Origin of the sequence: Alcaligenes sp. YSL9 (assembly GCF_030515105.1) — a bacterium.
Lineage (GTDB): Bacteria > Pseudomonadota > Gammaproteobacteria > Burkholderiales > Burkholderiaceae_B > Alcaligenes > Alcaligenes phenolicus.
The window spans coordinates 344,142-401,812 of record NZ_JALXJU010000004.1; the positions used below are offsets into that span (position 1 = coordinate 344,142).

Here is a 57,671-nt window from a genome sequence, read left to right on the forward strand (position 1 = left end):
ACCTTGGGGCAGATGTCCTGCAACCCTTCTATTGGGGGGATTGGGAAGGGGCATTTGGTCAAGGAAGTGGATGCGCTGGGCGGGGCAATGGCGTTGGCTACCGACCACGCCGGTATTCAATTCCGTACTCTGAATAGCTCCAAAGGTCCGGCCGTGCGCGCCACTCGTGCTCAGGCGGACCGGTCTTTGTACCGCAAGGCTATTCGCGAGGTTCTACAAAACCAACCCAACCTGATGGTGTTCCAGCAATCAGTCGAAGACTTGATTGTGGAAGGTGATCGGGTTGTGGGTGCAGTGACCAAGATTGGCTTGGAATTCAAAGCCAAATCTGTGGTTCTGACAGCAGGAACTTTTTTGAATGGTCTGGTCCATGTAGGCCTGAATAATTATTCTGCGGGCCGGGCAGGGGATCCGCCGTCCATCAGCTTGGCGCATCGTTTGCGGGAACTGCAGTTACCGCAAGGGCGGTTGAAGACAGGGACCCCTCCGCGCATTGATGCCAACACCATCGATTTCTCCCGCCTGGAAGTCCAACCTGGCGACAGCGATCCGATTCCGGTGTTCTCTTATATGGGCGATGTTTCCATGCATCCTCAGCAGATGCCGTGCTGGATTACGCACACCAACGAGCGTACCCACGACATCATCCGTTCCGGGCTGGATCGCTCGCCTATGTATAGCGACCAAGGCACTATCGAGGGCATTGGTCCGCGTTACTGCCCGTCTATCGAAGACAAGATTCATCGCTTTGCGGACAAGAGCAGCCATCAAGTGTTTTTGGAACCTGAAGGCTTGAGCACGACCGAGATCTACCCCAATGGTGTCTCGACCAGCTTGCCTTTCGATATCCAGTTGGCTATGGTGCGCAGCCTGCCTGGTTTGGAAAATGCCCGCATCATGCGTCCAGGTTACGCGATTGAATACGATTATTTTGACCCTCGATCCCTGTACCCCACGCTGGAGACCAAACAGATTCGTGGCTTGTTCTTTGCCGGTCAGATCAATGGCACGACAGGTTACGAAGAAGCCGCCGCTCAGGGCTTGTTGGCCGGGGTGAACGCAGCGCGTTTGGCACAAGAGAGAGAACAGTGGTATCCACGTCGCAACGAAGCCTATCTGGGTGTGTTGGTAGACGATTTGATTACCCGTGGGGTGACTGAGCCTTACCGTATGTTCACGTCTCGTGCCGAATACCGTTTGAGTCTGCGGGAAGATAATGCCGACCAACGATTGACTGAAATTGGCCGAGAGTTGGGCCTGGTGGATGATGCCCGTTGGGATCATTTCAATCGCAAACGCGATGCGGTTGCACGTGAAATTGAACGCTTGAAGGGTACTTGGGTGAACCCCCGCAATTTGCCTGCCGAACAAGCAAATGCACTGTTAGGTAAAAGTATCGAACGGGAGTACTCCTTCTTCGATTTGCTCAAGCGTCCCGAAGTGGACTACGCCAAGTTGATGGCTGTGCTGAATGACCAAGGCATGCCTGTAGCAGGCCCAGGTCTGGCAGATCCGGTGCATGTGGAGCAGGTGGAAATTCAGGTGAAGTATGCGGGCTATGTGGCGCGTCAGCAGGATGAGGTGACTCGTCAGGCAGCACTGGAAGAGCAAGCCATTCCAGAGGACCTGGATTACGACGACATCAAGGGATTGTCGATTGAGGTGCGCCAACGCTTGAAGGCTGCCAAGCCTTTAACCATTGGCCAGGCCGGGCGTGTTCAAGGTGTGACACCTGCGGCGGTTTCTTTATTGTTGGTACACCTGAAGCGCAAGCAAAAGAACAAACAAACGGCATGAGCGATATTTTTTCAAAACGCCTGAATCAGGCCCTGCTGGATTTGGGTCTGGATCAGGACCCTGTACTGGTACGCAAGCTACTGGATTACATAAATCAGTTGCAGCGTTGGAACCGTACCTATAATCTGACCGCCCTGCGTGACCCAGATCAAATGCTGGTGCAACACATTTTTGATAGCCTGTCGATTGTCCGTCCGTTTCAGAACTATCTGGCCGGCAACAATACACAGACACAAGAATCGGTAAAGATTGTAGATGTAGGTTCAGGGGCAGGTTTGCCGGGAGTTGTTTTGGCAGCATCATGTTCCACGTGGAACATTACCTGTATCGATGCTGTCGAGAAAAAAATGGCATTTGTCCGACAAATGGTTGGTGCTTTGGCTTTGCCCAATTTGTCGGCGATGCATGTGCGTGTAGAGCAGCTGAAACCCATGCAGGCTGATATTGTGGTTTCCCGAGCTTTTTCTTCGCTGCTTGATTTCGTAAATTTGGCAGGCAGGCATGTTCGTCCAGGTGGACGCATTGCGGCTATGAAGGGTAAAGAACCTGATCAAGAAATAGCGGCATTGCAATCTGAAAGTAACTGGCGGGTCGAACGAATAGAATCATTAACCGTACCGGAGCTAGAGGCACAGCGTTGTCTAGTGTGGTTGGTGCAGCAAGGATAATCATGAGTAAAAAAGACGATAAATCTCCCCGTGCCTATGTGTTTTGTATTGCGAACCAAAAGGGCGGGGTAGGCAAGACGACCACAGCAATTAATTTGGCAGCTGCTCTTGCTGTGCTGAAGAAAAAGGTTTTATTGATTGACCTGGATCCTCAGGGCAATGCCACCATGGGTAGTGGTATTGATAAAAACAGCCTGTCTGGTAATTTGTACCAAGTGCTGATTGGCGACGAAAGCATTGCTAACGTAAAGATACATTCAGAAACAGGTGGTTATGACGTCTTGCCTTCCAATAGGGAGCTGTCGGGCGCAGAAATCGACCTGATCCAGATGCAAGAGCGTGAGCAACAACTTAAACAGGCTCTGGCTCAGGTGTTGGACGATTACGATTTTGTGCTGATCGACTGCCCACCCACCTTGTCCTTACTGACGTTAAATGGTTTGGCCAGTGCTCACGGGGTCATCATCCCCATGCAGTGCGAGTACTTTGCGCTGGAAGGGCTGTCGGATCTGGTCAATACGGTTAAACGGGTCTATCGCAATATCAACCCGGATTTGGAGTTGATTGGTTTGCTGCGGGTGATGTTTGATGGCCGCGTAACTTTGCAGCAGCAAGTCTCCAATCAGATCGAGACACACTTTGGCGATAAGGTGTTCAAGACGGTGGTGCCACGTAACGTACGTTTGGCTGAAGCGCCAAGCCACGGTATGCCAGGTATTGTGTATGACAAGAACTCCCGGGGTGCCAAGGCCTATATGGACTTTGGTAAAGAGCTGATCAAGCGCTTGAAGAAAGAATCCCGCAGCGACAAGGCATAAGGCACACAAGAATCAATAGGAATGTAAGCATGGCTACACGAAAACCAAAAGGTCTAGGTCGAGGCTTGGATGCCTTGCTCGGCGCAGACGCAGGCGCTATCGCAACCATCGGGAAAAAGGGCGAAGCGACGGTGAGCGATGGCCCACCTTCCAACCTGCCCGTCAAACTGCTCAAGGCTGGGGTGTATCAGCCGCGTACTCGCATGGACGAGGGCGCCTTGAACGAGCTGGCCGAATCCATTCGCGCACAAGGCGTGATGCAGCCTATTCTGGTGCGTCCTCTGTCGGGTAAGGACAAGGGCAAATACGAAATCATCGCCGGTGAACGTCGTTTCCGTGCGTCGCAAATTGCTGGTCTGGAAGAAGTGCCCGTTCTGGTGCGCGAGGTAGGCGACGAGAACGCCGCCATCATGGCACTGATCGAGAACATCCAGCGTGAAGATCTGAATCCGCTGGAAGAGGCGCAAGGTGTGAAGCGTTTACTGGACGAGTTCGGTCTGACTCATGAGCAGGCCGCTCAGGCGATTGGCCGTTCGCGTTCGACCACCAGCAACCTGCTGCGTCTGATCAACCTGGCAGAGCCTGTGCAGATCATGCTGCTGGCCGGCGACATCGATATGGGTCACGCTCGTGCCTTGCTGGCTGTGGACGCTGCCCGTCAGATCATGTTGGCCAACGAGGTGATTGCCCGCCGTCTGTCGGTGCGTGAAACCGAGAAGCTGGTCGCCCGTGCTTTGCACGAGGATGACGAGCCTGCCAGCAAGCAGGCCCAGAGCAAGGCGAACCGCAATGGCGACGTACAGCGCTTTGAAAAGGTGCTGTCTGACCACCTGGGTACCAAGGTGACCTTGAAGGTCGGTGCCAAGGACAAGGGCCAGTTGCAGATCGCTTTCCATGGCTGGGAGCATTTGAATGCCTTGCTGGAAAAGCAGGGGCTGTCGTCCTTGCTGGAGCAAACGGACGATTAAGTCAGGCCCGCGCCACGCTGAAAGCGATGCAGTTGATGTAGAAAAGCCGACCTCAGGTCGGCTTTTTCCTTGCCATGCCCTGTGTTTTGCTACTGAGCAGTATTTGGCTGCATGGTTTTCAGATTGCTTGCTTGTGTCCCGGCCAGTGGAAAACAGCAAGAGGAACTCCAAGCAAGTCAGGGAACAGAGCAGGGAAGACGTCCGAGAGCCGGATTAAAAGCGAAAAAACCAGATTCGTATCTTTTGCTTACAAAAACAAGCGCTGAAAACAGAAAAAAATCTATGTGTTTACCCGTATTTCACCGTGATTCCCCGGTTTTGAAAGCATTCAAAAGCGGCATGTCTGACGCCTGAAAACAGTGACAAAACCAGTAAGAAAAGCGCCCAAAATCAGGTTTTTTTTAAAAATTCATCGAATTATTCAGTTTTCTTCCCAAAAGGCTTGACGACCTCTTAAAACATGTCCATAATTCGATTTTCGCTTCGGGTGGGATGTCCGAGTGGTTAAAGGAGGCAGACTGTAAATCTGTTGGCCCTGCGCCTACGTTGGTTCGAATCCAACTCCCACCACCAGCACTTTTCTAGAGTCAGCCAGCAAGGCGACTTTAGGAGAGGGTGAAGAAAAGTCTGCGGGTGTAGCTCAATGGTAGAGCAGAAGCCTTCCAAGCTTAAGACGAGGGTTCGATCCCCTTCACCCGCTCCAGGTAAAAATCTTTGGCCACTCTGGGCTGAAGTTGAATGCCCATGTGGCTCAGTGGTAGAGCACTCCCTTGGTAAGGGAGAGGTCACGCGTTCGATCCGCGTCATGGGCACCACATCTCTCTTCTCTATATCGTTCTATCCCTTCAGGAGTCTGCCATGGCTAAAGGCAAGTTTGAACGGACTAAACCGCACGTCAACGTCGGTACTATCGGTCACGTTGACCACGGTAAAACCACTCTGACCGCTGCAATCTGCACGGTTCTGTCCAAGGCATACGGCGGCGAAGCGCGCGATTACTCGCAGATCGACAACGCCCCTGAAGAAAAAGCACGTGGTATCACCATCAGCACGTCGCACGTTGAGTACGAAACGCCTAACCGTCACTACGCTCACGTTGACTGCCCCGGCCACGCTGACTACGTCAAGAACATGATTACCGGTGCTGCCCAGATGGACGGCGCTATTTTGGTTTGCTCGGCCGCTGACGGCCCAATGCCCCAGACTCGCGAGCACATCCTGCTGAGCCGTCAGGTTGGCGTTCCTTACATCATCGTGTTCCTGAACAAGGCTGACATGGTTGATGACGAAGAGCTGATCGAACTGGTTGAAATGGAAGTTCGCGAACTGTTGTCCAAGTACGACTTCCCTGGCGATGACACCCCGATCATCAAGGGTTCGGCCAAACTGGCTCTGGAAGGCGACGAAGGCCCACTGGGCAGCCAAGCCGTTCTGGCTCTGGCGGAAGCGCTGGACAGCTACATTCCTACGCCTGAGCGTGCCGTTGACGGTACCTTCCTGATGCCTGTTGAAGACGTGTTCTCGATCTCCGGCCGTGGTACGGTTGTGACCGGTCGTATTGAGCGCGGTATCATCAAAGTCGGCGAAGAAATCGAAATCGTGGGTATCAAAGACACGGTCAAGACCATTTGTACCGGCGTTGAAATGTTCCGCAAACTGCTGGACCAAGGCGAAGCTGGCGATAACGTCGGTCTGCTGCTGCGTGGTACCAAGCGTGAAGACGTGGAACGTGGTCAAGTTCTGGCCAAGCCCGGTTCGATCAAGCCACACACGGACTTCGACGCCGAGGTGTACATTCTGTCCAAAGAAGAAGGTGGTCGTCACACTCCTTTCTTCAAGGGCTACCGTCCTCAGTTCTACTTCCGTACAACTGACGTGACCGGCACCATCGAGCTGCCAGAAGACAAGGAAATGGTTCTGCCAGGCGACAACATTTCGATGAAAGTGTCCCTGATCGCTCCTATCGCCATGGAAGAAGGTCTGCGCTTCGCTATTCGCGAAGGCGGCCGTACCGTTGGCGCTGGCGTGGTTGCAAAAATCATCAAGTAAAAAAAGAGTAGTAATTTTGGGCGAAAGAGGTTAATATCCTCTTTTGCCTAAAAGCCAAACGTAGCAAAGTAGCGCGCTACGGTTTGTCAAGGTATAGGGGTATAGCTCAATTGGCAGAGCGTCGGTCTCCAAAACCGAAGGTTGAGGGTTCGATTCCTTCTGCCCCTGCCACCACAGTCACTCGCCACCACCTCGCGTGGCGTCACTCGTCGGAATATGTCGAATACCAACGTAGAAACCGTTAACCGAGGTTCCGAGCGCATCAAGCTGGGCCTAGCGGTCCTAGTCGTCGCCGCCGGTATTGTTGGCTATTCCGTTCTGGATGGCCAAAATTCACTGGTTCGCGCTGGGGTATTTGTTGCCAGCTTAATCGTCGCCGTATTGATCATCTGGTTTAGCGATACAGGCCGCCGCCTGGTCGCTTTTTCTCGTGATGCCTACACGGAAGTGCGTCGCGTTCACTGGCCATCCCGTAAAGAAGCAACGCAAATGACGGGTATCGTCTTTGTGTTTGTTGCCGTTATGGCCATCTTGTTGTGGCTGATTGACAAAGGGCTCGGCTGGATCATTTATGGCCTGTTGCTGGGCTGGAAATAAAGGGCACACATGAGCAAACGCTGGTATGTGGTTCACGTTTATTCCGGCATGGAAAAAAGCGTGCACAAGGCTCTGGTGGAGCGCATTGAACGCGCTGATCTCCAAGAAGCGTTTGGTCGCATTCTGGTTCCATCGGAAGAAGTCGTTGAAGTAAAGAACGGCAAGAAATCAATTACAGAGCGACGTATTTACCCTGGTTACGTTCTGGTCGAGATGGCCTTGACCGACGAAACCTGGCACTTGGTAAAAAGTACGCCGCGAGTCACCGGCTTTTTGGGTGGTTCCGGTAACCGTCCCGCTCCCATCTCCGAGCGCGAAGTGGAAAAAATCCTGTCGCAAATGGAAGAGGGCGTTGAGAAGCCACGGCACAAAGTGCTGTTCGAGGTTGGCGAACTGGTACGCGTCAAGGACGGTCCGTTTGCAGACTTTAACGGTAACGTCGAAGAAGTTAACTACGAGAAAAACAAGGTTCGTGTCACCGTTACTATTTTCGGTCGCGCCACCCCCGTTGAACTCGATTTCGATCAAGTCGAAAAGACCTGATTAATTACAACCCCCGGGAAGCCTGTCGCATCATGTGCCAGGCGTCATCACCCGCAAGGAGCTAAGCATGGCGAAGAAAATCGTCGGCTTTATCAAGCTGCAAGTCCCAGCTGGTAAGGCAAACCCATCCCCTCCAATCGGTCCAGCGCTGGGTCAGCGCGGTCTGAACATCATGGAATTCTGCAAGGCGTTCAACGCTCAGACACAGGGTCTGGAACCCGGTCTGCCAATTCCTGTGGTGATCACCGCTTTTGCTGACAAGAGCTTCACGTTCATCATGAAGACTCCTCCAGCAACCATCCTGATCAAAAAGGCTGCTGGTATCAAATCCGGTTCTGCACGTCCTAACGTGGATAAAGTCGGTACGCTGACCCGCGCTCAGGCTGAAGAAATCGCCAAGACCAAACAACCCGACCTGACCGCTGCCGATCTGGACGCCGCTGTGCGTACCATCGCTGGTAGCGCTCGCAGCATGGGCATCAACGTTGAAGGGGTGGTGTAAGTCATGGCTAAAGTAAGCAAACGCGCAGCCGCTATTGCTGCCAAGATCGACCGCAACAAGTTCTACCCTGTGGCCGAAGCTCTGGCCCTGGTGAAAGATACTGCCACTGCCAAGTTCGACGAATCCATCGATATCGCTGTTCAGCTGGGCATTGATCCTCGTAAGTCCGACCAACTGGTCCGTGGCTCCGTGGTTCTGCCTGCTGGTACCGGTAAAACCGTGCGTGTTGCCGTTTTCGCCCAAGGCGAAAAAGCCGACGCCGCTCGTGAAGCTGGTGCTGATATCGTTGGTCTGGACGACCTGGCTGAGCAAATCAAAGCCGGTCAAATGGACTTTGACGTTGTGATCGCTTCGCCTGACACCATGCGTGTTGTCGGTACCCTGGGTCAGGTTCTGGGTCCTCGCGGCCTGATGCCAAACCCCAAGGTTGGTACTGTGACTCCTGACGTTGCTACGGCTGTTAAGAACGCCAAGGCTGGTCAAGTTCAATACCGTACCGACAAGGCCGGTATCATTCACAGCACCATTGGTCGCGCTTCGTTCAACGTTGAACAGCTGCAGACCAACCTGGTTGCCCTGGTTGACGCCTTGAACAAGGCTCGTCCAGCCGCTGCCAAGGGTGTTTACCTGCGCAAGGTTGCCGTGTCCTCCACCATGGGTGGCGGTGCACGTGTTGAAATTGCATCTCTGACTGTTTAATCAACAGTTAGAAAAAAAGAACTTTGGGCTGTGATCCTGTTTACAGGGTCACTGCTGTCAAAGACCGTTGGAGCAGTTGGCTGACTTGTCATCTCACTGCTTAATCGGGGCAGAACGTCCCATCCAACGTAGACGGCGCCCGTGGAAGAATTCGTTATAGAACTCGTCCAGGTGCGCCGCATTCGGTTGATGTTGGGAAGCCTTCCCGACATCGTTTGAAGGAGTGTTCAACCGTGAGTCTCAATCGTGAAGAGAAAGCGGTAGTCATCGAAGAAGTCACTGCCGAACTGGCAAAGGCCCAATCGATCATTATCGCCGAGTACCGTGGTCTGGACGTCGCTTCTGCTACCGTATTGCGCAAAAAAGCGCGTGAGTCTGGCGTCTACCTGCGTGTGTTGAAAAACACCCTGGTTCGTCGTTCGTTGGCAGGTACCTCGTTTGACGGTATCTCCAGCCAGCTCGTGGGTCCTCTGATGTACGCCATCAGTGAAGATCCCGTTGCTGCGGCGAAAGTCGTTGCAGATTTTGCCAAGACCAATGACAAATTGGTCATCATGGGCGGTGCGCTGCCCAATAGCGTTCTGAATGCTGATGGTGTTAAGGCTCTGGCCACAATGCCCTCGCGCGAAGAATTGCTGGCGAAACTGCTGGGCACCATGCAAGCACCTATCGCTACTTTTGTGCGTACGCTTAACGAAGTTCCCACCAAGTTTGTTCGCGGCCTGGCGGCTGTGCGCGATCAGAAAGAAGCTGCGTAAGCAGTTTTCCTTCAGGAAACTTCGTCGTTGCGAACGACAACCAAACCTGGCATTTACCTAATATCTGGAGTTCTTAAAAATGGCTACTAAAGCTGAAATCCTTGACGCCATCGGCGCAATGTCCGTGCTCGAACTGTCCGAGCTGATCAAAGAAATGGAAGAAAAATTCGGTGTGTCGGCTGCTGCCGCCGCTGTTGCTGTTGCAGCTCCTGCTGCTGGTGGCGCTGCTGCTGCCGCTGAAGAGCAAACCGAATTCACCGTGTTCCTGGCTGACGTTGGCGCAAACAAAGTTAGCGTCATTAAAGTCGTGCGCGAAATCACCGGTCTGGGCCTGAAAGAAGCCAAAGACCTGGTTGACGGTGCTCCTAAGGCTGTTAAAGAAGGCTTGTCCAAAGCTGATGCTGAAGACGCTCAGAAGAAGCTGGAAGAAGCTGGCGCCAAGATCGAGCTCAAGTAAGAGTATCGATAGATGCCCGGGAATGCGTTTCAAGCCTTCCCGGGCTTTTGCGTTTCCAGAAAACCCATGATTTTTAATTAGTATTGTAGAAAGTCGGGTTTTTTAGAGTCGTAAACCAGGGCCGTGGTTGACGGTCCGTGTAACCCTTGAGTCGGAGTGCTCATGCCTTATTCGTACACCGAAAAAAAGCGCATACGCAAGAGCTTCGCCAAACGTGAAGACGTACAGCAGGTTCCTTACCTGTTGGCTACCCAGCTGCATTCTTTCAGAACCTTCTTGCAGAAGGACACGCTGCCTTCTCAGCGTAAGGTTGAAGGCTTGCAGGAAGCTTTCAGTTCCATATTTCCAATAGTAAGCCATAACCAAATGGCGCGGCTAGAGTTCGTGAGCTATACGCTCGGCGAGCCGGTGTTCGACGTCAAAGAGTGTCAACTTCGTGGTTTGACCTATGCTTCCCCCTTGCGGGCGAAGGTTCGTCTGGTCCTCATGGACCGCGAGGTGAGCAAGCCTACCGTCAAGGAAGTAAAAGAGCAAGAAGTCTACATGGGCGAAATGCCCCTGATGACTGATAACGGCTCTTTTGTGATCAACGGTACCGAACGAGTCATCGTTTCCCAGCTGCACCGTTCCCCCGGCGTGTTCTTTGAACACGACCGCGGTAAAACGCACAGCTCGGGCAAGTTGCTGTTCTCGGCTCGCGTGATTCCTTACCGTGGTTCCTGGCTGGACTTCGAGTTCGATCCCAAGGACATTCTGTTCTTCCGTATCGACCGTCGTCGCAAGATGCCTGTGACTATCTTGCTGAAGGCCATTGGCCTGACGCCAGAACAGATCCTGGCCCACTTCTTCGAGTTCGATCACATCGAACTGCACCAGGAAGGTGGCAAGCTGCAATTCGTTCCAGAACACTGGAAGGGCGAGGTTGCCCGTTTCGACATTACCGACCGTGATGGTCGCGTACTGGTTGAAAAGGACAAGCGTATCAATGCCAAGCATTTGCGCGACCTGCAAGCAGCCAAGATCGAATACATCTCCATCCCGGAAGATTTCCTTCTGGGTCGTGTGCTGGCCAAGAACATCATCAACGCCGAAACCGGCGAAGTGATTGCCAACGCCAACGACGAAATTACTGAATCCATTCTGGCCGAAATGCGCGCAGCCAATGTGCGTGATTTCGAGACTCTGTACGTCAACGAACTGGATCAGGGCGGCTTTATCTCCCTGACCCTGCGCACTGACGAAACAGCGGATTCCAATGCTGCCCGCATCGCGATCTATCGCATGATGCGTCCCGGCGAGCCACCAACCGAAGAAGCGGTTGAGGCTCTGTTCAACCGTCTGTTCTACAGCGAAGAGTCCTACGACTTGTCGCGCGTGGGTCGCATGAAGGTGAACAGCCGTCTGGGCCGTGGTGACAGCATTGAAGGTCCCATGACCCTGACCGACGAAGACATTCTGGACACCATTCAGGTGCTGGTGAATCTGCGTAACGGCCGCGGTCAGATCGACGATATCGATCACCTGGGTAACCGTCGTGTTCGTTGCGTGGGCGAATTGGCTGAAAACCAGTTCCGCGCCGGTCTGGTGCGTGTGGAACGTGCTGTCAAGGAACGTCTGGGCCAGGCCGAGACCGAAAACCTGATGCCGCACGATCTGATCAACTCCAAGCCCATCTCTGCGGCTGTCAAGGAGTTCTTCGGTTCCAGCCAGCTGTCGCAATTTATGGACCAAACCAACCCGCTGTCCGAGATCACGCACAAGCGTCGTGTTTCGGCACTGGGCCCTGGTGGTCTGACTCGTGAACGTGCGGGCTTTGAGGTGCGCGACGTGCACCCAACCCACTACGGTCGCGTGTGCCCGATTGAAACGCCTGAAGGTCCAAACATTGGTCTGATCAACTCCATGGCGCTGTACGCTCGTCTGAACGAGTACGGTTTCCTGGAAACGCCTTACCGCAAGATTGTTGACGGCAAGGTGAGCGAACAGATCGATTACCTGTCGGCTATTGAAGAAAGCAATTACGTCATTGCTCAGGCTAACGCCGAGTTGACCGAAGACGGTGCCTTTGCTGACGATCTGGTTGCCTGCCGTGAAGCTGGCGAAACCATGATGACTGCGCCAGAGAACATCCATTACATGGACGTGGCTCCTTCGCAGATCGTGTCTGTGGCTGCTTCGCTGATTCCGTTCCTGGAGCACGATGACGCCAACCGAGCACTGATGGGCGCCAACATGCAGCGTCAGGCAGTTCCGTGCCTGCGCCCTGAGAAGCCTTTGGTCGGTACCGGTATCGAACGTACTGTTGCTGTTGACTCGGGTACCACTGTACAGGCCCGTCGTGGCGGTGTGGTTGTAGACGTTGACGCACAGCGCGTGGTTATTCGCGTGCACGATGACGAGAACGTGGCTGGCGAGGTCGGTGTAGATATCTACAACATGACCAAGTACACCCGTTCCAACCAGAACACCAACATCAACCAGCGTCCTATCGTCAAACGTGGCGATATCGTGGCTCGTGGTGACGTGCTGGCTGACGGCGCATCGACTGACCTGGGCGAATTGGCTCTGGGTCAGAACATGCTGATCGCCTTCATGCCCTGGAACGGCTACAACTTCGAGGACTCGATTCTGATCTCCGAGAAGGTCGTGGCTGACGATCGCTACACGTCGGTTCACATCGAAGAGTTGACGGTTGTTGCCCGTGACACGAAGCTGGGACCTGAGGATATCACCCGCGATATCAGCAACCTGTCCGAAATTCAGCTGAACCGTCTGGACGATTCCGGCATTGTGTACATCGGCGCCGAAGTGCGTGCCGACGACGTGCTGGTCGGTAAAGTCACACCCAAGGGTGAAACCCAGCTGACGCCGGAAGAAAAGCTGCTGCGCGCCATTTTTGGTGAAAAAGCCTCTGACGTTAAAGACACCTCCCTGCGCGTGCCTTCGGGCATGGTCGGTACGGTGATCGACGTTCAAGTCTTTACCCGTGAAGGTATCGAGCGTGACAAGCGTGCTCAGTCCATCATTGATGATGAACTGCGTCGCTACCGTCAGGACCTGAACGACCAGCTGCAAATCGTTGAAGACGACGCCTTTGACCGTGCCTTGAAGTTCCTGGTCGGCAAAACCGTCAACGGTGGTCCACGCAAACTGCCCAAGGGCACCGAGCTGACTGCTGATTACCTGAACGATCTGGATCGCTGGCAGTGGTTCGACATCCGTCTGGCAGACGAGCAACACGCACTGGTGCTGGAGCACACCAAGGAATCCTTGGAGCAAAAGCGTCACCAGTTCGACTTGGCTTTTGAAGAAAAGCGCAAGAAGCTCACTCAAGGCGACGAGCTGCCTCCAGGCGTGCTGAAGATGGTCAAGGTTTACCTGGCTGTTAAGCGTCGTCTGCAGCCTGGTGACAAGATGGCTGGCCGTCACGGTAACAAGGGTGTGGTTTCCCGCATCGTTCCCGTGGAAGACATGCCGCACATGGCTGACGGTACCCCTGTGGACATCGTTCTGAACCCGCTGGGCGTGCCTTCGCGTATGAACGTCGGTCAGGTTCTGGAAGTTCACCTGGGTTGGGCTGCCAAAGGTATTGGCCACCGCATCAACGACATGATGCAAGAAGAAAAGAACGTGCAGGTTTCCGAACTGCGCGCGTTCCTGGACAAGGTCTACAACACTGCCGGCAAGAAGACTCGCATCAACGAGTTGACTGACGACGAAGTGATGAACATGGCCACCAACTTGCAGAAAGGTCTGCCATTGGCTACGCCAGTGTTCGACGGTGCAACCGAGCAGGAAATCGACCAGATGTTGCGTCTGGCCTACCCTGACGACATCGCCGAGAAACTGCAGCTGGCACCCCACCGCACGCAGGTTCGCCTGTTTGACGGTCGTACCGGCGAAGCCTTTGAGCGTATGGTCACCGTAGGCTACATGCACTACCTGAAGCTGCATCACCTGGTCGATGACAAGATGCACGCTCGTTCGACCGGTCCGTACTCCCTGGTTACTCAGCAGCCGCTGGGTGGTAAGGCGCAGTTCGGTGGTCAGCGTTTCGGGGAGATGGAAGTCTGGGCGCTGGAAGCGTATGGCGCCGCCTACACCCTGCAGGAAATGCTCACGGTTAAATCCGACGACATCGCCGGCCGTACCAAGGTCTACGAGAATATTGTCAAGGGTGACCACGTGATCGACGCCGGTATGCCGGAGTCCTTTAACGTTCTGGTCAAGGAAATCCGTTCCTTGTCCCTGGACATGGATTTGGAGCGTAAATAATGAAAGCGCTACTCGATCTCTTTAAACAAGTCACTCAGGACGAGCAGTTCGATGCCATCAAGATCGGCATCGCCTCGCCCGAGAAAATCCGGTCCTGGTCTTTCGGTGAAGTCCGCAAGCCAGAGACCATCAACTATCGCACGTTCAAACCCGAGCGCGATGGTCTGTTCTGCGCCAAGATTTTTGGTCCCATCAAGGACTACGAATGTCTGTGCGGCAAGTACAAGCGCCTGAAGCACCGTGGCGTCATCTGCGAGAAGTGTGGCGTTGAAGTCACCGTCTCCAAGGTGCGTCGCGAGCGCATGGGTCACATTGAACTGGCCTGCCCGGTTGCTCACATCTGGTTCCTGAAGAGCCTGCCATCCCGTCTGGGCATGGTGCTGGACATGACCCTGCGTGACATCGAGCGCGTGCTGTACTTTGAAGCATGGTGCGTAATCGAACCTGGCATGACCCCGCTCAAGCGCGGTCAGATCATGTCCGACGACGATTTCCTGGCCAAGACCGAAGAGTACGGTGACGACTTCCACGCCCTGATGGGCGCGGAAGCGGTGCGTGAACTGCTGCGTACGATCGACATCGATCGCGAAGTCGAGCGCCTTCGTGCCGAACTGAAAGCCACCGGCTCGGATGCCAAGATCAAGAAGATCTCCAAGCGTCTGAAAGTGCTGGAAGGCTTCCAGAAATCCGGCATCAAGCCAGACTGGATGATCATGGAAGTGCTGCCCGTGCTGCCACCGGACCTGCGTCCGCTGGTACCGCTGGACGGCGGCCGCTTTGCGACTTCCGACCTGAACGATCTGTACCGCCGCGTTATCAACCGTAATAACCGTTTGAAGCGTCTGCTGGAACTGAAGGCACCGGACATCATCTTGCGCAACGAAAAACGTATGCTGCAAGAGTCCGTGGACTCCTTGCTGGATAACGGTCGTCGCGGTAAAGCCATGACCGGCGCCAACAAGCGGCAACTGAAGTCCCTGGCCGACATGATCAAGGGCAAGAGCGGTCGTTTCCGTCAGAACCTGCTGGGCAAGCGCGTGGACTACTCCGGTCGTTCCGTGATTGTGGTGGGTCCTCAGTTGAAGCTGCACCAGTGCGGTCTGCCCAAGCTGATGGCGTTGGAGCTGTTCAAGCCTTTCATCTTCAACCGTCTGGAATTGATGGGTCTGGCTACGACCATCAAGGCAGCCAAGAAGTTGGTGGAAAGCCAGGAACCGGTGGTGTGGGACATCCTCGAAGAGGTGATCCGCGAGCATCCCGTGATGCTGAACCGTGCGCCTACGCTGCACCGTTTGGGTATTCAGGCTTTTGAACCGGTCCTGATCGAAGGTAAAGCGATTCAGCTGCACCCCCTGGTGTGTGCCGCCTTTAACGCTGACTTTGACGGTGACCAGATGGCCGTTCACGTGCCGCTGTCGCTGGAAGCCCAGCTGGAAGCGCGCACTTTGATGCTGGCCTCCAACAACGTGCTGTTCCCCGCCAACGGCGAACCATCCATCGTTCCTTCCCAGGATATCGTGTTGGGTCTGTACTATGCGACCCGCGAACTGGTAAACGGCAAGGGCGAAGGCTTGTTCATGGCCGACGTGGCTGAAGTTCAGCGCGCCTACGACAACAAGGAAGTCGAGCTGCAAACTCGTCTGACCGTCCGTATCGAAGAATTCGAGAAGGGCGAAGACGGTGAGTGGGTCAAGACCATCAAGCGTTACGAAACGACTGCTGGCCGTGCCTTGCTGTCCGAAATTCTGCCCAAGGGCATGCCTTTCACCGCACTGAACCGTGCGTTGAAGAAGAAAGAAATTTCGCGTCTGATCAACCAGTCCTTCCGTCGCTGCGGCCTGCGTGCCACCGTGATTTTTGCCGACAAGTTGATGCAGTCCGGTTTCCGTCTGGCAACTCGTGGTGGTATTTCCATCGCCATGAATGACATGGTTGTGCCTGTCGTCAAGGAAAGCATCCTGGCTCAGGCTAGCAACGAAGTTAAAGAAATTGACAAGCAGTACTCCTCGGGTCTGGTGACCGCTCAGGAACGCTACAACAACGTAGTGGATATCTGGGGCAAAGCCGGTGACCGCGTGGGTAAGGCCATGATGGAGCAACTGGCTTCCGAGCCAGTGACCAACCGTTTTGGTGAAGAAGTACGTCAAGAGTCCTTCAACTCCATCTACATGATGGCGGACTCCGGTGCTCGTGGTTCGGCTGCACAGATTCGTCAGCTGGCTGGTATGCGTGGTCTGATGGCCAAGCCTGATGGCTCCATTATTGAAACGCCTATTACCGCGAACTTCCGTGAAGGTCTGAACGTACTGCAGTACTTTATTTCGACTCACGGTGCTCGTAAGGGTCTGGCCGATACGGCGTTGAAGACAGCTAACTCCGGTTACCTGACTCGTCGTCTGGTCGACGTGACTCAAGATCTGGTCATTACCGAAGACGACTGCGGTACCAAGGGCGGCTACACCATGAAAGCCATCCTGGATGGTGGTGAGGTTATCGAGCCCCTGCGCGATCTGATTCTGGGCCGTGTGGCCTCGACCGACATCGTCAACCCTGACAATCAGGAACTGGTTATCCCCGCCGGCACCTTGCTGAACGAGGACCTGGTCGACCTGATCGACAACCTGGGCATTGATGAAGTCAAGATCCGCACTCCGCTGACTTGCGAAACCCGTCACGGCTTGTGCGCAAGCTGCTACGGTCGCGATCTGGGCCGCGGTATGCTGGTTAACCGTGGTGAAGCCATCGGTGTTATCGCTGCTCAGTCCATCGGTGAACCGGGTACCCAGCTGACCATGCGTACGTTCCACATTGGTGGTGCGGCTTCGCGTGCAGCGCTGGCAAGCTCGGTGGAAACCAAGACGGCTGGTACGGTCGGTTTTGAAATTGGTCTGCGCTATGTGACCAACGCCAAGGGCGAACGCGTTGCGATCTCCCGTTCCGGTGAAATCGTTATTTTTGACGACAACCGTCGTGAACGTGAACGCCACAAAGTGCCTTACGGTGCCACCATTACGGTGGGCGATGGTGAGGCCATCAAGGCTGGCCAGCGTCTGGCAAGCTGGGATCCGCTGACCCGTCCTATCGTGTCCGAGTACACCGGTACCGTTCGCTTCGAGAACATCGAAGAAGGCGTGACCGTGGCTCGTCAGGTGGACGAAGTGACCGGTCTGTCGACTCTGGTTGTGATCACTCCCAAGACACGTGGTGGCAAGATCACCATGCGTCCTCAGATCAAGCTGCTGAACGAGCAAGGTCAGGAGATCAAGATCGCTGGTACCGATCACATGGTCAATATCTCCTTCCCGGTGGGCGCGCTGATTACCGTTCGCGACGGTCAGCAAGTGTCCGTGGGTGAGATTCTGGCGCGTATTCCTCAGGAATCGCAAAAGACTCGAGACATTACCGGTGGTCTGCCACGTGTGGCCGAACTGTTCGAAGCTCGTTCGCCCAAGGACGCCGGCCTGCTGGCCGAAGTTACGGGTACGGTTTCCTTCGGTAAGGACACCAAGGGCAAACAGCGTCTGGTCATTACCGACCTGGACGGCGTCAGCCACGAGTTCCTGATTCCGAAGGAAAAACAGGTTCTGGCTCACGACGGTCAAGTGGTGAACAAGGGCGAGATGATTGTGGACGGCCCAGCCGATCCGCACGACATCCTGCGCTTGAAGGGTATCGAGAAGCTGGCCAACTACATTGTTAACGAAGTGCAGGACGTTTACCGTCTGCAGGGTGTGAAGATCAACGACAAGCACATTGAAGTGATTGTTCGTCAGATGCTGCGCCGCGTGAACATTGTGGATGCCGGTGATACCAACTTCATCACGGGTGAACAGGTTGAACGCTCCGAACTGCTGAACGAGAACGATCGCGTTCTGGCCGAAAACGGTATTCCAGCTACGTACGAAAACGTGCTGCTGGGTATTACCAAGGCCTCGCTGTCGACCGACTCCTTCATCTCGGCGGCTTCCTTCCAGGAAACCACCCGCGTGTTGACCGAAGCGGCCATCATGGGCAAAACCGACGATCTGCGTGGTCTGAAAGAAAACGTGATCGTGGGTCGTCTGATTCCTGCTGGTACCGGTATGGCCTTCCATTCCGCCCGCAAGGAAAAAGAAGCCTTTGAAGTGGCAGAGCGCAAAGCAGCCCGTGAACTGGAAAACCCGTTTGCATCGGCTCCTGAGCCTTCGGAAGATCCGGTCTTTGTGTCCGGTGCCTCCGAGCCCGAGCAGCAACCTGCAGCCCCAGAGGGCGATCAGGAATAAGCCAGACTTAGTGGTTCCCCACCCTGCTTATCCAGGGTGGGCCGCTACCTTCAGGTAGTCGGTTAAAACCAGATAGTTCGAGCTAAAAAAAATCCCCACATGGCCAGGCCACGTGGGGATTTTTTATGGCCGTCTGGCGGCTACAAGCGGATGCGCTTAGCTACCCAGCTTGATTTCGCCAGTCATGATGCTCCAGTGACCTGGGAAGGAGCAGAAGAATGCGTAGTCTTCGCCTTCTTTCAGCTTGGAGACGTCAAAGGTTACGGAGGTGCTTTCGCCACCGCCAACCACGTCAGTGTGAGCGATCACGCGTTCGTCACCGGCTTTAACGTAGTTGTTGTCCAGACCGGCTTTCATGCCATCGGTAGCAACAGCGCTTTCATCGGCTTTCTTCGAGATAACGACGTTGTGGCCCATGGCTGCTTTAGGCAGCTTGCCAGTGTGTTTCAGGTTGATTGTGAATTCCTTGCATGTCTTGTCAACAACGATGCTCTTGGTGTTGAACTGCATGGAGTCATTGCCTTCGATGGTAACGTCGCAAGCAGCAAAAGCAGGCACGCTGGCCAATCCAAGAACGGCTGTGAAAGCGATTTTGGCAAACATTCTAGTAACTCCTTGAAAACTGACAAAAAAAGGAACGGGACACGGGGGGTGTTGTTCCGGTCTTACAGCATAGACTGTAGCGCACTCAAGGTGCTTAACAAAACAAAGACCCGGACTATTTTACCGGCTTATATCGCCGCGTCCGAGACCGTAAATGATTTGTTTTCCCATCGTTTGATGTGGCTCTAACAGCCTCACTCTATCACCTTCAGGTAGCTTGACGGCGGTGCAGATCAGGTTTCACTTTTCGGGATGTTTAGTTTGTGACCAAGTGTTGAGCCACGTTGAAGAGGGCGGCAGCGGCAATCAGGCACAACAGCAGGCCACAGAGTTGTTCGATACGTGGCAAGTGCTTTTGTATACGCTGCTGCCAAAGCGGGTGCCCGATCAGAACGGTGATGAACAAGTCCCAGAGCAGAACAATTAAAAACATCCACAGACCCAGCAAGATGTGCAGGCCGGACCCAGCGCGGCTGCTGGCCAGTACGGAGGCCAGGCTGGCGTAAAACAAGGCGTTCTTGGGATTCAGCAGCCCCGAGAGCAGGCCAAGCAGAGCATGATGCCACCAGCCACCTGTAGAGGCTTCAGAGGCCTTGATCCTTTGCCCAGCAGTGTGGTGGGCTACCTGCAGGAACGTTACGCCCAAGTACAGTAAATACAGTCCTCCAGCGCCCTGTAGCAGCACAAAGAGAGGGCTGCCAGTGCTTATCCGGGCAAAGCCCGTTAGTGCCAGGCTGATGTACAGGCCATTGGCCAGGGCGACACCGGCACACGCTCCGCTTGCGACCCAGCGTCCATGGGCCATGGTGCTGCGGGCGATCAGGAAAAAATCGGGGCCGGGGGAAAGCAGGGCCAGGAAATGGGTGCTGACGATCAGCAAGAACAAGGACACGGCGGTACGTCCAGGAGCAAAACTGCAGTGTGACCAGAAGCGTGGGTGCCGTATTGAATAAAAGTGCGCGCGCTTTAGCTGCGGTACTGGCCCGGAGTGACACCGGTGTAGTGCTTGAAGACACGCTGAAAATGGCTTTGGTCGGCAAAGCCCAGGCGATAGGCAATATCAGCCAGCTCGTCGCCTTGGCGCAGGGCGTTTCGGGCCAAATTGACACGTTGGTTCAATTGCCAGCGCTGTGGAGTCAGGCCGGTATGGCGACGAAAGGCGCGAATCAGCTGGTAGCGGCTAAAACCGGTTTCCTGGGCCAGTTCGTGCAGGGGGATAGTGGCTAATTGGCCTTCAACCCAGCGATCCAGGGTTTTCTGCAAGATGGGGCTAGGTGGGGGAGCGGGTGCCAAAGGCTGGGATTGGGTTGAGCCGTGATGCAGCAAAAAGTCGATCAGGGCTGCTTCTTTGCTCAGTAGAGGAGCGGCTGAAAACAAGAGCGAGTTCAAGTCACAGTAGGCTGCATAAAGCAGCGGCTCGTGACTAACGCGGATGGGCTCCTGGGCTTGAAGTCTGAACTCTGTACTTTCCTGCCACAGCTGCTCCAGCCACCCTGCATCCAGATGCAGCATCTGATAGCTCCAGGACTGGTCTGGCAAAGGATTGCAGGCATGGCTGCGGTGCGCAGGGACAAAGACCAGAGAGCCTGGTGCAAGCTGGACCGGGCCGCCGGGTGCGCCCGTAAAGACGCTACCACCGCCATCAACGGCGCCAATCGAGTAGGTGGGGTGGCTGTGTTCCTGATAGCAGATCCGGCTGTTGCAGGCACGTCGGCTTTCTACATAGGGCAGGGCGGCATCGCGCCAGAATTCAGTCTTCATCGGAGATAGCAATCGTGGCCAGGGAGACGATAAAGGTACAGCCTTGCTCACGCGTGCTGTCCAGGACAATATCCCCGCCGTGTTTGTTGATCACGGTTTTCACAAAGGCCAAACCTAAGCCGCTACCCGAAGGTGCACCTTCGGTATTTTCGTGGGCTCGATGATAAGGCTCAAAAATCGTCGCCTGATTTTCTGCCGGAATTCCCCAGCCCTGATCTTTGACGAATACCTGAACGCTGTTGTTGCCCAGCATAAGGTCTATATCAATCTGGTTGCCATCCGGTCCGTACTTGATGGCGTTTTGAATCAGGTTGGTAAAGGCGCGGCGCAGCATGGGCGCATTGCCGTTCACCCAGACCAGCTCCGAGTCGTTCAAGTTCAGGCTGATAGAGCGCTTGCTGGCGCTGGCCCAAGCGTCATCCAGACAGTCTGCCAGCAGATCAAACAGGTTCAGCGGGCTCAGCACCATTTCCATGGCTTCGGCCCGTGCCAGACTGATGAAGTTGTCCACCAGTTCCAGCGTTTGTTCGGCATAGCCTTCCATCTTGTGCAGAAACTGATCTGGCGGCAGTTTGCTGTCATCCTGACGTTGCAAGCTCGTTAGTGCCAGGATGGAGTTCTGGGGCGCCCGCATATCATGCGAAATGAAGCGCAAGGTTTCTTCACGCTTGGTCTGGGCCTGGCGCAATAGATTGATGGATTTATGCAGCTGGGTCAGACGATGAGGCAGGTTACGTGTACTTAAGCCTGATAAGCGCTCGTTCAGAGCAGTTCTGACATCCGGGTATTCCAGCTGCAGCTTGTTCAGTTCTTCGGTCACCTGATTCAGGGCAGCCTCCTGACTGCGCCAGTGCCATAGCGGGTAGGCCAATAGAACAGTAATCAGGCTGGCTAGTGGCGGAATCCACAGATTGAAGCCATGCATGGCGATCCAGTTCACCAGCAGGATCGCAAAGACCAGCCCGATCAGGCTCAGCAAGGTGGCGCGTGGCGACAGATAGATCAGAACCTGACATGCCAGCAGGACTGGCAGGCAACTGGCCAGCGCAATGAACCAGGCCGGTGGGGTGCGTACCCAATGATTGCTGCGTACTGCTTGCAAGGTATTGGCCAGGATCTCAACGCCCGACATGCTGCTCATGCCGGCTTTGGACAAAGGGGTAGGAAAGGTATCGCCCAGTCCACTGCCCCAGGCTCCCACCAGCACATACTTGTCCTTGAAGAAAGAGGGCGGAATATCGCCGTTCAGGACATTGAAGTAAGGCACGGTCCGAAAGTGACCGCTGCGGCCCAGAAAGGGAATGTGGGGAATGTCTTTCTGACTGGAGTCCAGAGCTTGCAGGGCCAGATCCACATCTCCGCCTGTCATCAACATGGCAATCGTGAAGTGCGGCAGCACACGGCCCAAGGGGGTCGTCTGCTGCAGGGCGACACGGCGCACTACCCCATCTGAATCAGGTTCGATATTGATGTAGCCCGACGCCTTGGCTGCCTGGCTGAGCACGGGAATGGCGGTATGCACGGCCTGCCGCTGAGTGTCATAGATCATTGGCAGCACAACGCGTCCGTGATGATGTATGGCCTCTGATAGAGCCAGGTCATCATCGGGGTAAGCCGGGTTGGGCTCCTGAAAAACCAGATCGATGCCGACAGCACGAGCCTGTTCAAGACGGCCTAGCAATTGGGCATGGTTGATGCGTCGCCAGGGCCAAAAGCCCAGGTTGGCGATGCTGTAGTCGTCGATGGCGACAATGACAATATCCGGGGGCGCAGCCTGTGGAAGAGCGGCTGCCATGGTGAAGTCGTAAATCAGGTTGTTCAGCTTGCCCAGCGCGAAGTCGTCACGCAGGGAGCTGAACAATAAGGTCAGAAGCATCAGCAAGCCCGAAACCAGATGCCACTCTTTCCGAATCCGGTCAGAGAGTAGCTTGTTGTTTCTGGGGGCTGGGCTGCTCATGCCGTACGCCGTTTAGCTACTCGAACTGAGAGAGCAGGATTGGATCGCCAAAATTGCTGACCACGGCTTGGCCATCCGAGCTGGTCAGGCTGGCTGCGCCTTCAAAGCTTTCGATTGTGTCCGGGCCCATCAGACCATGGCGGTCAATGGCACGAACGGTAACGTAGTACGTGCCGGGACGCGAGGCACCGAACTGAATATCCGTATCTGTCGTAATGTTACGCGACAGCAGCTTGGCACCTTGCGGGTCGGTAGAGGTCTGGACCAGATAGGCCTGGGCACCGGGCACGGCCTGAATCGTGCTGTTCCATTGGCCACCGCGACGCTCGGGCGTGGAGATCTGCGGAGCGGGCAACAAAGGCTCCAGCGCCATGATATTGCCATCTGTGCCTACAGCGGCCCCTTGATTCTGCTTCAGGGCGGTGGGGGTGCTGCGTTGCTGGGTTCCCAATTCTGCGCGGCCTTCCAGCACTTCGCTGTGAGCCATGCCTTGTTGAGTACGCACACGCAATTCGGTGCCACGTACACCGGTAATGCTGACAGGGGTGCGGACTTCAAAGCGACCTACGCCGGTTTTTTCCGGGGAAACGCGTGATTCCACGTCGCCATCGTCCAGAGCGATGATCGAGTCGGTCAGGCCGGTGCCTTCAAAGGCACGCATGCGAGCCACGCTCAAGGATGCCTGTGCGGGTACGCTCAGTTGGCTGCCGTCTTGCAACTCCAGCGTCAGGTAGCCATTGCTGCCTGTGCGGATCAGGTCGCCTTCTTGCAAATGAGTCGTTCCTGCACCCAGTGCTTGACCGTTCACAAGAATTTGGCCGGTCTGGTGAGTGATACGGGCGGGGGCGGGCACTTCCGGAATCATGCGAAATGGGATGTGCAGTTCTTTGCCAATAGGCAGACGGTAGGGATCGGCCACCGCGTTCAGTCGCTGAATTTCGGACCAGTTGCGGTCCTGGCGGGTGTAGGTCTGGGAGATGCCCAGCAAGGTGTCACCGGCCAGCACTTTATAGACAAAATTTTCGCCGCGGGCGCCAGAAGGTTGGGCTGACACGACGCCACCCCAAATCAGGCCGCAAACGAGAGGCGCGGCGATACGCAAAGTAATCATAGAAATCAGCTAGGGTCGGTCAAAAGTTCAAGGCGATAGCCCAGGGCGTAAGACGCCGTCAGGCGTACCCCGTTTTCGGGTCGCAACTGGAGTTTACGGCGTATGTTGGACAGGTGAGTGTCCAGCGTACGGGAGGTGGCCGGAATTTCCCGGTTCCAGACCGCGGAGCTTAAAACATCACGCGAGAACAGGCGGCCGGGGTTGCGAAACAGCAAAAGGGCCAATTCAAATTCTTTGGGCGCCAGAGTAACGGTTTCACCGTTCAGCACAATATGGCCTTGTTCAGGAAAGATATCGTAGCCTGCAAACGAAAAGCGGCTGTCCTGAGTGGCCGAGGTGCTCAGATCCAGACGGCGCACAGCGGCATTGACGCGCGCAACCAGCTCTCCCTTGCGTACGGGCTTATTAATATAGTCGTCGGCTCCGGCCTGCAAACCCGTGACCAGATCCTCTTCCTGGGTACGGCTGGTCAGGAATATGACGGGCAGGGCATGGCCCAGTGTGGTGCGAACCCAACGCAACACATCCAGGCCGCTGACGTCCGGCAGTTCCCAGTCCAGTAGCAATAAACCGAAATTATGTGGCTTGGCCAGAGCGGCCAGCAGGTCCTTTCCTTGATGAAAGGAGCGACATTCATAGCCAGCCTCGGTCAGGATCCGGGCAATCAGTTCAGCCTGGACGAGGTCGTCTTCCAGGGAAGCGATGATCATGGGTATTGTCCTTGTCGCAGAAGTGCAATAGCCCTGCAGTATAACGATATGTAGATAGCGAGTGACCAAGTGCTTCCATGCGTGTGCCGTGACAACGGGAAACTGCCGGATTGGTGTCCAAATCGTTGACCTATAAGGGTTTACTGTGGTAAATTTTAGAGCTTACTTTAAGGATCCTTTGCCGGTACACCTTGCAGTAATTTGATGGCAGCCCTGAATTTAGGGGCTGCGGGCACTTTTTTAGTGCTTGAAATCAAGCCCAAGCCATGTGCAAGACCGCTCTTTTTCGTGTTTTATGGGGAGTGGTATTGCGCAATGCCGCTTCCGGTCCAGGGTTTCAATACCCGCCAACTGGACGGCGTTTTTCAAAACATATACGTCAACCAGTACGTAAAGTACGTTATAGGATACGTAAAGGTCATGCCAACCATTAGCCAGCTCGTGCGTAAACCGCGCGAAGTCAGCCGCGTTAGCAGCAAGAGCCCTGCGCTCGAGAACTGCCCACAACGCCGCGGTGTTTGCACCCGTGTATACACCACGACCCCCAAGAAGCCTAACTCCGCTCTGCGTAAAGTCGCCAAAGTGCGTCTGACCAACGGCTTCGAAGTCATTTCTTACATCGGTGGTGAAGGCCACAACCTGCAAGAGCACTCGGTCGTTCTCGTCCGTGGTGGTCGTGTTAAAGACTTGCCAGGTGTGCGTTACCACATTGTTCGCGGTGCTCTTGACCTGCAAGGCGTCAAGGATCGTAAACAAGCCCGCTCCAAGTACGGCGCCAAGCGTCCCAAGTAATCCATGTATCCATTGATCAGTTCCCTGGTCTGGATCCGTGCAACCGTGGCCTGAGTGCCATGGTAGGTAAGTGGTCATTTGTCATGAATGACCGAGACCGCGAAAAGCGGTTCAACTGAATAGTCACAAGGAAATAAAAATGCCTCGCCGTCGCGAAGTACCCAAACGTGAAATCCTACCTGACCCGAAATTTGGCAGCGTTGAGCTGGCCAAGTTCATGAACGTGGTCATGCTGTCCGGCAAGAAAGCTGTTGCCGAACGTATTGTTTATGGCGCGCTGGAACAAATTGCGCAGAAAACCGGCAAAGATCCGCTCGAAGTGTTTAATGCTGCCATCAATAATGTAAAACCTGTTGTTGAAGTGAAGAGCCGCCGTGTTGGTGGCGCTAACTACCAGGTACCTGTCGAAGTGCGTCCCGTGCGTCGTTTGGCTCTGGCCATGCGCTGGGTGCGTGAAGCCGCTAAAAAGCGCGGTGAAAAATCGATGGACTTGCGCCTGGCCGGCGAATTGTCCGATGCGGCTGAAGGCCGTGGCGGTGCAATGAAAAAGCGTGAAGACACGCACAAGATGGCCGATGCTAACAAAGCATTCAGCCATTTCCGTTGGTAATCTGAGGACATATAACCATGGCCCGCAAAACCCCTATTCAGCGCTATCGCAACATCGGTATCTCGGCTCACATCGACGCCGGGAAAACGACCACTACCGAGCGCATCCTGTTCTACACCGGTGTGAACCACAAACTGGGCGAAACCCACGAAGGTTCGGCCACCATGGACTGGATGGAGCAAGAGCAAGAGCGCGGGATCACCATTACCTCGGCTGCTACCACTGCTTTCTGGCGTGGTATGGCGGGCAATTACCCAGAACACCGTATCAACATCATTGATACCCCCGGCCACGTTGACTTCACTATTGAAGTTGAGCGTTCCATGCGCGTGCTGGACGGCGCTTGCATGGTTTACTGCGCGGTGGGTGGTGTTCAGCCTCAGTCGGAAACCGTATGGCGTCAAGCCAACAAGTATGGCGTGCCTCGTCTGGCCTTCATCAACAAGATGGACCGTACTGGCGCTAACTTCTTCAAGGTTTACGACCAGCTCAAGCTGCGTCTGAAAGCCCACCCCGTGCCTGTCGTTATCCCGATCGGCGCTGAAGAAGAGTTCCAAGGCGTGGTTGACCTGATCAAGATGAAAGCAATCATCTGGGATCAAGCCAGCAACGGCGTGAAGTTTGAATACACCGACATTCCTGCCGAGCTGCAAGCTTCGGCCGAAGAATGGCGCGAAAAAATGGTCGAGTCGGCTGCTGAAGCCAGCGAAGACCTGATGAACAAGTACCTGGAAAACGGTGATCTCTCCGAAGAGGACATCAACCTGGGTCTGCGTACACGTACCATTGCCTGCGAAATTCAGCCAATGCTGTGCGGTACCGCGTTCAAGAACAAGGGTGTACAGCGCATGCTGGACGCCGTGATCGACTACCTGCCATCGCCTGTGGATATTCCACCTGTCGAAGGTACGGACGATGACGGTGAAGTCATTCATCGTAAAGCCAACGACGAAGAGCCTATGTCCGCTCTGGCGTTCAAGCTGATGACTGACCCCTTTGTTGGTCAATTGACTTTCGTACGCGTTTACTCGGGCGTTCTGCGTTCGGGCGACACGGTCTACAACCCTATCAAGGGCAAGAAAGAGCGTATCGGCCGTATCTTGCAGATGCACGCAAACAACCGTGCCGAGCTGAAAGAACTGGTTGCTGGTGACATCGCTTCCGTGGTGGGTCTGAAAGACGTGACCACAGGTGAAACCCTGTGTGACGCCGGTCAGCACATCATTCTGGAACGCATGGAGTTCCCAGAGCCCGTGATTTCGCAGGCTGTGGAACCAAAAACCAAGTCCGACCAGGAAAAAATGGGCGTGGCCTTGTCCCGTCTGGCTCAGGAAGATCCTTCTTTCCGCGTCAGCAGCGACGAAGAATCCGGCCAGACCATTATTTCCGGTATGGGCGAGCTGCACCTGGAAGTTCTGGTAGACCGCATGCGCCGTGAATTCGGCGTGGAAGCCAACGTGGGTAAACCACAAGTGGCTTACCGCGAAACCATCCGCAAGACTTGCGACGAAATCGAAGGTAAATTCGTCAAACAGTCCGGTGGTCGTGGTCAGTACGGTCACGTTGTCCTCAAGCTGGAGCCCCTGGAAGCAGGCGGTGGCTTTGAGTTCGTTGACGCCATCAAGGGCGGTGTGGTTCCTCGCGAATTCATTCCTGCCGTTGAAAAAGGTATCCGCGAAACCCTGTCCGCAGGTGTGGTCGCTGGCTACCCAGTGGTTGACGTCAAGGCTACGCTGTTCTTCGGTTCGTACCACGATGTGGACTCGAACGAAAACGCCTTCCGTATGGCCGCTTCGATGGCCTTCAAGGATGGTATGCGCAAGGCTGCCCCAGTTCTGCTGGAGCCCACCATGGCTGTAGAAGTTGAAACCCCTGAGGAATACGCCGGTACAGTGATGGGTGACTTGTCCTCCCGTCGCGGTATGGTTCAGGGTATGGACGATATGGTTGGTGGTGGTAAGGTCATCAAGGCCGAGGTTCCTCTGGCCGAGATGTTCGGTTACTCGACCAGCCTGCGTTCGCAAACACAAGGTCGCGCTACGTACACGATGGAATTCAAGCAATATGCTGAAGCTCCAAAGAACGTGGCTGACGAAGTGATCAGCGCTCGCGGTAAGTAATAGCAATATCAGCCCGCCCTATGGCGGGCTGCTCAACAATTTTTTTGTTTTCCTGTAAAACATAATTGGGATAAATCATGGCAAAAGGTAAGTTTGAACGGACTAAACCGCACGTCAACGTCGGTACTATCGGTCACGTTGACCACGGTAAAACCACTCTGACCGCTGCAATCTGCACGGTTCTGTCCAAGGCATACGGCGGCGAAGCACGCGATTACTCGCAGATCGACAACGCCCCTGAAGAAAAAGCACGTGGTATCACCATCAGCACCTCGCACGTTGAGTACGAGACGCCTAACCGTCACTACGCTCACGTTGACTGCCCCGGCCACGCTGACTACGTCAAGAACATGATTACCGGTGCTGCCCAGATGGACGGCGCTATTCTGGTTTGCTCGGCCGCTGACGGCCCAATGCCCCAGACTCGCGAGCACATCCTGCTGAGCCGTCAGGTTGGCGTTCCTTACATCATCGTGTTCCTGAACAAGGCCGACATGGTTGATGACGAAGAGCTGATCGAACTGGTTGAAATGGAAGTTCGCGAACTGTTGTCCAAGTACGACTTCCCTGGCGACGACACCCCGATCATCAAGGGTTCGGCCAAACTGGCTCTGGAAGGCGACGAAGGCCCACTGGGCAGCCAAGCCGTTCTGGCTCTGGCCGAAGCGCTGGACAGCTACATTCCTACGCCTGAGCGTGCCGTTGACGGTACCTTCCTGATGCCTGTTGAAGACGTGTTCTCGATCTCCGGCCGTGGTACGGTTGTGACCGGTCGTATTGAGCGCGGCATCATCAAAGTCGGCGAAGAAATCGAAATCGTGGGTATCAAAGACACGGTCAAGACCATTTGTACCGGCGTTGAAATGTTCCGCAAATTGCTGGACCAGGGCGAAGCTGGCGATAACGTCGGTCTGCTGCTGCGTGGTACCAAGCGTGAAGACGTGGAACGTGGTCAGGTTCTGGCCAAGCCCGGTTCGATCAAGCCACACACGGACTTCGACGCCGAGGTGTACATTCTGTCCAAAGAAGAAGGTGGTCGTCACACTCCTTTCTTCAAGGGCTACCGTCCTCAGTTCTACTTCCGTACAACTGACGTGACCGGCACCATCGAGCTGCCAGAAGACAAGGAAATGGTTCTGCCAGGCGACAACATTTCGATGAAAGTGTCCCTGATCGCTCCTATCGCCATGGAAGAAGGTCTGCGCTTCGCTATTCGCGAAGGCGGCCGTACCGTTGGCGCTGGCGTGGTTGCAAAAATCATCAAGTAATAAGCCTTGATCGCGGTGTGAAGGTGCAGACCTTCCCGCCGCGTCTTTGCTACCCCCAAAAGGGGTGCTTTTTAGTCAGCGTTTCTTCGAGTCATCGATAAACCTGGTCAAAAAGCCCCCACTTATATCGTTCTTTAGGATTACCCATGAAAAACCAGAAAATCCGCATCCGTCTGAAGGCTTACGATTACAAGTTGATCGATCAGTCTGCTGCTGAGATCGTAGAAACCGCCAAGCGCACTGGCGCTGTTGTTCGTGGTCCAGTACCACTGCCAACACGTATCCGTCGCTACGACATTCTGCGTTCGCCGCACGTCAACAAGACATCGCGCGATCAGTTTGAAATGCGTACCCACCAGCGCTTGATGGACATTGTCGATCCTACCGACAAGACCGTCGACGCTCTGATGCGTCTGGATTTGCCAGCCGGTGTTGACGTCGAAATCGCTCTGCAGTAATTCTGCCTAGCTGTTCGAGTTACATCGAAAGAAACGCCATGCAACTGCATGGCGTTTTTTTTCGTCTGCACGTTTCCTTCGGACGCTGCAGGAGCAATGGCGACTGCCCGTTTATCCTGAACAGAACAAGAGCTTTGCTCTCAGGTGCTTCATGGCTAGTTCATCCTGGTGTTGTGATTGGGAAAAAGCGGGTTTTGGTCTATTTTTTACGACCGGACACACTTTGCCAGGGCTACAAATGCGACGATGGGCAGGGTTGAAGGAGGACAAGAATGATAAATCGGAGACGACAGCCGTTCCTGGCCCTGTGGTATTTCCTGGCGCTCTGGCTATGTCTGTGGGGAAGCAGTGCATCAGCGCAAGCGTGCGGGGACGACAAACCCATACGGCTGGCGGACCTGAGCTGGGAGAGCGCAGCATTTAGCACCGAGCTGTATCAGCAGATTCTGGAGAAGGCCTACGGTTGCAAGACCGAACGGGTTCCAGGCTCCTCGGCGGCTTTGGAAAGTGCGCTGGCGCAAAATGATATTCAAGTAATTGGCGAGATCTGGTCGGGACGTACCGAGATCATTGAAAAAGCCATTGAAGCCGGCCAGGTGCAGGTACTTGGTAATACCCTGAAGGGTGGGGCAGAACAGGGCTGGTATGTGCCGGACTATGTCGTCGACGGCGACCCGGACAAGGGAATCAAGCCCACTGCACCCGATCTACAGAAAGTTGAGGATTTAGGGCGCTACGCCACTGTTTTTAGTGACCCGGAACAGCCCAATAAAGGCCGCTTCTATAACTGCCCCTCTGGCTGGGTATGTGAAACCTTCAATAGTCGCCTGTTCGATCTCTATGGTCTGGGCGAACACTATCAAAACTTTCGACCCGGTACGGGTGCGGCTCTGGATGCGGCAATCAGCGCCGCCTATGACAGGCGTGAACCCATCCTGTTCTATTACTGGCAGCCTGCGGGTCTGATGGCCAAGTATTCCTTCAAGAAGTTAGCTAGCGCGCCTTTCAATGAAAGCTGTTGGGAAGCCGCTGTGTCGGGTAAGGGCAAGATCTGTCCAACGGACTTTATCCTGGCGCATATAGGCGTGGCGGCTTCTACTCCTTTCGTAGAGTCCCACCCCGAGCTGGTGACCTTGTTTGAAAAGATCCAGCTAGAGCCCGAACAGATGAACAAGATCATTTTGGGCATGACAGAGGGTGGGCAGAACGCCAGCACGCAGGTACAGAAGTTCCTGAAAGAGAATGCAGAGCAATGGCGTCAGTGGATGCCAATGGCCCAGGCAGATCGCTTGCAGGCAGCTTTGGAACCTCAGGCAATACAGCCGGTCGCCGCAGCGCAGTCCCGCTTCTTCCCGGAGTGGTCAGCTGCAGACTGGGTTAACCGTCAGTTGTTGGTGGCCGTGCAGGATTGGGGCACAGGTTTTCGCCAGATCAGCGCCTGGATTCTGACGCATGCCATTTTGCCGGTGGAGCGTGTCTTGCAGCAGGTGCCTGCCTGGGCGATTCTGGCTTTAACCGGTTTGCTGGCGTGGTGGGGACAACGGCGCTTTTTGCCTGTTCTGCTCTATGTAGCTGGCCTGTACTTGATAGGCGCTATGGGCCTGTGGGACAAGCTGATGCAAACCTTCACCTTGGTACTGGTGGCCACGGTCTTTTCTGTGCTGATCGGCGTCCCGGTTGGCATTCTTAGTGCTCGTAGCCGCCTGCTTAGAAAAGTGCTGACGCCCGTACTGGATGTGATGCAAACCATGCCCAGTTTCGTGTATCTGATCCCGGTACTGATGCTGTTCGGTCTGGGTAAGGTTCCCGCCGTTTTGGCCACTGTTGTCTATGCCGTCCCTCCCTTGATTCGCCTGACCAGCCTGGGCTTGCGACAGGTGGACAAACATGTGATGGAAGCAGCCCAGGCGTACGGGGTTACACGCTGGCAAATGCTGACCAAGGTCACCTTGCCCCTGGCGCGGCCCAGCATCATGGCCGGTATTAATCAAACCACCATGATGGCCTTGTCCATGGTGGTGGTCGCTTCCATGATTGGAGCCCAGGGTTTGGGTGAAGACGTGCTGGCTGGTATTCAGACACTGGATATAGGGCGTGGTTTGCAGGCAGGGGTGGCGATTGTGATCCTGGCCATTGTTATTGACCGAATCTCTCAATCCTTTGGTCGTTCTCAGCGTCACCGTCGCAAGGTCAGGAGGCAAGCATGAATACCATTCCTACCCCCTCGGGTGAGCAGGCCTGCAAGATAGAACTGCGAGACGTTTATAAGGTCTTTGGCAACCGGGCGACCGAAGCCGTAGAGCTGTTAAAGCAGGGGGCCGACAAGCAGGCCGTGCAAAAGCAGACGGATTGCATCGTAGGCCTGGCAGGGGTCGATGCCTGCTTTCCCGCGCAGCAGATATCCTGCGTCATGGGTTTATCCGGTTCGGGCAAATCCACGCTGGTGCGCCACATCAACCGTTTGATCGACCCCAGTGCCGGGCAGGTGTTGGTGGATGGGCAGGACATATTGCAGCTGGACATGGCCAGCTTGCGACAATTTCGTCGCTATGGAATCAGCATGGTCTTTCAGGCCTTTGGCTTGCTGCCCCATTTGACGGTGGTGGAGAACGTCGCCTTCGGTCTGGAGGTCCGAGGAGACAAGCGTTCACAGGCCAGAGAGCAGGCTCGGCAATGGCTGGAGCGCGTGGGTCTGCATGATTATGCCGATAACTATCCGGACGAATTGTCAGGCGGGATGCAGCAACGAGTAGGACTTGCCCGAGCCTTGGCCGTTGATGCAGACATTCTTTTGATGGACGAAGCCTTCTCGGCCCTGGATCCCTTGATTCGCTACGAGATGCAGGATGAGCTTTTACGCCTGCAAAGCAGCCTGAACAAAACCATCATCTTTATTACTCACGATATTGATGAGGCATTACGGTTGGGCCAGCATATTGTGGTGCTACGTGAGGGCAGGGTGGAACAAAGCGGTACTCCGGCTCAAATTCGTGATGAACCGGTTAACGAATACGTGGCTCGTTTTGTCAATAAGGCGCACCAATAGAAAATGCGCGGCAGATCAATTTTTCTGATTCAGACTGTGTAGCCAAGCACCCCGAATTCAAAAAAACTGTTGTCAATCAAGCAGTTTAGAGCGGATTTTTGCAGTAAATCTTGCTTGGCTTTACAGCTGCGTGCTATATTTACTAGCTTAGCCAAAAAGTTTTGGCTATGGTCGTCGCGCAAATTATTGCGTGTACTCTCAGTTAGCCCTGACCAATCGTAGTCAGGAATGGAGAAAACGATGTCGAACTCGACACCTACGCCTGCCGCGTGGCGGCTGGGCCTTGTTGGGCGTAAAGTTGGCATGACCCGTGTGTTTACAGAGGAAGGCGAGTCCATCCCTGTGACCGTGCTGGACGTGTCCAACAACCGCATCACCCAGGTCAAGACGCCCGCAGTTGACGGTTACGCTGCTGTACAGGTTGCCTTTGGCACCCGTCGTGCAACACGCGTTACCAAGCCCCAGGCAGGGCACTATGCAAAAGCTGGCGTTGAAGCTGGCAGCATCCTGAAAGAATTCCGCCTCGACCCCGCTGCTATCGCCGAGCTTTCCGCCGGTTCCGTAGTTGCTGTGGAAAGCATTTTCGAAGCGGGTCAGAAGGTTGACGTTACGGGCACCACGATTGGTAAAGGCTTTGCCGGTACCATCAAACGCCACAATTTTGGCGGCCAGCGTAACAGCCACGGTAACTCGCGCTCGCACCGCGTACCCGGTTCCATTGGTCAAGCCCAGGATCCAGGCCGTGTGTTCAAAGGTAAAAAAATGTCGGGCCATATGGGTGACGTTACCCGTACGGTTCAGAATCTTGACGTGATCCGCGTCGACGCCGAGCGTGGCTTGTTGCTGGTCCGGGGCGCTGTCCCAGGTCACAAGAATGCCAATATCGTTGTGCGCCCTGCTGTGAAAGGAGCCTAATCCATGGAACTGAAGCTCCTGAACGAACAAGGCCAAGCTGCATCCACATTGCAGGCCAACGAAACCGTTTTCGGTCGTGAATTCAACGAAGCACTGGTTCACCAGATCGTTGTTGCATACCAAGCCAATGCTCGCAGCGGTAACAGCAAGCAATTGACTCGTGCCGAAGTCAACCACAGCACCAAGAAGCCATGGCGCCAGAAAGGCACCGGCCGCGCTCGTGCTGGTATGACATCCTCGCCCGTGTGGCGTGGAGGCGGTCGTGCATTCCCCAACACCGGTGAAGAAAACTACGCACACAAGGTCAACAAGAAGATGTACCGCGCCGGTATCAGCGCGATTCTGTCTCAGTTGGTCCGTGACGAGCGTCTGTTGGTTGTTGATTCCTTCACTCTGGAAGCACCCAAGACCCGTCTGGCAGCCAACAAGCTGAAAGACCTGGGCCTGGAATCCGTGCTGATCATCACCGACGCGCTGGACGAGAACGTGTACCTGGCTACGCGTAACCTGCCTCACGTTGCTGTGGTTGAACCACGCTACGCCGACCCGCTGTCCCTGATCCACTACAAAAAAGTGTTGGTCACCAAAGCGGCTGTCGCTCAGTTTGAGGAGATGTTGGGATGAACGCCGAACGTCTATTGCAAGTAATTCTGGCTCCTGTCGTGACTGAAAAAGCCACGTACGTTGCCGAAAAAAATCAGCAAATCGCTTTCCGCGTCGCTCCTGATGCTACCAAGCCTGAAATCAAAGCTGCTATTGAACTGCTGTTCAAAGTAGAAGTTGAGTCGGTGCAGGTGCTCAATCAGAAGGGCAAGGAAAAGCGCTTTGGCCGTTTCATGGGTCGCCGCCGCAGTGTGCGCAAGGCATATGTCTCGCTCAAGCCCGGTCAGGAACTCGACTTTTCTGAGGTGAACTAATATGGCATTGGTAAAAGTAAAACCAACGTCGCCAGGTCGCCGTGGCATGATCAAAGTGGTTCACCCTGAACTGCACAAAGGCGCTCCTTACGCGGCTTTGCTGGAAAAGAAATCCAGCAGTGCTGGCCGTAACAACAACGGCCATATCACGGTTCGTCACCGTGGCGGCGGTCACAAGCAGCATTACCGTATTGTCGACTTCCGTCGCAACAAGGACGGTATTCCTGCGAAAGTAGAACGTCTGGAATACGACCCTAACCGCAGCGCTCACATCGCATTGGTGTGCTACGCAGACGGCGAGCGTCGTTACATCATCGCCCCTCGTGGTCTGGAAGTGGGTGCAACGGTTGTGTCTGGCGCGGAAGCTCCTATCCGTTCCGGCAACACTTTGCCTATCCGCAACATTCCTGTGGGTCAAACCATTCACTGCATCGAGATGCTGCCTGGTAAGGGTGCTCAAATCGCTCGTTCCGCTGGTGGTTCCGCTGTGTTGCTGGCTCGTGAAGGCACGTACGCTCAAGTGCGTCTGCGTTCCGGTGAAGTTCGCCGCATTCACATCGACTGCCGCGCCACGATTGGCGAAGTCAGCAACCACGATCACAGCCTGCGTCAAATCGGTAAAGCCGGTGCTGTTCGCTGGCGTGGTATTCGTCCTACCGTTCGCGGTGTGGCGATGAACCCAGTCGATCACCCGCACGGTGGTGGTGAAGGTCGTACGGGTGAAGGCCGTGAGCCAGTCAGCCCATGGGGTACTCCTGCCAAGGGCTACCGCACCCGTCGTAACAAGCGCACAGACAACATGATTGTTTCGCGCCGTAAGCGCAAGTAAGGGGCGAACACTATGTCACGTTCGATCAAAAAAGGCCCATTCGTTGATGCTCACCTGATCAAAAAGGTTGACGCAGCCGTTGTGGGTAACGACAAGCGACCAATCAAAACCTGGTCGCGCCGCTCTACCATCCTGCCCGAGTTCATTGGGCTGACGATTGCCGTTCACAATGGCCGTCAACACATTCCCGTTTACATCAACGAGAACATGGTTGGCCACAAGCTCGGCGAGTTCGCTTTGACCCGTACTTTCAAGGGTCACGCTGCGGACAAAAAGGCCCGGAGATAAGTGATGGAAACTACAGCAATTATTCGTGGAGTCCATATTTCGGCGCAAAAAGCACGTCTGGTTGCGGACATGGTCCGCGGCAAGTCCGTCGCTCACGCTCTGAATACGCTGACTTTCACTCCCAAGAAAGCCGCTGGCATCATCAAGAAAGCTCTGGAATCGGCTATTGCCAACGCTGAGCACAATGACGGCGCCGACATCGACGAACTGAAAGTCACCTCCATTTACGTGGACAAGGCTCAGTCGTTGAAGCGTTTTTCTGCACGAGCCAAAGGCCGCGGTAACCGTATTGAGAAGCAGACTTGCCACATTGTGGTCAAAGTCGGCGCTTAAGGAGTCACAATGGGACAGAAAATCCACCCAATTGGGTTCCGCCTGGCTGTTAACCGTAACTGGAGCTCGCGTTGGTACGCTGACGGTGCTGAGTTCGGTACGATGTTGGCTGACGACATCCGTGTGCGCGAATACCTGAAACGCAAGCTGAAAAGTGCGTCCGTTGGCCGTGTGGTCATCGAGCGTCCTGCCAAGAATGCTCGCATCACTATTTACTCGGCTCGTCCTGGTGTAGTGATCGGCAAGCGCGGCGAGGATATCGAAAGCCTGAAGGCTGACCTGCAGCGCCTGTTGGGCGTGCCAGTGCACGTTAACATCGAAGAAATTCGCAAACCTGAAACCGACGCTCAACTGATCGCCGACTCCATTGCTCAGCAATTGGAAAAGCGCATCATGTTCCGTCGTGCGATGAAGCGTTCCATGCAAAACGCCATGCGTCTGGGTGCCCAAGGCATCAAGATCATGAGCTCGGGTCGCTTGAACGGCATCGAAATCGCTCGTACCGAATGGTACCGCGAAGGCCGTGTGCCTCTGCACACCCTGCGCGCTAACATCGATTACGGTACTTCCGAAGCGCACACGACGTACGGGATCATCGGTATCAAGGTCTGGGTCTACAAGGGCGACATGCTGCCTAACGGCGAAATGCCTGTTGACACCGTAGCCCCTGAAGAGCGCCGCCCACGTCGTCCACGTGGTGACCGCCCTGAAAACCGCCGTCCAGGTGGTCGTGGCCGCGGTCCTCGTAAAGACGCTGCTCCTGCTGCGTCCGAAGGAGAATAAAACATGCTGCAACCTTCTCGCAGAAAGTATCGCAAAGAGCACAAAGGCCGTAACACCGGTCTGGCTACTCGCGGTGCGCAAGTTTCGTTTGGCGAATTTGGTCTGAAAGCCACTGACCGTGGCCGTCTGACTGCTCGCCAGATCGAAGCAGCACGTCGTGCAATTAACCGTCACATCAAACGTGGTGGCCGCATCTGGATCCGCATCTTCCCCGATAAGCCAATTTCGCAGAAACCTGCCGAAGTTCGTATGGGTAACGGTAAGGGTAATCCAGAGTTCTGGGTCGCTGAGATTCAACCAGGCAAGGTCCTGTACGAAATGGAAGGTGTTAGCGAAGAGCTGGCACGCGAAGCATTCCGTCTGGCCGCTGCCAAGCTGCCTATCTCGACGACGTTCGTAACGCGTCAGATCGGTGCTTAAGGAGACGTCATGAAAGCCAGCGAACTCCGTACTAAAGATGCCGCCGAGCTCCAAAAAGAGCTCGAGAGCCTGTTGAAAGCACAATTTAACCTGCGCATGCAGCGTGCTACTCAACAGCTTTCCAACACCAGCCAATTGGGCAAAGTACGTCGCGACATCGCTCGCGTCCGTACCGTCATGGCTGAGACCGCAGGAAAGTAAGATGAGCGAAACTCAAACTACCGCAAAACGTCAACGTACCCTGATCGGTCAAGTTGTCAGCAACAAGATGGACAAAACTGTCGTCGTTCTGGTTGAACGCCGCGTTAAACATCCCTTGTATGGCAAGATCATCGTCCGCTCCAATAAATACAAAGCGCACGACGAGACCAACCAGTACAACGAAGGCGATACCGTTGAGATTACCGAAGGCCGTCCTATCAGCCGCAGCAAGTCCTGGACTGTTGTGCGTCTGATCGAAGCAGCCCGCGTGATCTAAACGCTTGCTCAGATGTCCAGGCTTCGGCCTGGCTCTGGTAGGTCAAGAACCCCGATCTGTTTACAGATTGGGGTTTTTTTTATGCTTGTCCACTTTGCTGTTGCTCATAGCTCATAGACAGGAGCAATGTTCGTATTTCGTCTTGTTGCCCGTCATGGCGCTTAAACCCGCAGCTGAACTGAATGATCAAGCTTGGGGCTTAGCGGCTTGTATGCGTAAGCCGGAAGCCTTCACAAAAAGGCGGGAACAGCTTGTTCTATTCTGTGCGGTGGCAACTATGGGGCGAGGGCTATATCGTGCCAGCTACCCTGCATACGTACTCGGGGTAGGACGACAATCTGGGGGTCAGAGTTGTAGCAGCTTGCTGACTTATGGACGCGCGTCTTGCTTGCGCCATTGTGCCGGGCTGACACCCACACTACGCCTGAACGCGGCGCTGAATGCGGCCGCAGAGCTATAACCGATACGCTCGGCAATCTGCTCCATGGTCAAACCTTGTTCCAGCTGACGCTTGGCCAGTTGCATGCGTAGCTGCAACAGCACCTGGGCCGGTGCCATGCCGCATAGCAAGGTAAAGCGGCGGTGAAAGGCAGCGCGTGACATGTTCAAGTAGGCGGCCATATCGTCCACCGACCAGGCTTTGGCGGGTTCACGCAGCAGCTGCTCGATCAGGCCACCAAAGGCAGGGTCACTTGCCAGATGAATCAAGCCGGCGGGCAGGGCACCTTCGGCGGGTGTCTGTCCTATTTGCTGGCGCAAGGTATAGAACAACAACAGCTCCACCAGCTTTTCCAGCAGGCTGGAGTTGGCTTGCGGCTGGCGTCGCATTTCGGCCTGGATCAAGTCCAGCAAAGGGCGTCCTGAATCTGCATCTGTCTGAGAACCATCAATCAACAAAACATCAGGCACGGTCGCCAGCAGCAATTCGCTCAAACCACGGCCCAGATCCAGAAAACCACAGAGCAAGCCCGTACTGTGTGGCACTTGTGGCTCCAGGCTCTGCATGGTTTGTCGCCGCATGGCCGCATTCCAGTCTGGCGGCGTGGGCGAGGAGCTTAAGCGATGGGGCACATCCCGCAAGAAGAACACTGCGTCACCCGCCTGCAAGGCCAAGGCTTCCTGATGCTGAATATGCAGCCAGCACGGCCCATGCAAGACCACATGAAAGCCTGCGCGTTGGTGCCCGTGCAGGCTGCTTTCCCATTGATTGCAGTATTGCCCCAAGTGAAACAGGCTGGCAGAGATCTCCAGCCCGGACAAGAGCAGTTCCTCCACAGGGTGTCCTGTGTCTTTGGAGTCGACAGCGCAATGGCTGTCAGGAAAGGCAGAGTCGCTCATGCAGAAAATATGCTTATTTCTTTTCGTGGATATTTTTAATATGAATACCGCTATGTTCGCACATGGAGATAAGGCGCCAGTCAATCGACAATGAAACCTTCTCGGATTAACTAAGGAATTGTCGCCATCATGACTCGCTTAACTTTGCATACTGTGGACTCCGCACCAGAGGCGGTCAAACCAGCCCTTGAGAAAGCTGTGCGTGGTAGCGGCTTTTTGTCCAATTTGCTGGCTATTTTGGCTAATGCTCCCGTTGCCCTGCAAGCCTATCAGGATATGTCTGCCTTGAACGCCACCGCCAGCCTGTCGCTGGTCGAGCGTGAAGTCGTGCAACTGGTTGCCGGTACCACTCACGGTTGCCGCTTCTGCGTGGCCGGTCACACCGCCATTGCGACCAATAAAGCCAAGCTGGACCCGGAAATTCTGGCCGCTTTGCGTGCGCGTGGCTTTGATCAGATCAACGACGAGCGCCTGCAGGCTCTGGCTCTGTTCAGTCGCGCCGTGATTGATACCCGTGGTCAGGTGTCGGATCAGGCTCTGGCCGATTTCCGTGCTGCCGGTTACGGCGACCAGCAGGCTCTGGAAGTGATTACCGGTATTGGCTTGGCGACGATCTGCAACTTTGCCAATAATCTGGCTCGTACGCCGCTCAATAGCCAGCTGGAGGCCTACGCATGGGAAACGCCTTAAAGCGCGCTGAGCAGCCTGTGCTGGCCTCAGAGCGCCCTGTTTTGTCACCTGGCTTGGCCCAGTGGCTGGAAGAGCATGCTTTGTCGCTGGATAGCGATGCATCTCAGGCGCAGGCCTTGTTGCCTCGCCTGGCGCAAGACGGTTTGTTAAGCCTGGGCCTGAAAGCGGATTTTTCCGACTTCGGTGATGCTGTTCAATCCATCGTGGAAGTGGCCGAGCATTCGCTGACGGCAGGTTTTGTCCTGTGGAGCCAGCGTACCTTTATTGAATACCTGCGTGATGTTCAGGACCCCGCCATGCGTGAGCGCTATCTACCCGGTTTGCTGGATGGCAGTGTTGCGGGTGCGACGGGTCTGTCCAATGCCATCAAGTTTCTGGGTGGCATTGAAGAGCTGCAAGTGCGTGCCCGGCCTGAACAAGGGCAATGGCAGTTTGAGGGCCGCTTGCCCTGGATTACCAATCTGCGTCCCGGCAACTGCCTGGTTGCCGTTGTGGCCGCCATGCCTGAAGAGCAAGCCGGTATTTGGGTGGCAGAACTGGGCGACCAAGGGCTGGAGCGTTCGGCAGATCTGGATCTGGTCGGACTGCGCGGCAGCAATACCGCCGCCTTGAAGTTCAATGCCGTGCGTCTGGGACAAGAGCGTTTGCTGCATCCCGATGCCGGTCACTTTGTGCGCTCGGTACGCCCCCGGTTCATGGCGCTGCAATGCGGCATGACCATGGGCTTGGCACGTCGCTCCTTGAAGCAAGTGCTGGATGCGCCACGTTGCCAATGGGTACAGGAGCAGCCCGCCCGCCGCTTGCTGGATCGTGTGCAGGAATTGTCGGATGTGCTGGTTGATGCCGTACGTAAACCCGGCTCGGCCACGCCGCCTGACCTGTTCAAAGTCCGTATCGAGCTAAGTGGTCTGGCGTCGCAAGCCGTGGCCTTGGAAAGCTCTGCGATTGGTGGGGCTACCTATATGCAGGGCAAGCATCCGCAACTGCTGCGCCGTTATCGCGAAGCTATGTTGGTGCCTCTGATTTCACCCACGGTGGCGCAACTGAAAGCCGAACTTGGGCAGGATGCAGTATGAGTTCCGGCGCCCCCTCGCATACCGATTCTGAAGGGGCCGGGCTCTTGTCCGCTCGGGGTATCAGTCTGGCCTACGGTGGCCAGACTATCTTGCAGAACCTGGACTTGAACGTGCACGCGGGCGAGATCGTGGCGCTGCTGGGCCCCAGCGGAGTGGGTAAATCCTCTTTATTGCGGGTACTGGCCGGTTTGCAAACGCCCACTCAAGGCGAGGTGTCCTTTCTGGGGCAGCCCATACGTGGGGTTCATCCCGCTTTGGCCATGGCGTTTCAAGAAGCCATTCTCTTGCCGTGGCTGAATGTGCAGGCCAATACCGGTTTTGGTCTGGGCTTTGCACGCCAACCTTCCGTATCCGCTGCAGAGCGTCGCCTGCGAGTTGAACAGGCGCTGCGTCAGGTTGGCTTATATGAAAGCCGTCATCAACGTCCTAGTGCCTTGTCGGGGGGGATGGCACAGCGTGTTGCCATTGCGCGATGCCTGGCTCGACGTCCACAAGTCTTGTTGATGGACGAACCTTTTGGCGCGCTGGACGAAGTAACCCGTCGCCAGATGCAGGAGCTGATTCTGTCGATACGCGATCAGACCGGCTGCGCCATTGTGCTGGTCACTCACGATATTGATGAGGCCCTCTTGCTGGCGGACCGAGTTCTGCTGTTAGGTGGCCGTCCTGCCGGTTTGCAGCGTGAATGGAGCTGCCCGGCACACCCCCGATCTCATCTGGATAACTGGCTTCAGGCCATACGCCTGGAAATTGTGGCCAGCCTGGAGCAAAGCCTCTCCCAGGCGGTTCACGCTTCTGTTTTGTAAGGTGCACGTCATGATTGAATCTCCTACGTCTCGTACCCGTCGCGACTTGCTGAAACTGGCGTCTTTGCTGACCGTTGCTGGTGCTGCGCCCTTGCTGGCCCAAGGGGCTGCCCGTGCACAAAGTGAGTCAAATGCGCCTTTGCGTATCGGCTATTTGCCGATTACCGATGCCACCGCCATGTTGGTGGCGCATCACAATGGATATTTTGAAGAAGCGGGTATTGCGGTTGAAAAGCCCGTGATGGTGCGCAGTTGGGCTCAGTTGATCGAGGCTTTCATCTCCGGTCAGGTCAATCTGGTGCACTTGCTCTCTCCCATGACGGTGTGGGCGCGCTACGGCAGCAAAGTCCCTGCAAAAGTGGTGGCATGGAATCACATGAGTGGCTCTGCTATCACGGTGGCGCAGAACATCAGCTCGGCCGAGCAATTGGGCGGGCAGACGGTGGCGATTCCTTTCTGGTATTCGATTCACAACGTGGTGCTGCAGCATGTGCTCAAAGCTCATGGCCTGACGCCTGTCGTGAAAAACGCCGGTGCGCTGGCACCCAATGAGGTCAATCTGGTGGTGATGGCGCCGGCTGATATGCCGCCGGCCTTGGCTTCTGGGCGGATTGCCGGTTTTACGGTGGCCGAACCTTTCAATGCCTTGGCCGAAACTCAGGGCATGGGCCGCATCTTGCGCTTTACTGGCGACGTCTGGCGCGATCACGCCTGTTGCGTGGCCTTTATGCACGAGCAGGATTTGCAGACTCGACCCCAATGGTCGCAAGGCGTGGTGGATGGCCTGGTCAAGGCACAGATCTGGATACGTAGTCACCGTGCCGAGGCGGCCCAGATGCTGTCGCGTGAAGGCGGGAACCGCTATACCCCGCACACTCAGGAAAACCTGTTGAAAGTGCTGTCCCCGGACCCGGCGGATCGCGCGCAATACGTGAAGTCTGGCGTAATTCGTCATCCGGACTGGGACGACCAGCGTATCGATTTTCAACCTTATCCTTTCCCCAGCTACACCGAGTCCTTGGTGCAAATGCTGCAAGGGACCTTGATTCAGGGCGAGCGTGGTTTCCTGGAAGGGCTGTCTCCTGAACACGTAGCCAGCGATCTGGTGGATGACCGCTTTGTCCGTGCCGCGTTGGAAAAGCAGGGGGGCCTGGCGCAGTTTGGCTTGTCCGAGCAATACACCCGCAACGAGAGCATTGTTGTATGAGTTTGAGTGCGTCTGCTTCTTCTCCGTCATTGGCGCAGTCTGATCCGCGATCGGCTGCGTCTTTGCGACGCCCCAAAATGAATGCCTGGATTGCCAGCACCCTGTGGGGCTTGGGCGGTTTGTTGGCGGGAGTCGTGCTGTGGTACTTGGCCACAGCCTGGTCCAGCAGCTCTTTAATGCAGCAATTCGGACCAGCAGCTGCCTTTCATAGCTTGCTGGAGATACTGGGCTGGTCCGAGACCTGGATGCACGTAGGTGCCAGCTTGCAACGTATTTTTGTAGGGCTGGCGATCTCATTGGGTGTCGGTGTGCCCGCCGGTTTGCTGCTGGGCTTGTCAGCGCGAGCTCACGCCGCATTGACTCCCTTGTTCCAGTTCCTGCGCATGATCTCGCCCCTGTCCTGGATGCCTATTGCCGTCATGGCCTTTGGCATTGGGGATGCACCGATTTATTTTCTGTTGGGTGTGGCCGGTGTCTGGCCTGTCTTGCTGAATACAGCCTCGGGCGTACGGCATCTGAATCCGCGCTGGCTGATGCTGGGTCGCAGTCTGGCGGCCACCAAGCTGGAAACGCTGTTGTACTTGATTCTGCCTGGCATTGTAGGCTCGGTCTTGACAGGTAGCCGACTGGCAATCGGCGTCTTGTGGATTGTGTTGGTACCTTGCGAAATGCTGGGTGTGTCAGCCGGTTTGGGTTATCTGATTCTGGATACGCGTGATCGCATGGCGTATTCCGAGTTGATGGCCGTAATTGTCCTGATTGGTCTGATTGGCTATTTGCTGGATAGTGCGTTGCGAGCCATGTTTGCGGCTTTTGGACAGCGCTAAATACTCAGCCCTTGGGCCGGCAGGTGAAGAGCTTTGACTGTTTTGTATTTCCAGGAAAGACAAGTGACAGAGCATGCTCAGGCTATCTGCCGCTGCCAGTTCCGTTCTTGTAGGCGCTGGCAGTTTTACCTGGTGCTTAGTGGCTTTTCAGAAGCTGCAGAAAGATAAAAAAGGCCCTCAACATTTGAGATGTTGAGGGCCTTTTTAGATTCAGTTTGAAGCGGTATTCAAGGATGCTAATCCCGCACTGACTGGAGCCTTAGTGGGTATGTACGTATAGAAAAGTGATCTTGAGACGAGACTCTAGCTAGGCCTTGATCACTGCCTTCATGCAGCGACCAGGGTATTGTCAGCATCCTGCGTAATTGCTGTACGTGGACTGAGCTGGTCGATTAGCTCGCCATACCAGGACAAGGTACTGCCCAAGGTAGCTACCTGACCGATCACCAGAATGCAGGGGCTGGCAAACTGATGCTGCTGAGCATCCTGGGCAATGTTTTGCAGCGTGGACAGTAAGGTGCGCTGCTCAGGGCGCGAACCATTTTCAATCAAGGCGCAGGGCGTAGTGGCACTGCGGCCCCGTTGTACCAGCTCATGGCTAAAGCCCAGAATCTGCTGCAAACCCATGTAGACAGCAACCGTCTGGCTGGTATCCAGCAGCGGGTTCCAGTCCTCAATACCATGACCGTTTTTGCGGTGAGCCGTCACAAACTGCACGGACTGCGCGTGGTCACGATGGGTCAGAGGAATACCGCTATAAGCCGCACATGCGATGGCAGCCGTGATGCCGGGTACCACTTCAAATGCGATGCCATGCTCGGCCAGATATTCCAGTTCTTCACCGCCACGGCCAAAAATAAAGCCATCACCGCCTTTCAGGCGCACCACGGTTTGACCTGCTCGGGCGTGTTCAATCATCAACTGATGAATGCGGTTTTGGGTCTGGTGATGATCTTCGCCCAACTGCTTGCCTACAAAAATACGGTGGGCATCGCGACGAGCCAACTCCATCACCTGATCGGATACAAGACGATCGTACAGAATCACATCAGCACGATTCAGTGCACGCAGGGCATGCAGGGTCAGCAAACCTGGATCGCCTGGACCGGCGCCCACCAGAATCACGCGGCCTTGTGTGGCGCGGGGTGACTCAGGCTGTTGCAGCGCGCTCTCCAGGCTCAAGCGGGCTTGCTCGGCTTGCTGGCTGCGCAGGGCGGCACCTACCGGGCCATCCAACAGCCAGTCGTAGAAACGGCGGCGTGCACCCAGCTCGGGGCGGGCGCGCCGAATGGCGCTGCGGTATTCCTGCGCCAGACGGCTGATCGCACCCAGGCTGTGGTCCAACATGGTTTCAAGTTGCTCCCGTACTCGCCGTGCCAACATGGGGGCTGATCCCGCTGAAGAAATCGCAATAATCAGCGGTGAGCGATCCACAATGGCAGGCACCTGAAAACTGGACAACTCGGGGTCGTCCACCACATTGACCAGAATGCGGGCTTCTTGTGCATCCTGGGCAATGACCTGGTTCACGTCACGCTTGTCAGTGGCGGCAATAATCAGCCAGGCCCCTTGCAGATGCTGGGCCTGATAGCGCTCCCGAATCAGGGTGATGCGCCCTTGATTCGCCAGCTCTTCCAGACTGTCCACCACATAGGGGGCGACCAGCGTGACCTGGGCACCGGCGGCCAGGACCAGACGCACTTTGCGCTCGGCGATTTCTCCACCGCCGATCACCAATACCGCGCGCTGCTTCAAGTTGGCGAATAAAGGAAAGAGGTTCATGTCAGGCTGGCTGTAAAACTAAAGGAATCAAGCGGCTTGTAGGCTCGGCAACCACGCCAGCGCGAACTAGAAAATCGCCAAAGTGCTCGCCTTCCAGACGCTCGGCAGCGAAGCGGCCAAACAGCTCGTCCAGAATGCTCAGAATTTCAGGTTCGGCAATATTTTGGCGATAGATTACGTTCAGGCGTTCGCCGCTGAAGTTCGCACCCAAACGCAAGTCATAACGGCCCAGAGCACGGCCAACCAGGGCAATTTCACCCAGGTAAGGACGGGCGCAGCCATTGGGGCAACCGGAGATACGCAGCACAATGCGTTCGTCACGCAACTGGTATTTGTCCAGCAAGGCTTCCAGCTTGGGCAGCAAGATGGGGGCGTAGCGTTCGCTCTCGGCCATGGCCAAACCGCAAGTGGGCAGAGAGACACAGGCAATCGTGCTGCTGCGTATGCCGCTTTGTGTCTGGTACACATCCAGCTTGTGATCTGCGACCAGCTTGTCGATCTTGGCCTTATCTTCTTCAGGCACATCGGCAATGATCAGGTTCTGGTTGCAGGTCAGGCGGAACTGCCCTTGGTGGATCTTCGCGATCTCACGCATACCCGTCAGCCAGGGGCCGACTTCGGTATCCATGATGCGGCCCGAATCGATACGCAGACTCAGGTGCCAGCGGCCATTGCTGCCTTGGGTCCAGCCGAAGCGGTCGCCATTGTGGTCAAAATGGTAGGGGCGTGACGGCTCCAGCGTTTGACCACTGCGGTTTTGCACTTCTTCCAGGAACCAGTCGGCGCCCAGCTTATCCACGGTGTATTTCAGACGGGCATGACGGCGCTCGTCGCGGTTACCGTGGTCACGTTGTGTGGTGATAACGGCCTCGCAAACGGCCAGCAATTGCTCGGGGCGTACAAAGCCGATCACGCTGCCCAGCCGTGGATAGGTGGTGTCGTCGCCATGTGTGGCACCCATGCCACCACCAATGGCGACGTTAAAGCCCAGCAACTGATTGTTCTCAATAATCGCGATCAGGCCGATGTCCTGCGCAAATACGTCCACATCATTCAAGGGAGGCACGGCAATGCCGATCTTGAATTTGCGGGGCAGGTAAGTCTTGCCGTAAATCGGTTCAAAGTCTTCGCCGTCAATGGCGTCTTCGACTTTTTTGCCGTCCAGCCAGATCTCGGCATAGGCGCGGGTTTTGGGCAGGAAGGTTTCGGAAATCTTTTCAGCCCACTCTTGAACCAGACCATGCTGCTCGGACAGCAAGGGATTGGTGGCGCTGACCACCTGACGGTTCACGTCACCACAAGTAGCCAATGTCGTGGACATGGCCTTGTTGATGGCTTGCAGTGTGGGCTTTAAAAAGGGCTTGCGCACGCCGTGCCATTGAAAGGTCTGACGGGTGGTGATGCGCAGGCCAAACTGGGCCCAGTCACAGGCGATCTGGTCAAAGGCCAACCACTGGGCGGGCGTAACCACGCCGCCGGGCAAGCGGGCGCGAATCATGAAGCTGAACGCCGGTTCCAGCTTTTGCTTGCGACGCTCTTCACGCTGATCGCGGTCGTCTTGCTGATAGCTGCCGTGAAATTTCAGCAGCTTGTTGTCGTCTTCGCTGATGGCGCCCGTGATTGGGTCTGCCAGACCCTCGGTAATGCCACCGCGCAGATAGCGGCTATCAATTTTTACTTGTTCGATAGCGGCGATTTTCTTTTCTGTCATGTCCTTGCTTCTCAGTAAACGTCGCGGGCGTAGCGGCCCTGCGCCGAGAGTTCTTCCAACCAGCTGCGAGCCTGGTCTGCGTCCAATCCACCTTCCTGGCGGGCAATTTCCTGCAGGGTCTGGTGTACGTCCTTGGCCATCTGATTGGCATCACCGCACACATAAATGTGGGCGCCGCCCTGAATCCAGGCATAGACCTCGGCTGCTTTTTCCAGCAAGCGGTGCTGGACGTAAACCTTGTTTTCCTGATCGCGCGAGAAGGCCAGATCCAGGTGTTGCAACTGACCGTCCTGCAAGGCGCGTTGCCATTCGGTCTGGTAGAGGAAATCGGAGTGAAAGTGCGGGTTGCCAAAGAACAGCCAGTTGCGACCTTCGCCACCCTGAACGCTGCGCTCCTGCACAAAGGCGCGGAAAGGAGCTACACCGGTGCCAGGACCAATCATGATTACGTCACGGCTGGTATCTTCAGGCAGGCGGAAGCGTGTATTGGGGTCGATAAAGACAGGCACGGTATCGCCTTCGTTCAGCCGGGCCAGATAGTCGGAGGCCACGCCCCAACGATCCTGCTCGTTGAATTGGTAATGCACATTGGCCACGGTCAGATGTACTTCTTCGTCCACCTCGGACTGGCTGGAGGCGATGGAGTACATGCGGGGTGCCAGAGGGCGCAAGGCTTGCACCAGCTCGGCAGCGCTCCAGGTGGCCGGGAAGCGCTCCAGTACGTCCAGCACTTGATGGGTTTTCAGCAGCTCTTGCAAAGTGCTCAAACCTTCTGGGCCTACGGCTGTCTGTAGCACGGCATCGCTATTGCGCTTGGCCAGTTCCACCAGGAAAGGTTTGGTCAGTTGTGTCAGCTCGCGGTAATGGCTAAGCCACTCTTGCAGCGTGTGTGACTTGTCCTGAATGGTGACGGTCTCTTGAGGGTCCAGCTTCAACGTCTGGATAACTGCTTCGACCAGCTTGGCGTTTTGTGTAGGCCAGACACCCAATGCATCACCGGGTTGGTACTTCAGGCCACTGCCTTCCAGCGACAACTCGTAGTGATAGATGTTGCGGGTGCTGTCGCGGCCCGTAATGCTTTGGCTTTGCAGCACGGTGGCCTGGAATGGATTGTCGCGGGTGAAGCTGCTGCGGGTCTGGGTTTCCAGCACCGTAACGTTGCTGGATTGGGCGGCAGGAACGGCCGCAGCGGCGTGGGCCTTGTGATCCGTTTCCAGAAAACCAAAGGCTTTGTCCTGCCAGGGGGCGGCGACCGTATCAATATCCAGATCAGCCAGCCCTGCGTCCAGAATGCGTTCCGCACCCAGCGCCAGCAGACGTTGATCAATCTTTTCCGCGATCCCACAGAACAGGGGATAGCTGGAATCACCCAGACCCAGCACACCGAATTTCAGCTCGGGCAGCTTGGGAGCACGGGCGCCGGATAGGAACTCGAAGAATGCGATGGAATCGTCTGGCGGGTCGCCTTCACCCTGGGTGCTGATAATGACGTACAGCAGACGCTCTTCTTTCAGCTCGCGCGTGGGGTAACGATCGGCGCGCAGCAGGCGCACGGGGATGCCGGCGGCTTCGCAGCGTTGGGCAAAGGCTTCGGCGACGCGTTGGGCATTGCCTGTCTGGCTGCCAAACACAATAGTGGCAGGTCGTTGGGCGGGCGCAGCGGTGGCGGGCACCAACGACAGTTCAGGAGAAACAGGCGCTTGAGCGGGAAGGCCGGTGTGGCGCACTTGCGCGACACCCGCGAGATAGCCGGACAGCCAGTTCAGGGACAGCGGATCGAGCTCGTCGGTAATTTGAGCAATCGCCGTGCGATTGGACTCCGAGAGGCGGGACAGGGCGTGCATTCTGACACTCGCTTATATAAATAGTTTGTCCCATTCTAAAGAGCGGTATCAGGGCTACGAACGATCCGATTCTTATTTGTTTATGAATACTCCGGTTAATGAAAAAGGGGCATAAGCCCCTTTCATCTTGGTCTAAGCGCGTGCGAAATACGTGTTATGGACGCAGTTCCCGACGCAGGATTTTGCCCACATTGGTGCGGGGCAGATCGTCGCGGAATTCGACAATACGTGGGGCCTTGTAGCCGGTCAGCTCCTTGCGGCAAAAGGCAATCACGTCTTTTTCCGTCAGCTCGGGATTACGGCTGATGACATAGAGCTTGACGATTTCGCCTGCTTTTTCATCCGGTACACCGACGGCGGCGGCCTCGACAATATCCGGGTGCTGGGCGGCGACCGCTTCCACCTCATTGGGGTAGACGTTAAAGCCCGAGACCAGAATCATGTCTTTTTTGCGATCCAGCAGGAAGACATAACCTTGCTCGTCCATATAGCCAATATCGCCCGTGCGTAAAAAGCCGTCGCGATCAAAGACCTTGGCGGTTTCATCGGGACGTTGCCAGTAGCCGGGAGTAACTTGCGGCCCACGAATGCATAGCTCGCCCGTTTCGCCCAACGGCAGGTCGTTCTGGTTTTCGTCGCGTATGCGTATGTCGGTAGAAGGAACGGGCAGCCCGATTGAGCCGGTGAACTCTTTTTTATCCAGCGGATTGATCGTGGCTGCTGGTGAAGTTTCAGTCAGTCCATAAGCCTGGGCCAGGGGTTTGCCGGTCGCTTCCAGCCAGCGCTTGGCGACCACTTCCTGCACTGCCATACCGCCACCCAATGTAAAGCGCAGCGAGGAGAAATCCAGCTTGCGGAACTCGGCATTGTTCAGCATGGCATTAAAGAGCGTGTTCACCCCCGTAATGGCAGTAAAACGCAGCTTGGACATGTCCTTGATCATGGAGGGAATGTCGCGCGCGTTAATGATCAAGAGGTTCTCCGCACCCAGACGCAGAAACACCAGCAGGTTCGCGGTGAAAGCGAAGATATGGTAGAGCGGCAGGGCAGTAACAACGCAGTCGATCTGGCCTTCTTTCAAATAAGGGCGAATCCAGGACAGGGCCTGGCTCAGGTTTGAAACCAGATTGCCATGGGTCAGGATGGCTCCTTTTGCAACGCCCGTCGTGCCCCCGGTGTATTGCAGGCAGGCAATATCATCGTGGGTCAGCTTGACCGGGGCCGGTGCGCGGCCTCGGCCCTGAGCCAGTACGGCTTTGAAAGAGACGGAGCCAGGCAAGGACCAGGCAGGCACACCTTTTTTAATGTGGCGCACCACTTGATTGACCAGCCAGCCCTTGAAGCCGCCCAGACAATCCCCCACGCTGGTCACAATGACTCGCTTGATGGGGGTTTCGTGCAGGATTTCCTGCAGCACGTGGGCAAAGTTTTCCGCAATGATGATGGTTTCCGCGCCACTGTCTTGCAGCTGGTGGCGCAGTTCACGGGCGGTATACAGCGGGTTGGTATTGATAATGGTGGCCCCACTGCGCAACACCCCATACAGACTGATGGGGTACTGCAGCATATTGGGCATCATCAGGGCGACACGATCGCCTTTTTTCACGCCTTGGCTTTGCAGCCAGCTGGCCAGGGCCAAGGCATTGGTCGACAGTTCGCGGTAGCTCATGCGTTTGCCCATGCTGATATAGGCAGTGCGCTGCGCGAACTCGGTACAACTTTGTTCAAATACATCCAGCAAGGACGAGTACTGCTGGGCCTGATCTTCGATAGTGGCAGGAATACCGGCGGGGTAGTTCTGCAGCCAGACTTTATCCATGAAGCGCTCCGAGGCGTGTAGGTTCAAGACAATCCCAGCAGGGCCTTTTTGAGCGATTCTTGGGCAGGCTTCTTGCCTAGCCAGATTTTCAACAAAGCAGGGGTCAGATCAGGGTGAGAGAGCTCGCCCAGCGTCTTGTCGTTGAACAGGATCTTGACCTGAGGGGTGTGCATGTCCAGCACCACAACGTCGCCTTCCTTGGCTTCACCCACCTGGCGCATCAAGTCTTCAAATTGCTTGATGACCGGGTCCAGTTCTTGTTTTTCAGGATCAGTCAGGTTGCTGTGAATGCCGTCTTTCAGGGCATCGATCAGGGTTTGGGCATCCAGGTCGCGTTTGAGGACCAGCCGGATCTGATGTGGTCCGGGGGATTGAATAATGGCCTCGGCATCCTGGGAAGGCGAAGCGGTATACAGGGCGGCGACGTACACATCAAAAACAACTTTCTTGCGCAGGCCTGCCCCATTCAGTTTCAGGCTTTGCTGCTCGACGGTGACCGTGTCTGGCACGGTGACATTCGCAACAGTAGCGGCCTGGGCGGCGGGTAGCCCCAGGGACAGACTTAAAATCAGGGCGGCACAGCGGGGGGTAAACATGAAGCGGTCCTCCGGCAAATTAGCGTGATTGTGATTTCTGCTTGTAGAAGTGGGCGTCGGCGATATAGATGGTGCGTTCCACCGTGGTGTAGATCTGGCCTTCGGGGTCCTGGATCTGCACGGTAAATGTGGCTTCAGCCTCGTGGTATTGGTCTAGCTGTCCTCGTATTGCGTCCAGTTCATCTGGATTGATTTGAAAATTGGCGTACAGAGTTTGGTAGCCGGGGCGGCGGTACTGAATCTCTGCATTCTTGTCCCAGACAATCACATGGCGTTGCAGCCCAGCCAGAAGCATGGTGGCGTGCACGCCGTCTGTAATGGCAAACAGGGAGCCGCCAAATAAAGAGCCATTGATGTTGCGAGGGCGACGACGCAATGGCAGGCGTACGACGATGTGTTGCAAGTTCGCTGAAACTTTGTGGACCCGCCCGCCGGTTGCCCGGAAGGCGGGGTGCCAGTTAAAGCCCAGCTGCAAAAAGCGCGCACGCCATGTGGGGGGTAGGCGTGCGAGCAGCTCCATGCGGCGACTGCGGGCCATAGTGCATCCTTAGAAGCGATAGCTGAACTGCACGCCCAGGATGTCACCACTGTTTTTGTAAGTACCGCGTGTCAGACCACGACCTTTCAGATCAGTGTTGTTGTTCATGTCGGTATTTTTCAGGAACAAGTGGGTGTAGCCGATATCCCAGGTGGCGTTCTTGCTGGCACGATACTGAGCACCCAGGGACACCCAGTAACGATCGCTGTCAGGCAGGGCGGTTGGGCGGTAGTTCTTGTCGCGAACGGGGGATTGGTCCCAAGCAATACCACCCTTGAAGGTCCACTGCTCGTTGTAGTGGTAGTTCGCACCCAGGGCGACGCGCCATGCGTCCTTGAACTTCAGTTCCAGACCGGAATCCTTGGCACCGGGGCCGCTGTTTTCAATGGTCAGACGCGGGATGCTGCTCCAGCCTGTCCAGGACACATCGGCCAGCAATTGCCAGCGCGAGTTCAGGTCGTGCACCAAGCTGACAATGGCGGTGTCAGGCAGCTTGATGGTGGCTTCTGCGTCCCAATTGATGTTGGGGGCAGGAATGCCAGCCGGCACGTTGCGGTTACGCAGTTTGGTGTCGCCATCAGCCGTGATCTTGATTTGCGAGCGATAGGAAACGCCCAAACGAGTGCTGGGGGTAATTTGGTACAGCAAACCGGCATTCCAGCCCCAGGCGTCGCCCTTCATCTTGACGCGGGTGTCCATGTCCAGTGGACCCAAAGCCGGGTGATAACCAACCGGGGTAGCCAGACGGTAGTCCGCATCAATGTGCAGCCAGTTCACACCCACACCGAAGGACAACTGATCGTTGACTTTGTAAGCCACCGACGGGTTGACGTTGATGGTTTCAATGGCAAATTTTTCAGAGTGGTAACGGCCAACCCAGCCTTCGTCATATTCAGTTGTCAGACCAAACGGGACACCAATACCCAGGCCCACCCACCACTTGGGCGAGAGCTGATGGGACAGATAAATATTGGGAACGGCGGCGACTTTACCGGCATCACCACCTGAGCCGCCAGTAGCGGGACGGCTGGCGCCACCTGTCAGGGCCAGGGGGTCGGTACTGCCTTTATCGGAGAACTTGAAGGTAGGTTTAATCGCGTTAAAACCTGCCGAGAAGTTGGTCTCGGGCAACAAGGTCATGCCGGCCGGGTTGAAGTAGATCGTGCTGGCATTGTCACCAATGGCGGCCGAGCCTGCGTAGGCATTGCCCAGGCCGCTCGCATTTTGTTCGAGCAAGTTAAAACCAGCCGCATGGGCTTGACCCATTCCCATGCTCATTCCCAGAGGAATCAGCAAGGCGGGGATGGTACGCAAAGCTACAACCGTCTTTTTCATGTCTCTTCTCCAAGGTATAGGTGCGACGTCTGACAGAGGCTTATGACAAGTTTTAAAACACCTGTTTGTTTTCTATGGTGCATGACCTAGGCCAATCGGCGTATAGGTATTTGTGCCAATCCGAACTAATTGCGTTGTTTTTGTGTTGCTTTGTAATGCAGAGGGCCCCCTCTGAATGGCGCAAAGCCGGTACCGAAAATCACGCCTGCATCGGCCAGATCGTCGTTCTCCACAACACCGATGCGAACCTGGTGTTCGGTCTGTTCGATAAGTGGTTTGATCAAGCGATCTGCCAGACCGCTTGGGACTGTTCCCGCAGGAGATTTTTGGGCTTTGCCGTCTTTCCAGGTGTAGAAACCCTGGCCGGTTTTGCGACCCAGTTCCTGGCGGTCCAGATGGGTTTTCAGGCAGGCTGGCATGGCCGCCTGCTGGCTTAATTGGGCACCTGCATCACGGGCAATATCCAGGCCCACGGTGTCGGCCAATTCAAGCGGGCCCATGGGCATGCCGAACTGCAGCATGGCTTTGTCCACGGTGGCCGGGTCTAGCCCCTCGTCCACGCAGCGCATGGCTTCCAGCATGTAAGGAGCCAGCACGGCATTGACCAGAAAGCCGGGGCTGTCTTTAACGGGCAGGGGCAGCTTGCCAATCTGGTTCACAAAGGCGTAGGCAACGCTGCGCACTTCCGGGGCCAGCAACTCGCTTTCCACCACTTCAACCAAGGGCATGCGAGAGACCGGGTTAAAGAAGTGAATGCCTACCAGTCGTTCCGGATTGATCAGGTTCAGGCTGAGCTCGGATAAAGGGAGGCTGGAGGTATTGCTTGCCAGCACAGCACCGGGCTTTAGCAAGGGCTCAATGGTGGCGTACAGGCTGCGCTTGGCATCGGCGTTCTCGAAGATGGCCTCCAGAACCAGATCTGCCGACGGGATGCCGTGGCCGTCCGGGTCCGGGATCAATCGGTCCAAGGCGGCTTGTACCAGTCTGCGGTCTTTGAGACGGCGCTGGAACAGCTTGGCGGCACGACCTTGTGCCTGGGCGATACGCTTGCGGTCCTGATCCTGCAGCGTCACACGCATGCCTTTCAGCGCACATACGGCGGCAATATCGCCTCCCATGACACCCGCACCGACCACGTGAATATGCGTGATCTCCTGAGTCGACGAATGCTTGCCTACGCTTTTCAGACGCTCTTGCAAATGGAAGACACGCAGCAGATTGGCTGCGGTGTTCGAGCGGGTGATTTGCTCGATCAGCTCGGGAGCCTTCAAGGCATTGCCGTTGTGCTTTTCCCAGATCTCCAGGATGGCACGGGGCGCCTGATAGTGCTGATAGGGATCGCGCTTTGCCAACTGCTTGCGTACCTGATTAGCAACCAGGGGGCGTAGCAGCTTGGTATTCATCAGGCGTGGCAGACCCTTGGCGCGACGCGGCTTCTTGCCACTGAGCACCTGTTTGATGGCAGCTTGCTTGGCCAGACGGACGGGAACGCAGGCATCGACCATACCCAGACGGGCGGCCTTGCGGGCATCCACGCTTTTGCCGCTCAGCATCAAGTCCATGGCGGCGGCAGGGCCTATATATTCAGGCAGGCGCAACATGCCGCCCCAACCGGGGAAAATACCCAGCATCACTTCAGGCAGAGCCAGGCGTGTATCGTCCTGATCTACGGCCAGGCAATAACGGCATGCCAGGGCCAGCTCCAGACCACCGCCCAGGCAGTGGCCCTGCACCAGCGCCAACGTGGGGTAGCTCTGCTTGGCCAGCTTGTTGAAGACGGTCCAGCCGCGTGTGACCAGTGCCAAGCCCTTTTCAGGGTTGTTGTTGTGTTCCGAAAACTCGTCAATGTCCGCACCGGCTACAAAACCGGCAGCTTTGCCGGAGTAAATGATCAGTGCTTTAGGAGGATGGCTGCCCAGGTAATCCAGTGCCTGGTTCAGCTCCTGCAGAACGGCTGCCGAGAGTCTATTGACCGAGCTGCCCACGCAATCGATTTTCAGCCAGGCAATTTGCTGATCGTCCGTGTACAGCGTGAAGTTTTGCAAATCCAGGGTAGCGACGGGCATCATGATTCAGTTCCTTGCAGCGATTCGATCAGCATGGCACCGCCTTGTCCGCCGCCAATACAAATAGCGGCCATGCCCAGACGCAAGTTGCGACGACGCAGGGCATTCAAGCAATGCAGCACAATTCGGGCTCCGGAGGCACCCACCGGGTGGCCGATCGCAATGGCGCCACCGTCCACATTGAGCTTGTCCATATCCAGCAGACCCAAAGCATCACGACCCAGATGCTTTTGGCACCACTCCTGGTTGTCCCATGCAGCACGACATGCTAGTACCTGTGCTGCAAAAGCCTCGTTGATTTCCCACAAGTCCGGGCCATTTAGGGCCAGACGGTTGCGCTCCAAAATAGGCGTCGCGGCGAAAACAGGGCCCAGGCCCATGGTGGCCGGATCCAGACCAGCCCATTGCGCATCCACAATGCGGCCAATGGGTTTGAGCTGATGTTCCTTGACGGCGGCTTCGCTGGCCAGAATCAGCAGGGCAGCGCCATCGGTCACTTGGGAGCTGTTGCCGGCCGTGATATTGCCCCAAGGCGGATCAAAGACTGGGCGCAGCTTGGCCAGCTTCTCGGGCGTGGAGTCTTCGCGTACGCCATCATCTTGTGGGTAGTTATTACCGCGCGTGTCGCTTAACGGCACGATTTCTTCAAAAGCGTTTTCTTGTTGAGCACGCAAAGCCAGACGGTGACTGCGGGCCGCAAACTCGTCCATATCCTGACGGCTGATACCAAACTCGTGAGCCAGAATTTCAGCGGTCTGCCCCATGGACAGGCCAACGACGGGATCAGTCAGCCCTTTAAGCAGGCCGATGACTGGTTTCAGATAGGACAGACGCAGACTGCGCAGCGCTTTCAGGCGTGCGCCCAGGCTACGCGCTTTGCCCCAGGTGGCCAGCCAGCGCACCATGTCGTCGCTGAACAGGATGGGGGCGTGAGACAGCGCATCTACGCCACCGGCCAGCACCAGATCCGAGCGGCCGGTTTGAATGGCCTGTACGCCCGAGTCCAGTGCCTGCATACCCGAGGCGCAGTTACGCATCACGGTCCAGCCCGGCACTTTGTGACCTGTGCCCAGACGCAGACCCAGAACCCGGCCGATATTGGTTTCATCGGGCGAGGGGGCGGCGCAACCCAGGATGACCTCGCTTAGCTGCGGGGCCTCAAAGGGTTGGCGCAGCAACAGCTCGCGACCCGTTTGCACGGCCAGATCTCCAGCAGAGAAGGGGCCGGGCGCATTGCGCGCTTTCAGAAACGGGCTGCGTGCGCCGTCAATAATATAGACCGGTTGAAAACTCATGCTTGGCTCCCACTGGCGGCTTCAGCGGCAGGATTTTCCCGACGCAAATCGAAGGGGAAATCATCAACGGCAATAACCCGATCGCGCACGATGTCGCGGGCCTGGATTTGCTCGTATTCCTGAGCCGTGATGCCACCGGCCTGAAAGACGGCTTCGGCCAGATCGCGTACGTTGGCTTTGGGGTTGTCCTGCAATTGACCGCTTTTCTCGAACTGACGGATTTTGGCGTCAATATCGCGGGTGTTCAGCGAAGCCAGCAGGGCCGCTTCAATCGCACCGACGGGTTCCATATCGTCGTCAGGCAAGTAGGTGTCGTAAGTCAGGCGATCTCGAGTGGCACCGGGCTTGGTCAACAGTTTGGCAACAGTGTGGTCCAGCTTGTCATCAGGGCCCAGACGGCGCAGACCCAGAGGGAAGACCAGGAAGCGCAGCACGGCCGCCAAAGGACGGTTCGGGAAGTTCTCCAGTACTTTGTCCAGCGCATGTTGAGCGCGCATCAAGGCGTCTTGAGCCGCCCAGTGAGCCAAAGGCGCATCTTCTTGCTGGCGGCCTTCGTCCTGGTAACGTTTGAGTACGGCGCTGAGCATGTACAGCTCGGACAACACATCGCCCAGACGCGAGGACAGACGCTCACGCATTTTCAGGGAACCACCCAGAACCAGCATGGACGCGTCGGCCAGCAAGGAGAAGGCGGCACTGTAACGGCTGGCCTGGCTGTAGTAGGTGTGCATGGCCTTGGAGGTGCCGGTAGGGCCACTTAGCAAGCGCCAGCCACCCAGGCCCAGCCAGAAGGAGCGGCCTGTATTGGCCAGTGTGTAGCGGATGTGTGCCCAGAAAGCCTGGTCAAATTTACGCAAACCGGCTTCGCGGTCAGGGTTCAGTGCAGCTGTCATCTCTTCCAGAATGAAAGGATGGCAACGAATCGCGCCTTGGCCAAAGATGATCAGGC

At 55.8% G+C, this 57,671-nt stretch carries 52 protein-coding genes, 4 tRNA genes and 1 pseudogene (2 of these 57 cut by a window edge); 40 read left to right on the plus strand and 17 right to left on the minus strand.

Annotated features, from left to right (window positions below):
- The 17 genes from mnmG to rpoC form a co-directional block, all read left to right on the plus strand.
- Positions 1-1,797, plus strand: the 3' portion of a protein-coding gene (mnmG, locus tag M2Q46_RS18075; RefSeq protein WP_302357820.1) for a tRNA uridine-5-carboxymethylaminomethyl(34) synthesis enzyme MnmG. It extends 120 nt beyond the left edge of the window; only the last 1,797 of its 1,917 coding nucleotides appear in the window; its start codon lies off the left edge, out of view; it ends in the stop codon at positions 1,795-1,797.
- Positions 1,794-2,465 carry a 16S rRNA (guanine(527)-N(7))-methyltransferase RsmG gene (gene rsmG, locus M2Q46_RS18080; protein ID WP_302357822.1) on the plus strand — a complete coding sequence of 224 codons (672 nt, stop codon included), beginning with the start codon at positions 1,794-1,796 and terminating at the stop codon, positions 2,463-2,465. The genes mnmG and rsmG overlap by 4 nt, the downstream gene beginning before the upstream one ends.
- A gap of 2 nt (positions 2,466-2,467) precedes the next feature.
- Complete coding sequence (locus M2Q46_RS18085) at positions 2,468-3,283, plus strand: ParA family protein (RefSeq protein ID WP_021447168.1); 816 nt, start codon at positions 2,468-2,470, stop codon at positions 3,281-3,283.
- Positions 3,284-3,312: 29 nt separating this feature from the next.
- Entirely contained in the window at positions 3,313-4,251 is a 939-nt protein-coding gene (locus M2Q46_RS18090; RefSeq protein ID WP_009462421.1) for a ParB/RepB/Spo0J family partition protein, read from the plus strand.
- Positions 4,252-4,737: 486 nt separating this feature from the next.
- A tRNA-Tyr gene (locus M2Q46_RS18095) sits at positions 4,738-4,824 on the plus strand.
- 56 nt (positions 4,825-4,880) lie between these two features.
- Positions 4,881-4,954: transfer RNA gene (locus M2Q46_RS18100), tRNA-Gly, on the plus strand.
- A gap of 37 nt (positions 4,955-4,991) precedes the next feature.
- Positions 4,992-5,066, plus strand: a tRNA-Thr gene (locus tag M2Q46_RS18105).
- Positions 5,067-5,109: 43 nt separating this feature from the next.
- Complete coding sequence (gene tuf, locus M2Q46_RS18110) at positions 5,110-6,300, plus strand: elongation factor Tu (protein ID WP_009462422.1); 1,191 nt, start codon at positions 5,110-5,112, stop codon at positions 6,298-6,300.
- A 95-nt stretch (positions 6,301-6,395) separates the two neighbouring features.
- Positions 6,396-6,471 (plus strand) — tRNA-Trp (locus M2Q46_RS18115).
- A 45-nt stretch (positions 6,472-6,516) separates the two neighbouring features.
- Positions 6,517-6,897, plus strand: a complete 381-nt coding sequence (gene secE / locus M2Q46_RS18120; RefSeq protein ID WP_009464327.1) for a preprotein translocase subunit SecE — start codon at positions 6,517-6,519, stop codon at positions 6,895-6,897.
- A gap of 9 nt (positions 6,898-6,906) precedes the next feature.
- Entirely contained in the window at positions 6,907-7,440 is a 534-nt protein-coding gene (gene nusG, locus M2Q46_RS18125; protein WP_009464325.1) for a transcription termination/antitermination protein NusG, read from the plus strand.
- A gap of 67 nt (positions 7,441-7,507) precedes the next feature.
- Positions 7,508-7,942, plus strand: a complete 435-nt coding sequence (gene rplK, locus M2Q46_RS18130; protein WP_009464323.1) for a 50S ribosomal protein L11 — start codon at positions 7,508-7,510, stop codon at positions 7,940-7,942.
- Positions 7,943-7,945: 3 nt separating this feature from the next.
- Positions 7,946-8,641, plus strand: coding sequence for a 50S ribosomal protein L1 (gene rplA, locus M2Q46_RS18135; protein ID WP_026484874.1), 696 nt, complete (start codon positions 7,946-7,948; stop codon positions 8,639-8,641).
- A gap of 233 nt (positions 8,642-8,874) precedes the next feature.
- Positions 8,875-9,399 carry a 50S ribosomal protein L10 gene (gene rplJ / locus M2Q46_RS18140; RefSeq protein ID WP_009464320.1) on the plus strand — a complete coding sequence of 175 codons (525 nt, stop codon included), beginning with the start codon at positions 8,875-8,877 and terminating at the stop codon, positions 9,397-9,399.
- A gap of 79 nt (positions 9,400-9,478) precedes the next feature.
- A complete protein-coding gene (gene rplL, locus M2Q46_RS18145; RefSeq protein WP_003800851.1) occupies positions 9,479-9,856 on the plus strand; it encodes a 50S ribosomal protein L7/L12 in 378 nt (125 codons plus the stop codon).
- Between the two features lie 162 nt (positions 9,857-10,018).
- Positions 10,019-14,131: a DNA-directed RNA polymerase subunit beta gene (gene rpoB, locus M2Q46_RS18150; protein WP_022983337.1), complete on the plus strand. Its 4,113-nt coding sequence runs from the start codon at positions 10,019-10,021 to the stop codon at positions 14,129-14,131.
- Positions 14,131-18,393: a DNA-directed RNA polymerase subunit beta' gene (gene rpoC, locus M2Q46_RS18155; RefSeq protein ID WP_035269553.1), complete on the plus strand. Its 4,263-nt coding sequence runs from the start codon at positions 14,131-14,133 to the stop codon at positions 18,391-18,393. Before rpoB ends, rpoC begins: the two co-directional genes overlap by 1 nt.
- A gap of 156 nt (positions 18,394-18,549) precedes the next feature.
- Here the strand turns inward: rpoC and azu are convergent, their stop codons facing one another.
- The 6 genes from azu to M2Q46_RS18185 all read right to left on the minus strand — a co-directional run bounded on the left by azu (position 18,550) and on the right by M2Q46_RS18185 (position 24,535).
- Positions 18,550-18,996 (minus strand): azurin, encoded by a 447-nt coding sequence (gene azu, locus M2Q46_RS18160; protein ID WP_035269554.1) that lies wholly within the window; start codon positions 18,994-18,996, stop codon positions 18,550-18,552.
- A gap of 256 nt (positions 18,997-19,252) precedes the next feature.
- The gene (locus M2Q46_RS18165; RefSeq protein WP_203145280.1) at positions 19,253-19,888 is read right to left on the minus strand and encodes a LysE family translocator; all 636 of its coding nucleotides are present in this window, start codon (positions 19,886-19,888) and stop codon (positions 19,253-19,255) included.
- Positions 19,889-19,962: 74 nt separating this feature from the next.
- Positions 19,963-20,757, minus strand: a complete 795-nt coding sequence (locus M2Q46_RS18170) for an AraC family transcriptional regulator (RefSeq protein ID WP_203145281.1) — start codon at positions 20,755-20,757, stop codon at positions 19,963-19,965.
- On the minus strand, positions 20,747-22,714 hold the full coding sequence (locus tag M2Q46_RS18175) for a CHASE2 and HATPase_c domain-containing protein (protein ID WP_302357827.1): 1,968 nt from the start codon (positions 22,712-22,714) through the stop codon (positions 20,747-20,749). The genes M2Q46_RS18170 and M2Q46_RS18175 overlap by 11 nt, the downstream gene beginning before the upstream one ends.
- A gap of 16 nt (positions 22,715-22,730) precedes the next feature.
- Entirely contained in the window at positions 22,731-23,825 is a 1,095-nt protein-coding gene (locus M2Q46_RS18180; RefSeq protein WP_035269560.1) for a FecR domain-containing protein, read from the minus strand.
- A gap of 5 nt (positions 23,826-23,830) precedes the next feature.
- Positions 23,831-24,535, minus strand: coding sequence for a response regulator transcription factor (locus M2Q46_RS18185; RefSeq protein ID WP_009464199.1), 705 nt, complete (start codon positions 24,533-24,535; stop codon positions 23,831-23,833).
- Positions 24,536-24,955: 420 nt separating this feature from the next.
- Here M2Q46_RS18185 and rpsL point away from each other — a divergent pair, with 420 nt between their 5' ends.
- The 18 genes and pseudogenes from rpsL to rpsQ all read left to right on the plus strand — a co-directional run bounded on the left by rpsL (position 24,956) and on the right by rpsQ (position 37,792).
- Complete coding sequence (gene rpsL, locus M2Q46_RS18190) at positions 24,956-25,327, plus strand: 30S ribosomal protein S12 (RefSeq protein WP_003800872.1); 372 nt, start codon at positions 24,956-24,958, stop codon at positions 25,325-25,327.
- 139 nt (positions 25,328-25,466) lie between these two features.
- Positions 25,467-25,937 (plus strand): 30S ribosomal protein S7, encoded by a 471-nt coding sequence (gene rpsG, locus M2Q46_RS18195; protein WP_003800875.1) that lies wholly within the window; start codon positions 25,467-25,469, stop codon positions 25,935-25,937.
- Between the two features lie 17 nt (positions 25,938-25,954).
- Positions 25,955-28,057, plus strand: coding sequence for an elongation factor G (gene fusA, locus M2Q46_RS18200; protein ID WP_035269563.1), 2,103 nt, complete (start codon positions 25,955-25,957; stop codon positions 28,055-28,057).
- Between the two features lie 77 nt (positions 28,058-28,134).
- Entirely contained in the window at positions 28,135-29,325 is a 1,191-nt protein-coding gene (gene tuf / locus M2Q46_RS18205; protein WP_009462422.1) for an elongation factor Tu, read from the plus strand.
- A gap of 146 nt (positions 29,326-29,471) precedes the next feature.
- A complete protein-coding gene (gene rpsJ, locus M2Q46_RS18210) occupies positions 29,472-29,783 on the plus strand; it encodes a 30S ribosomal protein S10 (RefSeq protein WP_003803053.1) in 312 nt (103 codons plus the stop codon).
- Positions 29,784-30,055: 272 nt separating this feature from the next.
- Positions 30,056-31,012 (plus strand): annotated as a pseudogene (locus tag M2Q46_RS18790) (glycine betaine ABC transporter substrate-binding protein); the annotation flags it as partial.
- 159 nt (positions 31,013-31,171) lie between these two features.
- Positions 31,172-31,990, plus strand: coding sequence for a proline/glycine betaine ABC transporter permease (locus tag M2Q46_RS18795; RefSeq protein WP_306459884.1), 819 nt, complete (start codon positions 31,172-31,174; stop codon positions 31,988-31,990).
- Complete coding sequence (locus M2Q46_RS18220) at positions 31,987-32,829, plus strand: glycine betaine/L-proline ABC transporter ATP-binding protein (protein ID WP_302357829.1); 843 nt, start codon at positions 31,987-31,989, stop codon at positions 32,827-32,829. The genes M2Q46_RS18795 and M2Q46_RS18220 overlap by 4 nt, the downstream gene beginning before the upstream one ends.
- 240 nt (positions 32,830-33,069) lie before the next feature.
- On the plus strand, positions 33,070-33,744 hold the full coding sequence (gene rplC, locus M2Q46_RS18225; RefSeq protein ID WP_003803046.1) for a 50S ribosomal protein L3: 675 nt from the start codon (positions 33,070-33,072) through the stop codon (positions 33,742-33,744).
- A gap of 3 nt (positions 33,745-33,747) precedes the next feature.
- Positions 33,748-34,368 (plus strand): 50S ribosomal protein L4, encoded by a 621-nt coding sequence (rplD, locus tag M2Q46_RS18230; RefSeq protein ID WP_009462425.1) that lies wholly within the window; start codon positions 33,748-33,750, stop codon positions 34,366-34,368.
- Positions 34,365-34,661 (plus strand): 50S ribosomal protein L23, encoded by a 297-nt coding sequence (gene rplW / locus M2Q46_RS18235; protein ID WP_003803043.1) that lies wholly within the window; start codon positions 34,365-34,367, stop codon positions 34,659-34,661. Before rplD ends, rplW begins: the two co-directional genes overlap by 4 nt.
- A 1-nt stretch (position 34,662) precedes the next feature.
- Complete coding sequence (rplB, locus tag M2Q46_RS18240; RefSeq protein ID WP_003803041.1) at positions 34,663-35,490, plus strand: 50S ribosomal protein L2; 828 nt, start codon at positions 34,663-34,665, stop codon at positions 35,488-35,490.
- Positions 35,491-35,502: 12 nt separating this feature from the next.
- Positions 35,503-35,778 (plus strand): 30S ribosomal protein S19, encoded by a 276-nt coding sequence (gene rpsS, locus M2Q46_RS18245; protein WP_003803039.1) that lies wholly within the window; start codon positions 35,503-35,505, stop codon positions 35,776-35,778.
- Between the two features lie 3 nt (positions 35,779-35,781).
- Positions 35,782-36,111 (plus strand): 50S ribosomal protein L22, encoded by a 330-nt coding sequence (gene rplV / locus M2Q46_RS18250; protein WP_009462426.1) that lies wholly within the window; start codon positions 35,782-35,784, stop codon positions 36,109-36,111.
- A gap of 9 nt (positions 36,112-36,120) precedes the next feature.
- Positions 36,121-36,894 (plus strand): 30S ribosomal protein S3, encoded by a 774-nt coding sequence (gene rpsC / locus M2Q46_RS18255; protein ID WP_003803035.1) that lies wholly within the window; start codon positions 36,121-36,123, stop codon positions 36,892-36,894.
- 3 nt (positions 36,895-36,897) lie between these two features.
- Positions 36,898-37,314 (plus strand): 50S ribosomal protein L16, encoded by a 417-nt coding sequence (rplP, locus tag M2Q46_RS18260; RefSeq protein ID WP_003803033.1) that lies wholly within the window; start codon positions 36,898-36,900, stop codon positions 37,312-37,314.
- Between the two features lie 9 nt (positions 37,315-37,323).
- Positions 37,324-37,515 (plus strand): 50S ribosomal protein L29, encoded by a 192-nt coding sequence (rpmC, locus tag M2Q46_RS18265; RefSeq protein ID WP_003803032.1) that lies wholly within the window; start codon positions 37,324-37,326, stop codon positions 37,513-37,515.
- Between the two features lies 1 nt (position 37,516).
- Positions 37,517-37,792 (plus strand): 30S ribosomal protein S17, encoded by a 276-nt coding sequence (rpsQ, locus tag M2Q46_RS18270; protein WP_009462428.1) that lies wholly within the window; start codon positions 37,517-37,519, stop codon positions 37,790-37,792.
- Positions 37,793-38,161: 369 nt separating this feature from the next.
- Here the strand turns inward: rpsQ and M2Q46_RS18275 are convergent, their stop codons facing one another.
- Entirely contained in the window at positions 38,162-39,130 is a 969-nt protein-coding gene (locus tag M2Q46_RS18275; protein WP_302357830.1) for an AraC family transcriptional regulator, read from the minus strand.
- Positions 39,131-39,259: 129 nt separating this feature from the next.
- On the opposite strand from M2Q46_RS18275, the gene M2Q46_RS18280 reads away from it, so the two are divergent.
- The 5 genes from M2Q46_RS18280 to M2Q46_RS18300 all read left to right on the plus strand — a co-directional run bounded on the left by M2Q46_RS18280 (position 39,260) and on the right by M2Q46_RS18300 (position 43,736).
- Entirely contained in the window at positions 39,260-39,820 is a 561-nt protein-coding gene (locus tag M2Q46_RS18280; protein WP_009462432.1) for a carboxymuconolactone decarboxylase family protein, read from the plus strand.
- A complete protein-coding gene (locus M2Q46_RS18285) occupies positions 39,805-40,896 on the plus strand; it encodes an acyl-CoA dehydrogenase family protein (protein ID WP_302357831.1) in 1,092 nt (363 codons plus the stop codon). Before M2Q46_RS18280 ends, M2Q46_RS18285 begins: the two co-directional genes overlap by 16 nt.
- Positions 40,893-41,702: an ABC transporter ATP-binding protein gene (locus M2Q46_RS18290; protein WP_302357832.1), complete on the plus strand. Its 810-nt coding sequence runs from the start codon at positions 40,893-40,895 to the stop codon at positions 41,700-41,702. The genes M2Q46_RS18285 and M2Q46_RS18290 overlap by 4 nt, the downstream gene beginning before the upstream one ends.
- Before the next feature lie 10 nt (positions 41,703-41,712).
- Entirely contained in the window at positions 41,713-42,909 is a 1,197-nt protein-coding gene (locus M2Q46_RS18295; RefSeq protein ID WP_302357834.1) for an ABC transporter substrate-binding protein, read from the plus strand.
- Positions 42,910-42,986: 77 nt separating this feature from the next.
- Complete coding sequence (locus M2Q46_RS18300) at positions 42,987-43,736, plus strand: ABC transporter permease (protein WP_115634626.1); 750 nt, start codon at positions 42,987-42,989, stop codon at positions 43,734-43,736.
- A gap of 327 nt (positions 43,737-44,063) precedes the next feature.
- Here the strand turns inward: M2Q46_RS18300 and cysG are convergent, their stop codons facing one another.
- From cysG to M2Q46_RS18350, 10 genes are all read right to left on the minus strand, one after another.
- Entirely contained in the window at positions 44,064-45,518 is a 1,455-nt protein-coding gene (gene cysG / locus M2Q46_RS18305; RefSeq protein WP_302357836.1) for a siroheme synthase CysG, read from the minus strand.
- Between the two features lies 1 nt (position 45,519).
- The gene (gene cysI, locus M2Q46_RS18310) at positions 45,520-47,229 is read right to left on the minus strand and encodes an assimilatory sulfite reductase (NADPH) hemoprotein subunit (RefSeq protein WP_302357837.1); all 1,710 of its coding nucleotides are present in this window, start codon (positions 47,227-47,229) and stop codon (positions 45,520-45,522) included.
- Between the two features lie 11 nt (positions 47,230-47,240).
- Positions 47,241-49,073, minus strand: a complete 1,833-nt coding sequence (locus M2Q46_RS18315) for an assimilatory sulfite reductase (NADPH) flavoprotein subunit (protein ID WP_302357838.1) — start codon at positions 49,071-49,073, stop codon at positions 47,241-47,243.
- Between the two features lie 154 nt (positions 49,074-49,227).
- Positions 49,228-50,892 carry an AMP-binding protein gene (locus M2Q46_RS18320; protein WP_035269577.1) on the minus strand — a complete coding sequence of 555 codons (1,665 nt, stop codon included), beginning with the start codon at positions 50,890-50,892 and terminating at the stop codon, positions 49,228-49,230.
- Between the two features lie 23 nt (positions 50,893-50,915).
- Entirely contained in the window at positions 50,916-51,488 is a 573-nt protein-coding gene (locus M2Q46_RS18325; RefSeq protein ID WP_026484838.1) for a chalcone isomerase family protein, read from the minus strand.
- A 19-nt stretch (positions 51,489-51,507) separates the two neighbouring features.
- On the minus strand, positions 51,508-52,026 hold the full coding sequence (locus M2Q46_RS18330) for a DUF4442 domain-containing protein (RefSeq protein ID WP_302357839.1): 519 nt from the start codon (positions 52,024-52,026) through the stop codon (positions 51,508-51,510).
- Positions 52,027-52,035: 9 nt separating this feature from the next.
- A complete protein-coding gene (locus tag M2Q46_RS18335) occupies positions 52,036-53,361 on the minus strand; it encodes an OmpP1/FadL family transporter (RefSeq protein ID WP_137431141.1) in 1,326 nt (441 codons plus the stop codon).
- Positions 53,362-53,486: 125 nt separating this feature from the next.
- Complete coding sequence (locus M2Q46_RS18340) at positions 53,487-55,430, minus strand: 3-hydroxyacyl-CoA dehydrogenase NAD-binding domain-containing protein (protein WP_302357840.1); 1,944 nt, start codon at positions 55,428-55,430, stop codon at positions 53,487-53,489.
- Positions 55,427-56,722, minus strand: a complete 1,296-nt coding sequence (locus tag M2Q46_RS18345) for an acetyl-CoA C-acetyltransferase (RefSeq protein WP_022983329.1) — start codon at positions 56,720-56,722, stop codon at positions 55,427-55,429. Before M2Q46_RS18345 ends, M2Q46_RS18340 begins: the two co-directional genes overlap by 4 nt.
- Positions 56,719-57,671, minus strand: the 3' end of a protein-coding gene (locus M2Q46_RS18350) for an acyl-CoA dehydrogenase (RefSeq protein ID WP_026484842.1). Its footprint extends 1,393 nt past the window's final position; 953 of the gene's 2,346 nt are visible here — the last part of the coding sequence; the start codon falls outside the window, past its right edge; its stop codon occupies positions 56,719-56,721. The genes M2Q46_RS18345 and M2Q46_RS18350 overlap by 4 nt, the downstream gene beginning before the upstream one ends.

Coding starts and splice junctions, on each gene's coding strand:
- rsmG (WP_302357822.1), top strand. CDS start 1,794: ATGAGCGATATTTTTTCAAAACGCCTGAATCAGGCCCTGCTGGATTTG.
- M2Q46_RS18085 (WP_021447168.1), top strand. CDS start 2,468: ATGAGTAAAAAAGACGATAAATCTCCCCGTGCCTATGTGTTTTGTATT.
- M2Q46_RS18090 (WP_009462421.1), top strand. CDS start 3,313: ATGGCTACACGAAAACCAAAAGGTCTAGGTCGAGGCTTGGATGCCTTG.
- tuf (WP_009462422.1), top strand. CDS start 5,110: ATGGCTAAAGGCAAGTTTGAACGGACTAAACCGCACGTCAACGTCGGT.
- secE (WP_009464327.1), top strand. CDS start 6,517: ATGTCGAATACCAACGTAGAAACCGTTAACCGAGGTTCCGAGCGCATC.
- nusG (WP_009464325.1), top strand. CDS start 6,907: ATGAGCAAACGCTGGTATGTGGTTCACGTTTATTCCGGCATGGAAAAA.
- rplK (WP_009464323.1), top strand. CDS start 7,508: ATGGCGAAGAAAATCGTCGGCTTTATCAAGCTGCAAGTCCCAGCTGGT.
- rplA (WP_026484874.1), top strand. CDS start 7,946: ATGGCTAAAGTAAGCAAACGCGCAGCCGCTATTGCTGCCAAGATCGAC.
- rplL (WP_003800851.1), top strand. CDS start 9,479: ATGGCTACTAAAGCTGAAATCCTTGACGCCATCGGCGCAATGTCCGTG.
- rpoB (WP_022983337.1), top strand. CDS start 10,019: ATGCCTTATTCGTACACCGAAAAAAAGCGCATACGCAAGAGCTTCGCC.
- rpoC (WP_035269553.1), top strand. CDS start 14,131: ATGAAAGCGCTACTCGATCTCTTTAAACAAGTCACTCAGGACGAGCAG.
- azu (WP_035269554.1), bottom strand. CDS start 18,996: ATGTTTGCCAAAATCGCTTTCACAGCCGTTCTTGGATTGGCCAGCGTG.
- M2Q46_RS18170 (WP_203145281.1), bottom strand. CDS start 20,757: ATGAAGACTGAATTCTGGCGCGATGCCGCCCTGCCCTATGTAGAAAGC.
- M2Q46_RS18175 (WP_302357827.1), bottom strand. CDS start 22,714: ATGAGCAGCCCAGCCCCCAGAAACAACAAGCTACTCTCTGACCGGATT.
- M2Q46_RS18180 (WP_035269560.1), bottom strand. CDS start 23,825: ATGATTACTTTGCGTATCGCCGCGCCTCTCGTTTGCGGCCTGATTTGG.
- M2Q46_RS18185 (WP_009464199.1), bottom strand. CDS start 24,535: ATGATCATCGCTTCCCTGGAAGACGACCTCGTCCAGGCTGAACTGATT.
- rpsL (WP_003800872.1), top strand. CDS start 24,956: ATGCCAACCATTAGCCAGCTCGTGCGTAAACCGCGCGAAGTCAGCCGC.
- rpsG (WP_003800875.1), top strand. CDS start 25,467: ATGCCTCGCCGTCGCGAAGTACCCAAACGTGAAATCCTACCTGACCCG.
- fusA (WP_035269563.1), top strand. CDS start 25,955: ATGGCCCGCAAAACCCCTATTCAGCGCTATCGCAACATCGGTATCTCG.
- tuf (WP_009462422.1), top strand. CDS start 28,135: ATGGCAAAAGGTAAGTTTGAACGGACTAAACCGCACGTCAACGTCGGT.
- rpsJ (WP_003803053.1), top strand. CDS start 29,472: ATGAAAAACCAGAAAATCCGCATCCGTCTGAAGGCTTACGATTACAAG.
- M2Q46_RS18220 (WP_302357829.1), top strand. CDS start 31,987: ATGAATACCATTCCTACCCCCTCGGGTGAGCAGGCCTGCAAGATAGAA.
- rplC (WP_003803046.1), top strand. CDS start 33,070: ATGTCGAACTCGACACCTACGCCTGCCGCGTGGCGGCTGGGCCTTGTT.
- rplD (WP_009462425.1), top strand. CDS start 33,748: ATGGAACTGAAGCTCCTGAACGAACAAGGCCAAGCTGCATCCACATTG.
- rplW (WP_003803043.1), top strand. CDS start 34,365: ATGAACGCCGAACGTCTATTGCAAGTAATTCTGGCTCCTGTCGTGACT.
- rplB (WP_003803041.1), top strand. CDS start 34,663: ATGGCATTGGTAAAAGTAAAACCAACGTCGCCAGGTCGCCGTGGCATG.
- rpsS (WP_003803039.1), top strand. CDS start 35,503: ATGTCACGTTCGATCAAAAAAGGCCCATTCGTTGATGCTCACCTGATC.
- rplV (WP_009462426.1), top strand. CDS start 35,782: ATGGAAACTACAGCAATTATTCGTGGAGTCCATATTTCGGCGCAAAAA.
- rpsC (WP_003803035.1), top strand. CDS start 36,121: ATGGGACAGAAAATCCACCCAATTGGGTTCCGCCTGGCTGTTAACCGT.
- rplP (WP_003803033.1), top strand. CDS start 36,898: ATGCTGCAACCTTCTCGCAGAAAGTATCGCAAAGAGCACAAAGGCCGT.
- rpmC (WP_003803032.1), top strand. CDS start 37,324: ATGAAAGCCAGCGAACTCCGTACTAAAGATGCCGCCGAGCTCCAAAAA.
- rpsQ (WP_009462428.1), top strand. CDS start 37,517: ATGAGCGAAACTCAAACTACCGCAAAACGTCAACGTACCCTGATCGGT.
- M2Q46_RS18275 (WP_302357830.1), bottom strand. CDS start 39,130: ATGAGCGACTCTGCCTTTCCTGACAGCCATTGCGCTGTCGACTCCAAA.
- M2Q46_RS18280 (WP_009462432.1), top strand. CDS start 39,260: ATGACTCGCTTAACTTTGCATACTGTGGACTCCGCACCAGAGGCGGTC.
- M2Q46_RS18285 (WP_302357831.1), top strand. CDS start 39,805: ATGGGAAACGCCTTAAAGCGCGCTGAGCAGCCTGTGCTGGCCTCAGAG.
- M2Q46_RS18290 (WP_302357832.1), top strand. CDS start 40,893: ATGAGTTCCGGCGCCCCCTCGCATACCGATTCTGAAGGGGCCGGGCTC.
- M2Q46_RS18295 (WP_302357834.1), top strand. CDS start 41,713: ATGATTGAATCTCCTACGTCTCGTACCCGTCGCGACTTGCTGAAACTG.
- M2Q46_RS18300 (WP_115634626.1), top strand. CDS start 42,987: ATGAATGCCTGGATTGCCAGCACCCTGTGGGGCTTGGGCGGTTTGTTG.
- cysG (WP_302357836.1), bottom strand. CDS start 45,518: ATGAACCTCTTTCCTTTATTCGCCAACTTGAAGCAGCGCGCGGTATTG.
- cysI (WP_302357837.1), bottom strand. CDS start 47,229: ATGACAGAAAAGAAAATCGCCGCTATCGAACAAGTAAAAATTGATAGC.
- M2Q46_RS18315 (WP_302357838.1), bottom strand. CDS start 49,073: ATGCACGCCCTGTCCCGCCTCTCGGAGTCCAATCGCACGGCGATTGCT.
- M2Q46_RS18320 (WP_035269577.1), bottom strand. CDS start 50,892: ATGGATAAAGTCTGGCTGCAGAACTACCCCGCCGGTATTCCTGCCACT.
- M2Q46_RS18325 (WP_026484838.1), bottom strand. CDS start 51,488: ATGTTTACCCCCCGCTGTGCCGCCCTGATTTTAAGTCTGTCCCTGGGG.
- M2Q46_RS18330 (WP_302357839.1), bottom strand. CDS start 52,026: ATGGCCCGCAGTCGCCGCATGGAGCTGCTCGCACGCCTACCCCCCACA.
- M2Q46_RS18335 (WP_137431141.1), bottom strand. CDS start 53,361: ATGAAAAAGACGGTTGTAGCTTTGCGTACCATCCCCGCCTTGCTGATT.
- M2Q46_RS18340 (WP_302357840.1), bottom strand. CDS start 55,430: ATGATGCCCGTCGCTACCCTGGATTTGCAAAACTTCACGCTGTACACG.
- M2Q46_RS18345 (WP_022983329.1), bottom strand. CDS start 56,722: ATGAGTTTTCAACCGGTCTATATTATTGACGGCGCACGCAGCCCGTTT.